General features: G+C 49.5%; 24 protein-coding genes, 1 tRNA gene and 1 CRISPR repeat array. Of the genes, 16 read left to right on the forward strand and 9 right to left on the reverse strand.

Annotated elements, in window-relative coordinates; translation table 11 throughout:
- Positions 1-208: direct repeats of the CRISPR family, unit length 28 nt; unit sequence TTTCTAAGCTGCCTGCACGGCAGTGAAC.
- A gap of 360 nt (positions 209-568) precedes the next feature.
- Both HMPREF3091_RS03850 and rsuA read right to left on the reverse strand, forming a co-directional pair.
- Complete coding sequence (locus tag HMPREF3091_RS03850) at positions 569-1,777, reverse strand: Bcr/CflA family multidrug efflux MFS transporter (RefSeq protein ID WP_070714372.1); 1,209 nt, start codon at positions 1,775-1,777, stop codon at positions 569-571.
- A gap of 90 nt (positions 1,778-1,867) precedes the next feature.
- Entirely contained in the window at positions 1,868-2,590 is a 723-nt protein-coding gene (gene rsuA, locus HMPREF3091_RS03855) for a 16S rRNA pseudouridine(516) synthase RsuA (protein ID WP_004089541.1), read from the reverse strand.
- A gap of 297 nt (positions 2,591-2,887) precedes the next feature.
- Here rsuA and HMPREF3091_RS03860 point away from each other — a divergent pair, with 297 nt between their 5' ends.
- The 3 genes from HMPREF3091_RS03860 (at position 2,888) to rplY (ending at position 5,342) form a co-directional block, all read left to right on the forward strand.
- The gene (locus HMPREF3091_RS03860; RefSeq protein WP_035502191.1) at positions 2,888-3,127 is read left to right on the forward strand and encodes a YecH family metal-binding protein; all 240 of its coding nucleotides are present in this window, start codon (positions 2,888-2,890) and stop codon (positions 3,125-3,127) included.
- 24 nt (positions 3,128-3,151) lie between these two features.
- Positions 3,152-4,912 (forward strand): DNA repair helicase RadD, encoded by a 1,761-nt coding sequence (locus tag HMPREF3091_RS03865; protein ID WP_070714343.1) that lies wholly within the window; start codon positions 3,152-3,154, stop codon positions 4,910-4,912.
- Positions 4,913-5,057: 145 nt separating this feature from the next.
- Positions 5,058-5,342 (forward strand): 50S ribosomal protein L25, encoded by a 285-nt coding sequence (gene rplY / locus HMPREF3091_RS03870; RefSeq protein ID WP_004089547.1) that lies wholly within the window; start codon positions 5,058-5,060, stop codon positions 5,340-5,342.
- Positions 5,343-5,433: 91 nt separating this feature from the next.
- Here rplY and yejK read toward each other — a convergent pair whose 3' ends face one another.
- Complete coding sequence (yejK, locus tag HMPREF3091_RS03875; RefSeq protein ID WP_004089548.1) at positions 5,434-6,441, reverse strand: nucleoid-associated protein YejK; 1,008 nt, start codon at positions 6,439-6,441, stop codon at positions 5,434-5,436.
- Positions 6,442-6,651: 210 nt separating this feature from the next.
- Here yejK and HMPREF3091_RS03880 point away from each other — a divergent pair, with 210 nt between their 5' ends.
- The 6 genes from HMPREF3091_RS03880 (at position 6,652) to HMPREF3091_RS03910 (ending at position 11,958) form a co-directional block, all read left to right on the forward strand.
- Complete coding sequence (locus HMPREF3091_RS03880) at positions 6,652-6,879, forward strand: YejL family protein (protein WP_035502208.1); 228 nt, start codon at positions 6,652-6,654, stop codon at positions 6,877-6,879.
- Positions 6,880-6,909: 30 nt separating this feature from the next.
- The gene (yejM, locus tag HMPREF3091_RS03885) at positions 6,910-8,694 is read left to right on the forward strand and encodes an LPS biosynthesis-modulating metalloenzyme YejM (RefSeq protein WP_004089550.1); all 1,785 of its coding nucleotides are present in this window, start codon (positions 6,910-6,912) and stop codon (positions 8,692-8,694) included.
- Between the two features lie 74 nt (positions 8,695-8,768).
- Positions 8,769-8,845, forward strand: a tRNA-Pro gene (locus HMPREF3091_RS03890).
- A gap of 830 nt (positions 8,846-9,675) precedes the next feature.
- On the forward strand, positions 9,676-10,647 hold the full coding sequence (locus HMPREF3091_RS03900) for a glycosyltransferase family 8 protein (RefSeq protein WP_070714349.1): 972 nt from the start codon (positions 9,676-9,678) through the stop codon (positions 10,645-10,647).
- A 273-nt stretch (positions 10,648-10,920) separates the two neighbouring features.
- Complete coding sequence (gene hdeB, locus HMPREF3091_RS03905) at positions 10,921-11,241, forward strand: acid-activated periplasmic chaperone HdeB (protein ID WP_004089553.1); 321 nt, start codon at positions 10,921-10,923, stop codon at positions 11,239-11,241.
- Positions 11,242-11,679: 438 nt separating this feature from the next.
- The gene (locus HMPREF3091_RS03910; RefSeq protein ID WP_070714350.1) at positions 11,680-11,958 is read left to right on the forward strand and encodes a DUF1883 domain-containing protein; all 279 of its coding nucleotides are present in this window, start codon (positions 11,680-11,682) and stop codon (positions 11,956-11,958) included.
- Between the two features lie 277 nt (positions 11,959-12,235).
- Here the strand turns inward: HMPREF3091_RS03910 and HMPREF3091_RS03915 are convergent, their stop codons facing one another.
- From HMPREF3091_RS03915 to HMPREF3091_RS03940, 6 genes are all read right to left on the reverse strand, one after another.
- Positions 12,236-12,754, reverse strand: coding sequence for a cysteine hydrolase family protein (locus HMPREF3091_RS03915; protein ID WP_070714353.1), 519 nt, complete (start codon positions 12,752-12,754; stop codon positions 12,236-12,238).
- 393 nt (positions 12,755-13,147) lie between these two features.
- Complete coding sequence (gene rhlE / locus HMPREF3091_RS03920; protein ID WP_070714354.1) at positions 13,148-14,545, reverse strand: ATP-dependent RNA helicase RhlE; 1,398 nt, start codon at positions 14,543-14,545, stop codon at positions 13,148-13,150.
- A 353-nt stretch (positions 14,546-14,898) separates the two neighbouring features.
- Complete coding sequence (locus HMPREF3091_RS03925; protein WP_004089560.1) at positions 14,899-16,068, reverse strand: beta-barrel domain-containing protein; 1,170 nt, start codon at positions 16,066-16,068, stop codon at positions 14,899-14,901.
- An 11-nt stretch (positions 16,069-16,079) separates the two neighbouring features.
- Entirely contained in the window at positions 16,080-18,224 is a 2,145-nt protein-coding gene (locus HMPREF3091_RS03930) for a type I secretion system permease/ATPase (RefSeq protein ID WP_004089562.1), read from the reverse strand.
- 30 nt (positions 18,225-18,254) lie between these two features.
- Entirely contained in the window at positions 18,255-19,616 is a 1,362-nt protein-coding gene (locus tag HMPREF3091_RS03935) for a TolC family outer membrane protein (RefSeq protein WP_070714356.1), read from the reverse strand.
- 301 nt (positions 19,617-19,917) lie between these two features.
- Positions 19,918-32,151, reverse strand: a complete 12,234-nt coding sequence (locus HMPREF3091_RS03940) for an Ig-like domain-containing protein (protein WP_070714359.1) — start codon at positions 32,149-32,151, stop codon at positions 19,918-19,920.
- A 495-nt stretch (positions 32,152-32,646) separates the two neighbouring features.
- Here HMPREF3091_RS03940 and cecR point away from each other — a divergent pair, with 495 nt between their 5' ends.
- The 7 genes from cecR to rcsB all read left to right on the forward strand — a co-directional run bounded on the left by cecR (position 32,647) and on the right by rcsB (position 41,849).
- On the forward strand, positions 32,647-33,384 hold the full coding sequence (gene cecR / locus HMPREF3091_RS03945; protein ID WP_004089567.1) for a CerR family C-terminal domain-containing protein: 738 nt from the start codon (positions 32,647-32,649) through the stop codon (positions 33,382-33,384).
- Complete coding sequence (gene hlyD, locus HMPREF3091_RS03950) at positions 33,377-34,375, forward strand: secretion protein HlyD (protein WP_070714361.1); 999 nt, start codon at positions 33,377-33,379, stop codon at positions 34,373-34,375. Before cecR ends, hlyD begins: the two co-directional genes overlap by 8 nt.
- A gap of 11 nt (positions 34,376-34,386) precedes the next feature.
- Positions 34,387-36,123 carry an ATP-binding cassette domain-containing protein gene (locus tag HMPREF3091_RS03955; RefSeq protein ID WP_070714363.1) on the forward strand — a complete coding sequence of 579 codons (1,737 nt, stop codon included), beginning with the start codon at positions 34,387-34,389 and terminating at the stop codon, positions 36,121-36,123.
- On the forward strand, positions 36,120-37,265 hold the full coding sequence (locus HMPREF3091_RS03960; RefSeq protein ID WP_004089570.1) for an ABC transporter permease: 1,146 nt from the start codon (positions 36,120-36,122) through the stop codon (positions 37,263-37,265). The genes HMPREF3091_RS03955 and HMPREF3091_RS03960 overlap by 4 nt, the downstream gene beginning before the upstream one ends.
- Before the next feature lie 9 nt (positions 37,266-37,274).
- Positions 37,275-38,399, forward strand: a complete 1,125-nt coding sequence (locus HMPREF3091_RS03965) for an ABC transporter permease (RefSeq protein WP_070714365.1) — start codon at positions 37,275-37,277, stop codon at positions 38,397-38,399.
- Positions 38,400-38,500: 101 nt separating this feature from the next.
- Positions 38,501-41,206: a phosphotransferase RcsD gene (rcsD, locus tag HMPREF3091_RS03970; protein ID WP_070714368.1), complete on the forward strand. Its 2,706-nt coding sequence runs from the start codon at positions 38,501-38,503 to the stop codon at positions 41,204-41,206.
- A complete protein-coding gene (gene rcsB / locus HMPREF3091_RS03975; RefSeq protein ID WP_004089576.1) occupies positions 41,199-41,849 on the forward strand; it encodes a response regulator transcription factor RcsB in 651 nt (216 codons plus the stop codon). Before rcsD ends, rcsB begins: the two co-directional genes overlap by 8 nt.
- Positions 41,850-41,982 lie beyond the last annotated feature (133 nt).

Raw genomic sequence — 41,982 nt, forward strand, 5'->3', positions numbered from 1 at the left:
TTTCTAAGCTGCCTGCACGGCAGTGAACATCAAAGGCCACAATATTTTTAGCAGTCCAGCTTTCTAAGCTGCCTGCACGGCAGTGAACATCAAATGGTTAAAAGCTTATGGGATGCAATATTTCTAAGCTGCCTGCACGGCAGTGAACGCATCGGGCGCTAACGAAATGACACAGATGATTTTCTAAGCTGCCTGCACGGCAGTGAACTGTAGAATAATAGCAAAAAGGTTTGGCTAATCAGACCGGTAACTCATTTCTGGTTTAAAGACCCTTTTTATTTTTAGCTCGGCACTACACATAAAATCAATAAGTTACGTGTGGGTAAGAAAAAAGGGTTTTGTGCCACGGATTTTCATGTCTAGGCAAATTACTGGAGAACGGGGTTCAAATCCCGCTGGAGAGTTGGGCTCAGATAAGTGCGTGGCTGAAAGCATCAGCGTATCTGATGCTAGAGCTGTGTGATATGGCCAATACACGGTTGCCGCGGGTATCTCAGAGCACACTGTAGTCATCAGCCATTGACGAACTCCCCGCCTCTTTCAGCGACGGGGAGACGAGCACTCAAACTCAGACAGGTTCTACGCGACTGCTCTTGGAGGGTCTAGAAGCGTACAGGAACAACATCATGGCAGCGAAAATGCACAGGAACATTGAGCTGACCATCGGCCATTCACTGCGCGCCGAAGCCAGTGCCAACAACGTTCCTACCACAGCCCCAAGGCTGAAACGTAGCGTTCCTGCCAGTGACGAAGCCGTTCCCGCCATATGTGGGAAATCATCCAAAATAACCGCCATCGCATTCGATGTGATCATTGCGATACATCCCACGTAAGCTGCCACCCCAATCACCAGCGACCAGAAGCCTAGGCCGAAAGCCGCCGTGATGACCAGCCAGATCCCCATGACAAACTGCACCAGCAAACCGAATCGCAGCATGTTTATCGCACCAAAACGACGCACATTACGGCTATTAATCAGCGTCATGATAAACAGGAATACGATGTTTAACGCAAAGTAGTAGCCAAAATGCTGTGGCGATACGCCGTTGAGATCGATGTATACAAAGGGGCCCGCGCTAAGGAATGAGAACATACCGGCAAATGAGAAGCCGCTGGCTAGCATGTAGCACAGCACCCGCTTATGGCGGAACAACGAAGCAAAGTTGCCTAGCGTGGTACGCAAGCGGAACTTTTGTCGTTTCTCTTTCGGCAGCGTTTCCTTAATAAAGATGGCCACCAGTATCGTGCCCAACAGTGCAGCGCCCGCCATTGCCCAAAAAATCGCATGCCAGCTAAACCAAATCAGCAATGCACCGCCCATGATCGGCGCCAGCAGCGGCGCGATAGTCATCACCAACACCACAAACGACATCATGCGAGCGAAATCGTCTTTCTTGAACATATCGCGCATCAGCGCATTGATAACGACGCTTGCCGCTGCGGCGGCTAAACCGTGGATCAAGCGCATCACAATCAGTTGGTCAACAGACTGCGCCATCGCACAGGCCGCCCCTGCCAAGGCAAAGAACAGCGTGCCGTACATGATGACGGGTTTACGCCCAATGCTGTCTGCCATTGGACCATAAATCATTTGCCCAAACGCGAAGCCCAGCGTGTAAGCACTGAGCGTCATCTGCACATCACCGCTTGAAACACCAAATTGTTCAGCGATCACCGGCATACTCGGCAAATACATATCGATAGCCAACGGCATCAACATAGATAACAAACCGAGGATCAGGATCAATCCAAGATGGGAACTACGGGGTGTCTGCACGCAGCACATTCCTTATTCATTGTTCTTGTCGTACTTCAGGCTGTCGCCATGTTGCCACAGCGCGAAGTATTCTAAGCGTTAACGCATTGATTAATTTTTCGACTGTAGCTCTACGGGTAATCCCACGCTGGCAATCTCTTCCTCAGTCAGAGGACGATATTCACCCGGCGCTAAATCTTCATCCAACTCAATGGCACCAATTCGCTCACGGTGTAACTCAACCACACGATTACCGACCGCAGCAAACATGCGTTTTACCTGATGGTAACGCCCTTCGCTGATGGTCAGGCGCACGACATGGGTATCCAGTTGTTCAAGCGTAGCGGGTTTCGTCAGATCTTTCTCGCCGTGCAGCTGCACACCGTGCGCGAACTGTTCTGCCGTGTCGTCTGCCAGCGGATGTTCAAGGGTTACCAAGTAGGTTTTATCGCACTCATGCTTTGGTGAAGTGATTCGGTGCGACCACTGGCCGTCATCGGTTAATAGCACCAGACCCGTGGTATCCAAATCCAAGCGCCCCGCGGCATGCAGTTTTTCGGCTAGCGGCTCATCGATAAAATAGAGAATGGTCGAATGGTCAGGATCGTCCGTGGAACACACATAGCCTTCAGGCTTATGCAGCATGAAATAACGTGGACCGTGGATCTGTTCCAACACTTGACCATCAAAAGCCACTTCTTGTTCTGGGGTGAGCTTGTGCGCACCGCTCTTTACAATTTCGCCGTCTACAGTGACGCGCTTTGCACGCAGTTCTCGGGCAATCAGCGCACGGCTGATACCTAACTGCTGGGATAAAAACTTGTCCAGTCGCATGGAACCTGCTTTGTATTTCTATAAGAATCGGAGGGTTTCATTGAGCGTGCGCGCTATTACCGCCTGAGCGGTACGGGCATCGTTCATAAACCAAAGAAGAACCGAGGATTATAGCGACTCTTCACCGCCGCGCCTATCTCAAGCGTAGTTTAATTATCCGCGGAGTATCTGAAACAAGGGTGATATTGCCGCAGCGCCCCTATTTTGAGGAATGCTAGGGATATTGCTTAGCAGCATTGCCAAACTCACCCTTTTTACTGCATGCTATATTACTGTACACTTTTACAGGAGATTTCTATGTCATCCATCCACGGTCATGAAGTGCTCAACATGATGATTGATTCTGGCGAGTCGTTTTCAACCGCGAGCCTGATTGCCGCCATTGAGCAGCGCTTTGGTGCCGACGCCCGTTTTCATACCTGTTCTCAGCAAGATTTGACCGCCGCTCAACTGGTGGATTTTTTGGCATCACGCGGCAAATTCATTCCTAGCGATAATGGTTTTAACACTCATAGCAGTAAAATCTGCCAACATTAATAGACATTCGATAATAGCAATTTAATGGCCTTTACTCTTCGCCCTTACCAACGTGAGGCGGTGGAAGCAACCATCGCACACTTCAGAAAACACCAAGAACCTGCGGTTATCGTGTTACCTACCGGCGCGGGTAAAAGTCTGGTCATTGCCGAGCTGGCAAAGCTGGCCCGTGGCCGCGTTCTGGTGCTCGCTCACGTAAAAGAGTTGGTGGCGCAAAACCACAGTAAATACTGTGCTTATGGTCTGGATGCCGATATTTTTTCCGCCGGCTTGCAACAGAAAGAGAGCAGCGGAAAAGTGGTATTTGGCAGTGTGCAGTCCGTAGCGCGTAACCTGCCGCTGTTCAACGGCGAGTTCTCATTACTGATCGTGGATGAATGCCACCGAATCAGCGACAGCGACGATAGCCAGTACCAGCAAATTCTTCAGCATTTGCGCAGTAACAATCCCAATCTGCGTTTGCTCGGCCTTACAGCCACGCCCTATCGTCTTGGCAAAGGTTGGATCTATCAGTATCACTATCACGGTATTACGCGCGGCGACAGCAACAGCCTTTTTCGCGACTGCATTTACGAATTGCCGCTACGTTATATGATCAAAAACCAATTTCTGGTTCCGCCAGAAAGATTGGACATGCCGGTAGTGCAGTACGACTTCAGTCGTCTGGAACCCAACAGCAACGGATTATTTCGTGAAGCCGATCTCAACCGTGAGCTAAAAGATCAGCAGCGGATCACGCCGCATATCGTCAGTCAAATTATGGAATTTGCCGCCACGCGCAAAGGCGTGATGATTTTTGCCTCTACCGTTGAACATGCGCGCGAAATCCACGGTCTTTTGCCTCCTGAACAGGCAGCGCTGGTGAGCGCAGAAACCCCGGGCGATGAGCGTGACGCCATTATCAACGCGTTTAAGCGGCAGGAGCTGCTTTATCTGGTGAACGTCGCGGTGCTTACCACCGGATTTGATGCGCCCCACGTCGATTTGATCGCCATTTTACGACCAACGGAATCCATCAGCCTATACCAACAAATTGTCGGTCGTGGTCTTCGTCTATCGCCGGGGAAAACCGACTGTCTGATCCTCGATTACGCCGGTAACCCACACGATCTGTTTACCCCTGAAGTGGGAACCACCAAGCCCCACAGCGATAGCCAACCGGTACAGGTTTTCTGCCCTGGATGCGGCTTTGCCAATACGTTTTGGGGGAAAACGACGGAAAACGGCGACATTATTGAGCACTATGGCCGCCGCTGTCAGGGATGGCTGGAAGACGATGAAGGTGGGCGTGAACAATGTGACTACCGTTTTCGCTTCAAAACCTGCCCACACTGCGGAGCGGAAAACGACATCGCCGCTCGACGCTGCCATCAGTGTCATCAGGTATTAGTCGATCCCGATGATATGCTAAAAGAAGCCCTGAAACTAAAAGACGCCTTAGTGCTGCGTTGTGGCGGAATGCAGCTTCAGCACGGAGAAGATGACAAAGGCGAGTGGCTGTCGATCACCTATTACGACGAAGATGGTGCTGACGTCAGTGAACGGTTTCGCTTAAAAACCCCCGCTCAGCGCACCGCCTTTATGCAGTTATTTTTACGTCCGCACCTTCGCGCACCCGGTATAGAGCTGGTCTGGAAACATGCTGCGGATATTGTGGCTCAGCAAGAGAAACTTCGTTACCCCGATTTTGTGGTCGCCCGCATGAAGGGACGGTTTTGGCAAATAAGAGAAAAAGTTTTCGATTATCAGGGGCGTTATCGCAAAGCTGATTCGCTACGCGGCTAGGTTTTCTTGCCAAAGCGGGCAGATTTATTTGCCGTAAGCCCCGTGTTTCGTTAGAATGCCGCCCGCTTTTACTATTAAAAGCAGAATCTCCTGCCTGTTGCTGGGTCGCCTGTAACAGGTCTAAATTTTATATAGAGATACAATTATGTTCACTATTGAAGCAACTGCACGTAAAGAGCAGGGTAAGGGTGCGAGCCGCCGCCTGCGTACTTCTGGTAAGTTCCCAGCTATCGTTTATGGCGGAAACCAAGAACCAGTAGCCGTAGAAATCGATCATGACACGACTTGGAACATGCAAGAGAAAGAAGGCTTTTACGAACAAGTAATCGCTCTGATGATCGACGGCAAAGAAACCAAAGTTAAGGTTCAAGCTGTTCAGCGTCACCCGTTCAAACGTAAACTGACTCACGTTGACTTCGTTCGCGCTTAATTGCCGACTGAGTTAAACCGAGTTTCGTTAGTTTGAAAGAAAAAACGCCGCAATTGCGGCGTTTTTTTTATCTCAAATTCGGTGCAAAAGATTAATTCCCACCGCTGCTACGACGCTGTAGCTGATCGCGCAAGTTCGGTGGTGTTCCTTTGATGGTCAGCGTATCCGTCGCCGGATCCCAAAAAATACGCTCGCCGAGCAGCATCGCATCAAAGTTAATGGTCAAACCGCCACCGCTGCCCGCCATTTTAGTCAGTTGGCGCAGCGTGCTACGATCGGCAGGGAAACTCTCTTCTAAATCATAACCCTGTTCGGCGGTAAACTGCTGGAAGTCTTTCTCCCCCACCGGTGGGATTTCTTTGGCCAACGCCTCGAGTTCAATCTCTTCACCCGCCTGTAACTGACCGTTACAGTAGCTGTACACCTGCTGACGATATGCCTGACGCTCATTCTTATCCAATTGCCCTTCAGCGCAGTAATCATCAACCGCCTGTAACAGCCCTCGGTTTTGAGCTTTAGCATCGAGCCCTTCGCTCGCGGCGAGAAAATCCATAAAGAAATCGGAAACTTTTCGACCGACGCGACCTTTCAGGAAGGTTAAATAGCGGTGGGATTCTGGGTTGGTTTCCCACTCGGTGAGATCGATCCGCGCAACAATATCGGCGCGCATGATATCGAGGTAGTGAGTGCTGCTGATATCGAGCTCTTCATTGACGCGCATGCTGCTACAGCTGTTAAGAACCGCAATCAACAAATACTCCACGGCCAGATAGCGATATTGGCAGAACAGCACCACGCCGCCATCGGCGAACGGATATTTTGCGAGTTCATCACGTAAGCGGCCGGTCGCTGCACGGCTGAATGCCAGAAAATCCTCATTGCCGCGACGGTAGTTACGCAATGCCTCTGCCAACTCGCTCTCTTCAGAGAAGGTGCCATAGGCTTTGCTTTTCGCACTGTATACGCGATGCAACTCAGCCATCATCTCTTCTACTGCCGCATTTTTGGCTAGCAATGAATCACGTAGCACCACGTCTAATTGCTGCTCGTCGCGTTTAACCAACTGATGCAACGCAATCTGTTCGAGATCCAGACTCATTTTTCTTCTCCCATTTCGCCCCGGACACGTTTAGGCGCGTATTCAAACACTGTTGATTCTTCCCCGCAAGCGAGGCTGAATGTATTTTGATAAATTGGGGGGTGGAAGCTAAGGTATAATCAATGAAAATAACAAATGTATAAAAGAGCGGAAAATCACGCGCCTATACGGTAAGATATGGCACTTTGTCAGTCTGAGAAGCTTAATTCTATGCCACAATCATCCCGTTACAGTGACGAACACGTTGAACAACTGCTCAGTGAGCTGGCCAACGTACTGGAATCGCACCACACGCCAAACGATCTTTCTTTGATGGTTTTGGGTAATATGGTGACGAATCTGATTAACACCAGCATCGCACCTACACAGCGCCATGCTATTGCACGCTCTTTTGCTGAAGCTTTACAGGCTTCAATTCGGGAAGATAAAGCCCATTAATTTTTTGCTCGGACGTATAGACATACTTTTATGGTGACAAACCGTCAGCGATACCGTGAAAAAGTTTCCCAGATGATTAGCTGGGGGCATTGGTTCGCTCTGTTTAATATTCTGCTCGGTCTGCTTTTGGGCAGCCGATACCTGTTTGTTGCCGATTGGCCCTCTTCATTGTTTGGGCGTGTCTATGCGGTGATCAGCTGGTTAGGGCACTTTAGCTTTGTTGGCTTTTCTGCCTATCTACTGATTATATTCCCACTCACGTTTGTGGTGATGTCGCAGCGACTGCTGCGCTTTATTTCCGCCGCGCTGGCGACCACAGGGCTAACGCTCCTGCTGGTTGACTCTGAGGTCTTTACGCGTTTCCACCTCCATCTCAATCCGGTGGTATGGGAACTGGTCGTCAACCCAGACCAAGGTGAGCTGGCGCGAGACTGGCAGCTGATGTTCATCTGCGTGCCAGTCATTTTTCTGGTCGAAATGCTGTTTGGTACTTGGAGCTGGCAGAAGCTGCGCAGCCTGAACCGACAAAAATTCGGCAAACCGCTAGCAGGGCTGTTTATCACGGCGTTTCTGGCGTCACATCTGATCTACATCTGGGCCGATGCGAACTTCTATCGCCCTATCACCATGCAGCGCTCCAACCTTCCGCTTTCATATCCAATGACGGCGCGACGTTTCTTGGAAAAACATGGTCTATTAGATGCTCAGGAATTCCAAAATCGATTGACCCAGACCGGTAGTCCGGAGGCGGTATCCGTTGAATATCCACTAAGCAAGCTCAGCTTTGCGGATAAAGGTGCGGGTTATAACCTTCTGGTGATTGCCGTTGATGGCCTGCGGGCCGACGACATCAAACAAGACCTGCCACAGCTTGCCGCGTTTGGTGATGAGAATCTGGATTTCACCCAGCACTATAGTTCAGGTAACAATCTGGATAACGGGCTGTTTGGTCTGTTCTATGGTATCTCGCCTTCCTACCTTGAAGGTATCTTGGCTGGACGCAAACCGTCGGCGTTAATTAACGCGCTCAGCCAACAGCACTACCAGTTTGGTCTGTTCTCTTCAGACGGCTTTAGCGCCCCACTCTATCGTCAAGCATTGCTGACCGATTTCAGCTTGCCTGCGCCAATCCGTCAAAGCGATGCCGATACCACCAAGCAATGGCAACAATGGCTGGCGACCCAAACGACCCAATCGCCGTGGTTCTCTTACGTGAATTTAAACGGTACACGTAGCGCCCTGGCGGGCAATTCTGGACATAAGCCAGAAGATTTCATGGCGAAATATCAGAAGGCGGCTTCCGGCGTTGATGCTCAGATAGCGACAATTCTGGATACGCTCAAGCAACGCGGCGAACTGGATAAAACGGTCGTTGTGATTACCGCCAGCCACGGTATCGAATTTAACGACAGTGGCAAAGGTGATTGGGGCTTCGGTACTAACTATAGCCGCTATCAACTGCAGGTTCCGTTGATTATCCATTGGCCGGGAACACCGGCTCAAACCATCAACAAGCTCACCAGCCACGCCGATGTTATGGCAACGTTGATGCAACGCTTACTGCACGTTGATACCCGCGCCGTTAACTACACGCAGGGTGAAGACCTGTTTGCGCCAAGCAGGAAACACAACTGGCTGGCACTGGGTGATAGTGATGAGTTAGTCATCGTGACACCAAAACAAACCATCACCTTGGATAAGAATGGCCGCTATCGTACCTACGATGCTGACAATGAAGAGATAAAAGGTGAAAAACCACAGCTAGCCTTGCTGCTGCAGGTACTCACGGATGTGAAACGCTTTATCGCCAATTAAAACTGGTTAAATAACACGCGATCGCAACGCCATTGTCTTGATAAACGGCAGTTTTTGAGTACTATAAGCCTGTTCGGCACGTAGCGCAGCCTGGTAGCGCACCGTCATGGGGTGTCGGGGGTCGGAGGTTCAAATCCTCTCGTGCCGACCAAATAATCCCAAGAAAACCAACCTGTTATGGTTGGTTTTTTTATGCCTTCAATTTGTCGCGACGACTCATATTGCGCGCTGCTGGAAATCAAAAAGCATCAGAGGTAATTTGAAGCGGTTTGCGAAAGTGCTCGAAGAAGCTGAAGAATGGCTGATATACGACGAATTTAGGGCAGCCTAAAGCTATTTAAAATCCTCATGACCATGACCACGCTGAGGTTGAGGTATACTGCTTCAAGCGGAGTAAACTCAAATAACTTTGCTATAGACAGACATAGGGATTGTCACAGTTCTGGTCAGAAGACATTGAGATTGAGAATATGGAAATAAATCACTGCGAATTACATGTTAAAGACCTTATCGGCCTATCCCTGATTTTGATTGTGTGGGCAGTACTCGTGTGGAACTTCATTTCTTGCTGCTTCACAGGGCGTGCTAGCTTTATGTTTTCCCGCCATAGCTTCAGGCGCACCAAGAACGAATTGGGAATCATTGGGGATCGAAAGAGCAGTAAGATACTCTATTTCTTAGCTATGGCGCTCAAGTTACTTTTGATTGTGTTTTTTTCATACAGTATATTCGTTCCATTGTTCAGCCCTGGAGTATTTGATGAGGTAATCGGTCGCATTTTTACCTGCCCTAAGTGAGTTCTGATCCCCCTCGTACTCCTACCTTGCTGTAAATTTTTGATGCTGAAAAACTTGCTCGATTCGTCGTGAATTTTGATACAGAGATTCATTGACCATACAAGACAATAAAGTAAAATACCACCACTCATCAATATGATGAACAATTTCAACGACAATGTTTGATACCTTGATTTGAGGCCTTATGGGAAATTGCAATTATACATATGATGAGTTCATTCTTGTCGAAAATAAGTTATTAGAATCTGACACGCTGAACATCACATTTTGTTTTGATGATAAATTTGCTATGCCATGCGGTGTCGCTATCACCTCTGTGATAAAACACAATCCTAATATAAATCTTCACTTTCATTTGTTTTCTGAAGATATAAGTCAAGATAGCCAAAACAGATTCTCAAAGATATCAGGGGATAACGTATCTATTACCGTATATAAAATACATGGCGATATGTATATCAACGAAAAAACGTTGACTCAGGGATTATCAAAAGCAAGCTGCCTAAGGTTCCTCGCTCCTGACATCATTGATAGCTCGGTTGAAAGGCTGCTTTACCTTGATGGTGACATGATATGCCTAGGTAAGCTCGATAAATTGTTTAGTCTAAATTTAGATAGAAAAATTGCAGCGGTCGTAGAAGATTTAGAAGTAACACAAAAAAAATATAAGTTACAGACTCACCTACCACCAATTGAAAATTATTTCAATTCAGGATTTATGTTTATAAACACGGTGGAGTGGAAAAATAACAATATCACTGAACGCTGTTTTAGCATGATAAATAATGGTGATATATATAAATTCGCAGACCAAGATGTATTAAACATATTGCTCAATAACAAAAAGCTAGTTATAGATAGTGCGTACAATAGAATAATAACATTGACGCCATTAAAAATTTTAGATGCTGAATTTGAATCTAACAGTATAATTCTTCACTACACCACAGAAAACAAGCCGTGGTATACCATTTATGAGTCATCAATATTCCTCAATCATTTCCGTACATCACCTTGGGCTGACTTTAAATTAAAAGAGGCCCCCACAGCCACAGCATTTAGACTCAAAGCTAAAAAGCACCTGAGAGAAAAGAACTACTTCGGGTTCGTAAAATATTACTACCGTTATTTACTGAAAAAACATTCGGCTTCGTAAATCTCTGGAATTTAGCCAATCTGCATTTTACCAACGACAGCCACATATCTATGTGTGGCTGAAAAAATCATTTCTGAATTAACTTCGTCAGTTATAGCAGCACCATATCAATTTTGCCGAAAACAGATGGCTGCATAACAGCCCACCGCGACTTAGATCCTTGCCATTGTAAATATCCAAAATCGACAAACTTTGGCCCTTTTTTTGTCAAATTTAAATTTTATCAGACTATACTTATAACGATAATTTTCGACATATATAAAGGATATCTTCATGAAAACTAAACATGCTCTACTATCTGGCTGCGCTTTAGCGGCAAGCTTACTACTTGCATCAATAACCAGCGTGCAGGCAGCAGAAAATAATCCAAGCAAAATGACCTGTGAAGAGTTCGTCAATCTGAACCCTAAAGCCATGGCTCCTGTCGCGCTTTGGATGCTCAACGATAAAACTGAATACAAAGGTGGAGATTCTGTTGATCTGAATATGGTCGAAACCGTCGCCGTTCCTCAAACACTAGAGTTCTGCAAAAAATCACCCAAAGCTAACGTTTACGAATTCAAAAACAACCTACAATCACTGATTGCTCATTAATTTTCTTCAGTAGAGAGCAGCATGTTATCGCGTCGACCTGCTCACTCAGGTCGGCGCAAATTCTATTGTCAGCACGACAAGAAAAGGCTTACAACCTAAAGCACACCTCATCCATCTATAAATAAATCATGCACTAATTTTGTTAAATGGCTTAATGGCGCGATTTATCCTATCCAATACGATTCCCCTCCCAACTTAAAAACATTTAACTTTCAATCACTTAATCATTTCAATAAGATTTTATTATGTAATAAATCAAAGCGCGCATTTAGTTAATAAATTTAATAGATCTAAATCAATAACTTATGTAAATTTATGCGATATAACAATTTCATCACTCACAGTAATTTGTAAGTTTCCCTGGTGTTGGCCTATGGCTACTCTCATCCACACATACGGGGATGAGAGTTTTTTTTATTGCGTATGGAGCTCTATTGAATGAAAACCAGTCGTTGCTATTTAGCGGCCAATAGCTATGTGAAAGTAGTATGTTCGGAGCCTGCAAAGGTTCTTCTGATCCATGAAAAGCAATACGAGCGTTTTTGTCGTGATAGCTGGGCTGATTATCATGGCGGCTTTTTTAGTTCTTTTCCCGCGGTGATAGAGGTTCCCTATGATGGCATATGGAACATCGTTATCGATACGCACAGCGCAGAATGCGCTCCTCCCTCGGTCAAAATAAGCATCATTTCAGACAGCGACTTATGTACGGGCTAGCTGCGCACCTGCCACACACCTTGGACTGTTACCTGCGTCATAACTCAAAACACGGCTTTATGCTAAGCTGTGCCCTCATCAAATTAGCCAGAGACCCCTAATGAGAAAAATAACCATCGTGATGATTATCATGGCCGCTGCGGTATACGCGTATAACTACCTGTAACTTAAGAAATATTGATTTGACGAAAGCGGTGATTGATAGGGCAGATTTCGTAAATAAAGTGGCGGTGCAGACCAGCGGCATCGCCATTTCGAGAAAACAACATCAGAGCAATTACAGCTCAGTGCTTGAGTCAACCAACGGTACACGGATAGATAATGCATTTAAGGCAATCCGATGAACCATCTGGCTAACGCTGGTGCAACAGTCAGACAATACCTTTATAGAATACTTCTCTGCCGCTTTTGAGACTGCCGTAAATGCCACGCAGTTCTGCGTCATCATGCCACAAATAAGCAATTCCTCGATATCTCTGGCTGATAAAACACTTTCCAAATCAGTATGATAAAAGCTATCGGCAAACGACTTGACGACGACTTCAGCCTGCGGTGCAGCAGCCAAGATACGCGGATGAATATCCACACCCGTCGTGCCTTTATTGAAGAAAGGGGCTGTGCCGCGGCTTACATCCGCAACATGCTGAACCAGAATGATCGGTATACTTTTTAACTGAGCTTTAGCGACGGCATTTTCAATCTTGCTCAGCGTATCCTCTGTATTCCATTGAGGGTAATTACCCCCATCGAAGTAATCATTCTGGATATCAATAACGATTAGGGCTTGCTTTGGCATGCTGTTTTCCTTGTATGTGAGATAACATCCACCGCTATGATCTGTACTCTAGAAGAAAATTCCAACCATAATCAACATTAAGCTCTCTGCAATAATAGTGGCATAAATCAAGTATCCGCTTTCCTACTTTCGCACCACTGATTTTGATTTATGTTAGGTTTACAGGGCTGTTGAGGCGGAAACGGTGGGGATGGCAAAAAGATTTACCAACAAGCTCGATTCAAATCAGCTCACTATGCAGCATAGTGGTTTTATAAAATAAAACACCCTGTCAGCAAACTGCTCACAGGGTGTGATGAGTATCTTGTTAATCCAGCCACAGAATATGCGCTGAATTTTTCTTGATTGCTCTCTTACATCCTGACGTTCATCAGGCCTGAAGAGGAGCTAGGCTTACGCAGTCGTTGCCGTTTTCTTGTTTCCACGATACGGACGGCGCTGCTGTGATGAAGGAGCATCACCGCGAGATTCAGGCTTGCGCCCTTCTCCCTGTGCACGGCGTTGACCACCGTTGTTAGCGCGAGGTTTATCGCCGGAGCGAGCGCCATCACGCGATTGTCCATTACCTTGGCTGCGGCCCTGAGATTGGCCACGACCTTGACCGCGACCTTGGCTTTGACGGCCATTCTGGATCGGATCGGCCTTAATGCTAGGGTCTGGCTCATAGCCTTCAATAGCGATACGCGGAATTTCGCGTTTAAGCAGGCGTTCAATATCACGCAGCAGCTTATGTTCATCCACGCAAACTAATGACAGTGCTTCGCCAGTACATTCGGCACGACCAGTACGGCCGATACGGTGTACGTAATCTTCCGGTACGTTTGGCAGCTCGAAGTTAACCACATGAGGTAACTGATCGATATCTAAACCACGAGCGGCGATATCGGTCGCCACCAGTACACGAATTGAGCCTGTTTTGAAATCAGCTAATGCTCGGGTACGTGCGCCTTGACTTTTATTACCATGGATAGCCGCAGCGGTAATACCGTCTTTATTCAACTGTTCAGCCAAATGGTTGGCACCATATTTAGTACGGGTAAATACCAGCACCTGCTGCCAGTTGTGAGTGCCAATCAGCTGAGACAGCAGTTCACGCTTACGGCGTTTATCCACAAAATGCACCGACTGCGCAACCTGCTCAGAGGCGGTGTTGCGGCGTGCAACCTCAACGGAGGCAGGATTGGTCAGCAGTTTGTTTGCCAGTTCTTTGATTTCGTCAGAGAACGTCGCAGAGAACAGTAAGTTTTGGCGCTTAGCGGGCAGCTTAGCTAACACGCGACGGATATCATGGATAAAGCCCATATCCAGCATACGGTCAGCTTCATCCAACACCAAAATCTCAACTTTAGACAAATCAACCGCGTGTTGATGTTCCAAGTCCAGCAAACGTCCCGGCGTTGCCACCAGCACATCAACACCACCGCGTAGTTTCATCATCTGCGGGTTAATGCTGACGCCGCCGAATACCACCAGCGAACGAAGATTCAAATATTTGCTGTAATCACGCACGTTCTCGCCGATCTGGGCTGCCAGCTCGCGGGTTGGTGTCAAAATTAACGCGCGTACAGGGCGACGGCCTTTTGCTGGCTGAGCGTCCTGAGAAAGAATTTGTAACAGCGGCAAGGTGAAGCCCGCAGTTTTACCCGTGCCCGTTTGCGCACTGGCCATCAGGTCACGACGCTGTAGAACGACGGGGATAGCTTGGGATTGGATAGGCGTAGGTTCGCGGTAGCCCTGTTCTTCAACAGCGCGCAGCAGTTCGGCACTCAGGCCGAGAGTATCAAAAGACATATTAGGGTAAAACTCCAAATCCACCTTGACCCGAAAGGACGGGTGCAGTTTCCGGGTGGATTTATCAGACGCGGTAGTATAAGAAATCACCACGAGGGATAGGCACAAACTGCGAGTGCAACATAATTGTGTCGGATTCTAACAGAAAATGTGATCAAAGTCTGGTTTGTTTTTTAGGGGATAAGATTTTGTTCGCCAGTCGTTGTTGGAACGGCGGTGAAATGTTTCGACCGCCTATCAATTACGGTATTTCCATACAACCTCAGCCAAAGGCGTTCGAGCCGGGTGTGCCAGCGCGCACACCCAGCACAGTAGATATACGAAAAGTTGCACCGTTATCATATCTATCACGCCTACCGCTCTCTAAGCGCCTCTTTCACCTTATTCAGTGGCTTAATCAAATAATCCAACACCGTTTTCTGACCCGTTTTAATCTCTACGCTGGCCACCATCCCCGGTAATATTGGGAATTTGCGCCCTGCTTTGTTGCTTAGCTCCGCGCTTTGGGTGCGTACGTATACTCGGTAATAATATTGGTCGCGGCGGACTTCATCTTGTAGCGTATCGGGCGAGACAATTTCTACCGTGCCGTTTAAATTGCCATAGATGGAGGAATCATAGGCGGTGATCTTAACCGTGGCCGGTAGCCCAGGACGAATGTAGGCAATATCGCGAGGGTTAATACGCGTTTCTATCAACAGCTGATCTTCTAGCGGGACAATCTCCATCAGTTTGCCCCCCGGCTGCAGCACACCGCCAACCGTCATCACCTGAATATCCTTCACGATGCCGCGCACCGGTGAAATCATAGTGACGCGATCTAGCTGATCTTCCTTACCAGCCATGACCTCGAGTTGAGCATCCAAATCGGCATTGTTCTTAACCTGTTCTTCACGCGCCCTAAGCGCATATTGGTTACGAGCATCATCGATTTTGCCCTGTAATTCGCTGGCCTGCCGCTGTAAACGAATAACCTCAACCTGACTTGCCGCCCCTTTGGCAACCAGCGGCTGAGTCATCTTCAGCTCGGCAACCACCAACCGATACGACTCCTGTAAATTCGCCACGGTTTCATTCAAATTGCGGCGGCGAGACTCATAGAGCTGACGTTCACGCGCCACTAGCGCAGGTTCAGCCAGCGTGCTGGCACTGAATTTTAGCGGTTCTCCGGTCAGTTCAGAACGCAAACGCTCAGAAGACGCACGAAGCGCCCGCGCTCTGGCCGCGGCTTCACCGTAGTTAGACTGAAATCGTTTGGGATCAAGGCGCGCGAGAATTTGTCCCTTTTTGACAATATCTCCTTCATGCACCAGCAGCGCAGAAACAATACCGCCATCCAAACTTTCAATCAGTTGGGCACGGATTGACGTCGTCACTTTACCGGTGCCGACGGTGACTTCATCCAGCGTGGCAAAATAGGCCCAAATGAAAAATCCCACCATACCCGCCAACGTGATCCAAACGACTGATGAATAGAAACGTGACTGACGCGCCATATCTTCCTGCATTGTGAGTTCTGCCATATCGCCCCCGCTTAGGCCACAACCGATGTCACGTTACTGTTACGCTGCGCTTGCCCGAGAATTTCGTCTCGAGAGCCATCAGCCACCACTTTGCCGTTATCCATCACGATAATTCGATCAACCATCGCTAAAAGCGCGGGACGATGTGTAACTAAGACCAACGTGCGCCCCGCCATCCAGCTCTGAAGCTGGCGGATCACGTAGCTTTCGAGCTGCTCGTCCATGGACGCCGTAGGTTCATCTAACAGCACGACCTGAGGATTACGCACGATCATACGGCTGAGCATCACCATTTGCCGCTGTCCTCCAGAAAGCCCACGCCCGCCCTCGTTGATCATACGATCTAAACTGGCGGCGTCTTTTTGCACCATGCCTAACGCTCCGCTAATCCGCAGCGCCTGAATCAGCTCCTGATCGGTGGCATGTGGATGTCCTAGCATCAGGTTTTGCCGCAAAGTGCCAAAGAACAGACGCGAATCCTGCGATAGCAAACCAATCTGTCGCCGCACATCCACCGGATCGATATAAGCCATATCAACGCCGTCAATAATCAGTTTCCCTTTGCTGGGCTCCGCCTGACCTGAAAGCAATTTTAGCAAGGTGGATTTCCCCGCTCCCACCTTGCCCACCAGCGCCACACGTTCACCGGGTTTTATTTCTAATTCAGGGATATATAACGCTTGTTCCCCTTTTTCTATGTCATAGCTGTATTGCACATTTTCGAACTGGTAGTGCCCTGCCAGCGCCGGACAGTGCGCCATTTTTTTCTCTGGATCGCGATCTAACGGTTTCTTCAACAGCTCATTCAGCCCGGTCATGGCGCTTTTGGCATGCTGCCAACGAGAAAAGACCATCGTAAGCTGCATGAGCGGCGCAATGGTGCGTGAAGAAAGCAGGCTACAAGCCACCATGGTACCGGTGGTGATATCCCCCGCCAGCACCAGATATGCCCCGAGAACCAGCATCCCTGCATAGGTAATTTGTTGTACCGTCGACGCCCAGCCGCTAAGCCGTGCGCCCCACACGCGCTGCTTCATGCCGATAGCCGCACTGACGTGGTGTGTCTGTTCCCACTGACGCTGAAAATAGGGCTCAGCCTGCAGCGCTTTAATATCCTCAACGCCCTCAATCGACTCCACCAGCACCGCGTTACGAATGGCGCTTTCGCGCATCCCTTCTTTCGCCAACTTAGCCAGCGGCCACTGGATCAAAATGCCAGGGATCACAATCAGCGGAATAGCGATCAGCGGGATAGCAACCAAAGGCCCGCCCACCATTGCCATAATGGCTAAAAACAGCAGCACGAACGGCATATCCATCGCGGCACCCACGGTTGTCGACGTCAGCAGCTCACGCACCTGATCGATTTCCCGCAGTTGAGAAATAAAAGAACCAGTGGATTTTGGACGCGCATCATTTTTAATCGCCAGCGCTCGGGCAAAGAACATCGATGACACTTTTAAGTCGATATGTTTGCCCATAAGATCGGAAATATGGGTACGTGATAGGCGAATGAAATACTCCAAAAATGCAGCAAACAAAACACCGATAAACAGCACCCATAGCGTCGGATACGACTGGGCAGGTATCACCCGATCGTACACCTGCATAGAAAACAAAATTCCCGCCAGCGCGAGGACGTTGCCCAATACCGATGCGAGAGAGATTTCAGACAGCTTGCGTCCAGCATGCTTAAAATGATGCCAGAACCAGTGCTCGCGATAAGGCTGCACGAAATCGTCAATGCGTGAGTCCTGCCCGCGAGCCGCAATCCCCAGCAACACGACGTCGGGTTGTATGCGTGCCAGCAGCGCGTCGAGTTCCTCTTCACGCACCATGTCGCCACAGTCGCTTAGCCAATAGCTCACATGCTTTTCAGCATCCATGTTTTCCAAGATCAGCACTGAACCATCTTCCAACTGCGCCATCACCGGCATGATCTCATTCCGCCACCGGACATTATTTTTTGGGCGAATGCTGATCTGTAATCCGAGTAACGCCCCCAACCGCTCCAATCGACGCTGCACGGGGAGATTTTCAAACCAGCGCATCTGCTGGCGTAGTGCGGGAATATCGCAGGGAAGTCCAAAGCGCCCTGCCGCGCGCCCCATCGCTAAAATCCATTTATCGGCGTTTGCATGTTGATCTGCTGCCATCGCATACCTCTTCTGGATTTAACGCGTTCGTCATAATGCAGGCAGGGTATCGCCCGTCACTTTTGGCCGTGAAATATTCAACATATCGAGTAAGTTATCTACCGCACCCGCATAGCGAACTGCCGCATCCCAGACGTCATAGCGGGCAATAATCGCCGCACTATCAGCCTGTAATACATCTTGCTCAACGCTGAGTAGGTCATTCAGACTACGTTTGCTGAGCTTGTATTCATCCTGATAGACGCTGCGGGTATTTTCCGCCGAGCTGAATTGTTCTTCACCCGCCAATTGACGCTGCTGCGCACCGATCAGATCTGCATACGCCACCGACGCCTTTTGGTTTATGTCCAACTTACTCGCCTCTACTTCTGCCTGAGCCGATTGGCGATCGCCCTCCGCGGCATCCACTTTGGCACTGGTCGCGCCCCCCTGATATATCGGGGCCTGCACCACTAATTGCACCTGATCGTCCCAATAGGAACTCGAGCTGTTTTCATAGCGAGTTCGCCCAGCCTGCACTGAAATAGTCGGCCAGTGCTGAGCCTCAGCCTGTCGCACGCGCTGTTCAGCCGCTAGCTGCTTAGCCTGCGCACTGCGCACAGCACTGTTTTGCTCATAGGGAAGGTCTTTAATGGTGATCTTTTGATCGAGGAGGTCTTTGGGTAAATCGGGAAGGTTTGTCGCCACAACGCCCGTTAAGACTGAGAGATTCGCCTGCGCTGAACGTTCTTGTGCGCGGTACTGTTCATAGGTGGCATTCATTCCAGCAATGCGGGTTTCCGCCTGAAGGACATCAGACTGTGAGCTTAGCCCTGCATCCGCGCGGAGTTTCGACATCTCTTTGACCGCTTCCAGCGACGCCAGATTGCGCTGTGCCGCAGCCATAAGCTCTTGATAACGTTTAACCTGCAAATAGGCTTGCACCGTCTGCTGTCCGACGTTATTCAATACGCTATAGAGCTGATAATCATAAGCTGCACCGAGGTTTTGTTGCTCATCGATGCTGCCGCTCGTTTTACCAAAATCGTACAGCAGTTGATTCAGCGTCACGCCCGCCGACGCATTGCTGTTCAGCGAACCGGAAGAGTCCGTTTGATGCGAACGCCCTGCCGCACTCTGCAATGAAATCTGCGGGAACCAAGCACTTTTTGCCACGGTCAAGTTTGCCGCGCCGACATGAATCTGCGCCGACGCTTGGGCGATTTGGGGATGACGACCAAACGCCCGCAGAATCGCTTCTTTGATCGAAAGCTCAGCCTCCATTTGCTCGGAGGGTGCCGACTGCCACTGATAATCCGCAGCCGGTGCTTTAGCCAACAGCGGGAACGAGGTAAAACAGCTCAAACCACAGCACAACCAGGCCGTTACCGGCCATTTTTTTAAGCGCTTCATAATGTTGCCCCACCTTTACATCGTGATGATGGCTTATCGATTTTTGTGTTTAGAGCTCATCCCGCTCTGTGTTCCTGTTCTCAAGTGAGAAAAAGGATAATGTTGGTGTAACTGTTAATATCGCGATGCTCTATGGTGTAACCGATCGGTGTAACGTCCCGCCCGCCTCTCTGCGTCGGGTCGGCATGCCACATCCCTGTGGCATCTTTCCCCACGCCAACATCCTGTTGGCGCTGCTCTAACGGCCTAGGCTTAAACTAAAACCCATGCGTGAACTCAGGCTGCACATTGCCTCGCCCATCTACATCAAATTCACGTGCAGACCCTGTTGGATCAGGACGTCTCCCAACGTGCTGTTGCCGGTTGATGAGTTATGGTAAACGTCATAGGTCACGCCATTGACTTCGCGCTGGCCGCTGACATCCCAAATATCACCTTGCCCATGCACCAGATTGACCCGGTCGCCGACGCTGCCTTTAATCAGTAGGTCGTCTTCCGGTTTGTCCGTCACCTTGAGCGCCTCCTTAAGATCTAAAGTGATGGTGTTATTGCCCGCTTTGCCTAGGTCGAAAATCTCAATGTGCTCGACCTTCAGCCCCAGTGACGTTAAATCCAGATTCATGTTGCTGCCGTTCAGCACCAATGTGTCGGTGCCTGAACCGCCGTCAATATGAGTGAAGCCAAGATCGGTAACGTGCACGGTGTCGCTCGCCGTACTGCCGGTGACCGAAGCACCGCTGTTGTGCGTCCCATCAGCCAGATCAATGGTGACGCCGCCGATGGTGAAAGTGCCGGAGGACGGTGTGGTGACGGAGTCATCGCCAGTCGTGCTAGACAGCGATTGAGACAGATGATCCTGAGTACTGGATTGGCTGGTATCAACATCATCCAGACTCATTGTCATCATCATCGGCGCTGGTGCGGACGTTGGGGTGATATCAATAATATGGCCATCGAGTCCCACGTTGACGCTAACGCCGTTGCCGGCATAATCCTGAGCACTCAGGTTAACGACCTTGTTGAGCAGTAATAGGTTCAGCAAATCCAACGTCAGCGTGAGCGATGCCGACCAATTTCCTTGCCCATCGACTTTGGCATCTGCCGCGAGCGTGTCATTCAGCAATGAAACATGGACGTTGTCCCCTTGCTTCAGATTGCCCGCCGTCCCTTTTATCACCAGCAATTTTCCGCCGAACAACAGATCGGTCAGCGATGGCAGAGCGAGAGCCGCCATCGTTAAAACAGGTTGGGTGAGTTTGACGCCGACATCCACGCCGGTGCTGTTGGTATTGCCCACCACGTCGGTAACTTTAACGCCAATATGCAAATTGCCGTCGGTGAGGGTTTTAAGCAGCGTAGGGCTGAGGTTTAACGACCAAGTACCGTTAGCATTCACCGTGGCCTGATAGTCTACGGCACCTAACGTCACCACCACTTTCGCGCCCGGTAATGCGCTACTCACCGTACCGCTCAGCAGTTGTGAAACACCTGATTCAGCGATATTCAACACGCCATCGCTGCCAAATAGCCCACTCGCAATCCCCACGGTTGGTAAATGGGTAATCACGTTGAGTGAACCACCGGTGCTCACCGTATTGCCAATTGGGTTAGTCAACGAGACATTGACGCCGAGATTGCCATCGCCAAGCAGTGACAAATCCGTTTTAGGAACACTAATGCTCCATGAACCATCACTCCCTACCGTTGTGAGATAGGACTTACCGCCTAGCGTCACGGTAAGCTGAGAACCTTGTGCATTGGTACTGGTTCCGCTGATCACTTGAGCGCTGGCTAAATCGCCAATATTCAAACCGCCGTCGCCAAAAATGCTGCCAATGGTCAGCGTCGGTAACGCATGCGTGATAACCGAAAGTAGGCCGCTGGCGCTGGCAGGGTTACCGGCCACATCTTTCGCCGTAACGCTCACTGTGAGATTGCCATCCAGCAGTGCTTTCAGGTCTAACGGTGGAACGGAAAGACTCCATGCACCGTTGTTATCTACCGGTATGCTGTACGCTTTCCCGCCTAGCGTTAGGCTTAATGATCCCCCCGCCAGATTCACAGATGTTCCACTTATCACCTGAGCCGATAGCAAGTCACCGACATTCAACGCACCATCACCAAACAGGCTGCCGATAGAAATCGATGGGAGAGCATGGGTTAGCGTCGTCAGGATCGATGGCTGGGTAACAACATTGCCAACCGAGTCCGTCACACTCACGCTAATGTTGAGTTTTCCATCGGGTAGATTGCTCAATACGCTGCTGTTAATGACCTGACTCCAGGTGCCATCGGCGTTGATGGTCGCCGTCAGCAGCGTTCCACCGACGTTAATATTGACAGAACCCGAGGTCATATTGGTCACTTTGCCGCTGATAGTCTGATTCACCAGCGACTCAACGTGATTAAGGTAGCCATCTCCACCAAACAGAGCGTTAAGAGCAATACTCGGCAGATTCGTCAAACCGACTTTAACGCCCGCCGTCGCCGATGAGGTATTACCGGTCGGCGTAGTGACGGTCACCGTTGCGGTTAAGCTACCATCTGGCAATTGAGACAAATTGGCCGGCGTGAGCGTGATGCTAAAGCTTCCATCCGCCAAGGTCACACCGGTGAAAGTTTTGCCCCCCACCAGTACGCTAACGGTTGAACCCAGTGGCGCACCGGTCGCCGTACCTGTAATCAATTGGTTGGCCGTCGCATCCACCGCGTTCAGCAAACCATCGCCAAACAGAGAGATGTTGTTTAATACCGGCGCGGTGAGATCAAGTTTGAGTCCAACACTTTGGTCTACAGGGTTACCCGCAATGTCGCTACCTTTCACCTCAACCGTGACGTTACCGCCGACGATGCCTTCCAAAATACCGAGTATCTGAGGGGTAACCGCAATGCTCCATTTACCGTCGGCACCCACTAGCGCAGTGGCAACCTGAGAACCCCCAATCAGCACCTGCAGCGTTTGCCCTACCATACCGCTGGTTGAACCGCCTATCGACAATCCTCCTACCAGCGCTTCGGTTAATGACAGTACGCCGTCGCCAAAGAGCGGATCCAGCACCAACGTTGGTAGGTTATGGGTAATCACGTTCAGATTTGTATTACTGGTCACCACGTTGCCCGACGGATCGGTTGCCGTGATCACCACTTTCACCGAACCGTCTTGCAGACCGGCTAAAACATTTTGCGGAATACTGGCGCTCCACGTTCCATTGCTGTTCACCGTCGCATGGAAAGTATTAATCCCCAGTTGCACATCAACCGTGGTGCCCGCCACCATATTGCCGAGCGTGCCGGTAACCACGTTATTCGCCGTGCTTTCCAGTTTATTCAGGAAACCATCGCCTATCGCGACTACGTTTTGAATAATCGGTAAGTCGGTCAGCGCCAAATCAACATGCACTGGCGTATGAACAATATTGCCATTGACGTCCGTGAGCACCAGATCGAAATCCAAGGTTTTCCCACTAGCCAGCAGCCATAGGCTAGGATCAATGTTAATACTCCACTTACCGTTGTTCCCCACGGTCGCCGTGAAATCCTGCCCTAATATTGTGGCCGTAACTTTGGCACCGGTATAATTGCCGCTGGCCGTTCCTGATAGCGTTTGCGTCAGTAATGACTCTGCTAGGTTCAGCACGCCGTTGCCGCCAATCAATGTATTAACCGTGTCACCAAGCCCCGGATTTAATGCCACATTCAAGCCCACGTTCACCGGAACGCTAACGTTCCCCGCGCTATCGGTGCTGGTGACGCTAATCACCTGTGGGCCATCGACGAGAGTTTGTAAGTCCAGTGTAGGAATGGTAAGCGACCATTTACCTGCATTATCCGTTTGGACCGTTTCAGTTAGCGGCCCCAGTTTAATGGTGATATTGCTATTAGGTTCAGACGATCCATTTAGAAGCATCCCAGCACCAATATTGATGGTATTGAGTAAGCTGCCAATGCTGATTGGATTAACACTAACTAGCGGAATGGTAGTATCTACCTGAATCGGGCGATCAACCTCAACGCTATTGCCCGCTTTATCCGTCAGCGTCGCGACAATCGTTGGACTGCTTTGCCCCAAAGCGGCCATATCCGCGACCGGAATAACCACCGACCATTTTGCTCCGCCCGCACCATCGCTCACGACGCTAGCGCTGTAGGTTTTGCTGTTGAGGGTTATCTGTACGTTTTGACCAATATCTGCTGCACTTGCCGTACCGCTTAATGTCTGAGGCACTGCGGCTTCTGCGGCATTCAGGATGTCATTGCCAGCAAACGCATTGATGGTCAGGGTTGGAGCCGTGAGATCAACGTTAACATCCAAGTTTGCGGTTTGAGGTAACGGCAATCCGCCTATGGCCGTAATAGTATGTGAGCCTTCAGAGAATACCGTGCTTGGAACGCTCACTTGCCATGTTCCATCCGCCGCAACCACTAAAGGTGGTGACGTATAAGGCGGTAAACCGCTAATCGTAACCACAATCGTACTCAAAGGGGCTAAGCCCGTGGAATGACCACTGACAGTGACGATTCCTGACGTCAAATCGTTGCTTCCAAGCAGATTATCTACGCTAATTGGATCAATCGTTATCCCCGGTACCGATGACAGCGGATCAACGATGTAGCTGGTTGATGGTGATGTTGCTGAATTACCTGCAGCATCAGTGGCGGTAACGACTAAAGAACCATTTGGGATATCCACTAAATCGGTGATTTTCAGCGTATAGTTCCAAGAACCATCACCGTTTACCGTTGTGGTAAATGGGCGACCGCCGATGTTGATAGTGATAGATTGCCCTACTGACAACCCTGTAGATCCTCCGCTAATAGTTTGCGCAGTATGAAGATCGGCGTAATCAATCACACCATCAGAAATAAAGTTGGTATCCACCGTAATCGTCGGCGGAGTCAGCGCGATAAGCGCTTGCCCGGTCGAAGAATTGGTATTTTCCCCCTCATCTGTAACGGAAACCTTAATGTTTTGTACGTCGCTGCCCAAATTCAACGTCGTCATATCACTTGGCTGCAAGTCTAACGACCATGACGTGCCGTCTGCGCTTATGGTTGCAGTAAAGTCATGGTTGTTAATCGTGACCGTAACGTGAGACTTGGCGATTGGAGAATTATTGAGCGTTAATAAGCCATGTAGGGTTTGCACACTAGCACTATCGCTAATGTTTAAGGCTCCGTCACCAAACGGGGTATCCAGCGTCACGGTTGGCGGCGTCAGATAAGCAATAAACGTTGGCGCTGGTGTGATCGTGGTTGAGTTACCCGCGGCATCCTGCGCGGTGAGCGTAATCTCATGTTCACCATTGCCAATGTTAACCAACGCTTTGGGTGGTAGCGAAATTGTCCAGTTGCCGCTGTCATCAACAGAGCCAGTATAGGTGACACCATCAATATCAATGCTTAGTTTAACGGCTTGGTTCGGACCAGAAGAGCCTGTTTTCCCCGTCAATACTATCGTGTCGTTAGCCTCACCAATATTCAGGAAACCATCATTGAATAGCGTGCCAATGGTTGGATTTGGTGCCACCAAACTAGCGGTAAAATCGCCGTCAACCGATTTGGAATTACCCGCGTGATCGGTCACCTCAACATGAATCTTTCCTGGGCCATCGATAACCGTTGCCAGAGCGTCTGGCTGCACCACCAACGTCCACTTGCCATTGTCCGTTACTGTGGCGGTCAACGTTTCAGTACCGATGGTCACTTTGACAATCTGCCCTGCACCAATAATGCCGGTGCTACCCGTGAGGGTTTGCGGCAAGCCTGTCTCCGCAATGCTCAGCAAGCCATCACCAAACGGTAGGTTAATCGTCGGTGCGGGTAATGTATGAGTCAGAATCTCAGCGTTTTGCGTCGCCGAGGTCACCACGTTCCCCGCAGAATCGGTTACTGTCACTGATAGTACCCAAGTACCATCCGGCAGCGATTGTAAGGTCGCCACATCCAGCGGTAGCGTCCAGCTTCCGTCTGCGTTCACCGTGGCTGAGATCGGCGTTCCGTTGACGTTAACGATAACACTCACGCCGACATTGGTATTTAATCCTGACAAACCATGCAGGCTAGTTGCCGTCTGCGAATCGACAAAGTTTAAGATCCCATCACCAAATGGCACATCCAATGTGGGCACTGGCAACGTCACATGAGAGGTGAAATTTGCAACCGTACTCGTATCACTATTTCCCGCACGATCTGCCAATGTCACGCTCAGGGTATGACCAGTACTATCGTTCAACGCGCCAAGCACGTTAGATGGAAGCTGTACCGTCCAATTACCGTTCGCATCTACCGCCCCCGAATATCGAGTACCATCAAGGGTGATATAGACCGTTTGTCCTGCGCCAAGCAAACCTGAGTTACCTGTTAATGTCTGCCCCAGCAATGCTTCAGCGTTATTGAGTATATTGTCACCAAACAGTGGAAGCGTTAACACCGCCGTTGGCTCGAAATGTGTCAACACATCCAGTTGTCCCGTGGTGCTCCCTACGTTACCAAAGGTATCGGTAGCCGTGACGCTAATGGCTGCTTTGCCGTCAGCTAATATGTCTAAGGCATGTCCACTCACCGGAATCGACCAGTTGCCATTGGCTCCTACACTACCGATGAGCTGCACGCTGTTACTGCCGCTACCGATGGTTATTGTGATCTGCGTGCCTTCAAGCAAATGCGAAGAGGCGCCAGTTAACACCCCGCCCGCAGCCGATTCGGCGATGCTGAGAATTCCGTCGGTAAACGGCGTATCCAGTGTGAGTGTCGGTAGGAGATGTGTTCCCACATTCAGAGACAAATCTTTGCTCGTCGTATTGCCAGCGCTATCGGTGGCCGTAACGGTAATCGTGTTGGTTCCATCCGGCAGAGCCTGTAAGTCGCCAGCCGAAACCGTTAGTTTCCATATACCATTGCCATCGGCAATAACCTGAACAGTATTTTTATTGATGGTGACGCTGACCGTTTGGCCTGGATCTGTTTTACCACTCAATATCTGCGAAACCAGCGCTTCCGCGTAGTTCAGAATATTGTCAGTAACAAAGAGATCGATACTTAGGAGCGGAGCCTGGGTATCCACTTGCACGCTATGCGTATCGCTGGCGGGGTTTTTCGCTACATCGTTCACGCTGGCAACGATGTTTTGTGAGCCTTGACCAAGGTTCTGCACGTCAGCAGCCGGAACCGTAACGCTCCACAACCCATTGGCGTCTACGCTGCCGATGTAGGTTTTGCCGCCCAACGTAACGGTAACGGTTTGTCCATTGGTGACGTGGGTTGTAGTACCGGTAATTTGCAGGTCACTTTGTGCTTCTTTAGCGTTAATCACGTTATCACCGGCCACGGTGTTCACATGAATCGTCGGCAAATCGGCAGGCTGTGCAATCACCGTGACATTGTGGGAGTCCGTTGCAGGGTTACCGCTGGTGTCGCTGACCGAGACGTTGATGCCATCAATGCCATCTGGCAACAGTTTGACGTCGGCGAGAGGCACATCATAACTCCAACTTCCGTCTGCATTGACGCTGGTGGTATAGGTTTTACCGTTCAGCGTAATGGTCACGATTTGGTTGGCTTCAACGTGAGTGGACGTACCTGAGATCGTTAGCGGAGCATTAATCTCGACGGCATTAATATAATCATCGCCCGAAATAGTGCCAATATGGATAGTCGGTTGATTCGCCGCAGAAGCATCCAATTTAACCACTTGATTAACGGTGCCGGTATTACCTGCGGCATCGATTAACGAAGCATTGAACAAAATATTGCCATCACTGATGCCGTTTAGCGCACCCGCAGGCAATGTGAGGCTCCACGTACCGTCAGGATTCACATTGGCCGTATAGGTTGCGCCATTAACCACCACTTTGAGAATCACAGTATCGCCACTATCACTAACGGGCGCGGTCCCTGAAATCACCAGAGGACTATGCGCTTCCGCAGCGTTAATCACGTTGTCGCCGGTGATTGGATTGATGGTTAATACTGGCAGTGTTTTATCGATCTGCGCACTACCGTTTGCGTTATTACTGTTGCCCACCGCATCGGTTGCCGTCACGGTGATGGCCTGAGTCCCATCCTTTAGGCTGGTGAAATCACCGCTTGGAATATTCACCGTCCAGTTGCCCTGTGCATCAACCGTCGCAGTATAATTTTTACCGCCAAAGTTGACGGTCACCTGCTGCCCAACCCCAGCCACTCCGGTCGTCCCGCTCAGTTGCTGATTACTTCCAGCCTCCGCCGCATTCAAATAGCCATCACCAAACGGCGTATTTAAGGTCGGGTTCGGAGAGTTATGAGTAATAATGCCAAAGTTCTGGCTTGAGGATACGGGGTTTCCAGCGCTGTCCACCGCCGCCACCGTCACCGTAGCGGTGCCATCCGGAATGGCTTTGGCATCTAACGTTGGCACAGTAAAGCTCCATGCCCCTCCCGCCTGAATGGTGGTGGTATATGTCTTGCCGTTAAGGGTAATTTCTACCGTCCCCCCAACCGGAATATTAACGGAGGTTCCGTTCACCACCAGCCCCGAAGCCACTTCGGCTGAGTTAACCAGATTGTCACCGGTGAGCGGTGATACGGTTAACGCGCTAGCAGACGTATTCACTGTGAAGCCATGGCTGGCCTGCGCGCTATTGCCGCTCAGATCGCTGACTTTAACGTCGAGCGTGTAACTGCCGTTGTTCAAACCGCTTAATGCACCCGCCGGAATGTTCACCGACCAATTGCCACCCGCGTTCACCGTACCGGTATAGCTGCTACCGCCAATGGTCACCGTAACAACCTGTCCAGCCTCGACGTTCACGGCTTTACCGGTTACCGTCTGTAGATTCTGACGTTCAGTACCATCCAGCACGTCGTTACCTGCAAAAACGTTAACGCTTAGCAACGGCGCATAGTTAGGATCGGAATCAATCGAAATGGTTTGTTGCAGACTCGCACCGTTCCCCGCTTTATCGGTCACGCTCACGCTGATGGTGGTATCCCCATTGCTCAGAGCTTTCAAATCTGCAGAAGGAATGGAGGTGGTCCAGTTGCCGCTAGCATCTACCGTCGCGGTATACGATTTACCATTCAGAGTAATACTGACTTTTTGACCCACTTCGGCTCCCACTGCGGTACCCGACAGCGTTTGTGCCTGCGTAGCTTCCTGAATATTCAGGCGATTATCGCCACTGAAAGGGTTCACCGTCAGTACAGGTGCGACAGTATCTACTGATGCAGAGAGAGAGCCACTAACCTGATTACCCGCAATATCACCCGCTGTCACCTTGATAACCTGATTACCATTTTGCAGCATCTGCACGTCGGCCTGTGGCACCACGACTTTCCAGTTACCATTGGCATCAACGCTGCCGGTGTAATCATGGCCATTTAAGTTCAGGGTTATGGTTTGCCCTGCGCCTGCAATCCCCGTTTTCCCGGTAATCGTCTGTGCGCTCTGTGCTTCGGTGGCGTTAAGCACGCCATCACCAAATGGCACATTGATGGTCGGGTTCGGCAAAGTATGGGTGAACACATTGAGATCGTGCGTTGCGCTTACCGAATGACCGTCCTTGTCCGTTACGGTCGCAGTCACGGTGGCTACGCCGTCTTTCAGCGCTTTCAAATCAACGCTGCTCACTGAGGTTTGCCAATTGCCATTAGCATCCACCGTGGCGGTATAGTTTTTGCCATTCAGCTTAACGGTAACGGCGCTGCCAGTACTCACGTTGGTCGTGGTGCCGTGAATGTTGAGTGCTCCGTTGCTCTCGGCAACGCTGAGGTAGTCATCGCCTGCGATAATCGCAATCGCAATGCTGCCGTGAGTTGTATCTGTATCAACGGTGAAGCTGAATTTGCCGTTAACGGTTTGTCCCGCCAAGTCCGTAACGCTGACACTACCGTTAGCAATGCCATCAGGTAATTTTTCCAGATCGGCGGAAGGGATCTTCAAGCTCCACGAGCCGTTGGAAAGCACATGCGTGGTGTAGGTTTGTCCGTTGAGCGTCACGGTGATCGTGCTGCCGGTTTCGGCGTTGGTGGTTGTGCCTTTAAGTATCTGATCGGTTTTAGCTTCGCTGTTATCCAGCGTACCATCGCCAGCAAAGGTGGAAACCGTGACCGTTGGCTGAAGGTTTTTCACCACAAAGTTATGGCTGGTGGTAGTGCTATTTCCTGCTGCGTCCGTCAATGTCGCAGTAATCGAGTGATTACCATTCGTGAGCGGCGCTAGGTCAGCAGCCGGAACATTAACGCTCCAGCGCCCATCGGACCCCACTGTTGCACTGTAGTGCTTACCGTTAATCTGCACATCAACGAGTTTACCCTGCTCGGTAGCGGACGCCGTTCCCGACACGGTTTGCACATTTTTCTGTTCAGTGGCATTAAGCACATCGTCACCAGCAAAAACAGCGATAGACAGCAATGGAGCCGTTGTATCAACGCTAACGCTACCGTTTATCTTGCCATTATTGCCGGCCGCATCAGTGGCAGAAACCTGATATGCCAACGGTCCATCAGCGAAATTATGTAAATCATTTACCGGAACCGATACGCTCCAATGACCCTGAGCATCAACCACCGCGCTATAGACTTTCCCGCCCAACGTGACGGTAACGGTTTGCGCGCCATGAATGCCTGACGTTCCTGTTAAGGTTTGAACCTTGCCAGATTCTTGTAAATTCAAAATTCCGTCGGTGAACGGGGTGTCAATCGTTGGCGCAGGCAAATCATGCGTCAATACGTTGAGCGTATGCTGATTAGAAACCGTATTCCCCTGAGAATCCTTCACTGACGCAGTGATCTTAATCGGTCCATCGGCCAACCCAGCAAGATCGGCAGCCGGAACACTGACCGTCCAGTGGCCAGCCACACCCACCGTCGCACCATAAGTTTTACCGTTGAGCAACACGGTGACATGTGCACCGGCACTCACACCCACGGTGGTACCATTGATAGCCAACGGCAGTAGCGCTTCATTAGCGCTGAGATAATCGTCACTGGAGACAATTGAAATTGCGATAGATGAGCTGTCACCTGAAGCTTTAAAGCTATGGGTACTGTTTGCGGTTTGATTCGCCAGATCGCTGACGCTGACGGTAAAACTATGGTTACCAACGGATAACGAACTTAAATCACTCTCTGGGATAGTTGCTTTCCAAGAACCATCAGATTGAACAACCGCCAGATAGGTTTTACCGCTGTCGAGCTTGATCGTAACAACGCGTCCGGCCTCGACGTTTAACGTGGTTCCGCTCAGCACTTGAGCCGTTTTCGCCTCAGCGCTGTTTAGGACATCATCTCCCGCAAATTGCGCAACGCTAATCAACGGCGATGTGGTTTTCACATCAATCTGGTCGGTCTTTGTGCTGGTATTGCCGTATTTATCTGTTATAGAGACAGATAAATTAATTAATCCTTGAGGCAAATGCTGAAGATCGCCGCTAATAACACCGATGCTCCAGGTGCCATCTGCGCCCACAATTCCCGTGTAGGTTTTTCCGTTCAGCGTAAGCGTGACCTTTTGCCCCGCGTTATCTGCACTCGTCTTTCCACTCAAATGCTGTGTTAACGCGCTTTCTAGCTTGCTGAGGATATTATCGCCGGCAAAGGCATTCAGGGTTAAATCAGGCAGCGTCGTTTTGACATTCACCACCAGATTCGTCGTTGTGCTATGCCCAGCGCTATTGGTGATAGTGGCACTGATATTTAGGTTACCCTGCGGTAACGCCTGTAAATCAGCGGTAGGAATATTGATACTCCAATTCCCATCTTTACCCACTATGCCGGTGTAGGTTTTTCCACCCATTGTGATCGTGATGGTTCGTCCAGCATTCGAGGCTGCGGTGCTACCGCTCAGTATCTGGCTGGCCAAACTTTCATTGTGATTGAGGATATTGTCGCCAGCAAAAGCATTCAGTTTTAAGGTTGGGTTTGTTGTTCCACCACCATTCCCGCCGCCATTACCATTGCCGCCGTTGCCGTTTCCATTGCCTCCACCATTGCCATTGCCATTGCCACCATTTCCATTTCCGCTTCCATCTCCTGAGTTGCTGTCGCCATGTCCTCCGCCCCCTCCACCAGCAGCCAGTGCTATACCACCGCCGATGGCTAATGCCCCGAGAACCCCGCCAATCACACCGGCAGAGATACCTTCATGCCCAACTAATGTTGTGATCCCGTCACCCAACGTTTGATAAGTCGGGATCACGGCTTGTGCGGTCGAAGAACCGGCCATATCTGCAAACGGGAAAATGGCATGGTGTGTCGTTTTGCCATCGTCGAAAACTAATTCGCTGTGTTCACCGTGTTCATCAATAAAGAAGAAGCGCTGGTAGCGCATGGTAGAGCCATCTTTCATATGAACAATGAGATCGTTCCCCTGACGTTCATAGCTGGCAACCATGGCAGAATCACCGTGGATTCTAACCACGCTGGATTCGGTTAGGGTAACCACTCGGTTACCTTGCGCATGCGCGTACTGAGTTATTTGCTTGCCGTTAGAACGCGCAACAATATCAACGTTTCCAGAATTCTCTAATGCGCCAGATACTGAATTTGACTGTGCCATAACCGCCCCTTCAATCGCTTTGCTGTCTATAAAGCGCGCTTAAAAGCTGCGCAAACTGAACCGCAGAACAGCGTTTCAGCTGTTCCGTAAAAATCACTGGCCTAGTTAAAAAACTAAAAACAAAGAGTAGAAACGTGTTGATACTTTTTAGAATAAATTCCCTTACCTAGAAATATATAAACAACGATTGATAATTAGGCAATCAGTAATTTACATAAATTTAACTATACGGTATGGAATTGACGTTTTTTTTTCGCAGCATGCAACGATGAATTCATAAATAAAACATCATTCATATTAAATTCAACAAGATAAGTAGTTACGAAAAAAGCAATGACAAAAGAGAGGAATGTTAATGGTTAGTAAATTTATTCATTCATTAGATCTATCATTAATGAGACTAATCATAATTTCTAATTATTTATTATCGACCTTTACAGCCGGATCTTTAACGCCTAAAGTTAATCAATCATATGATTAACTTTATTAGTGGCGATGAAATCATCTGACCAACCTTTAAATACGCCGACCACATCCCGCGGCGAGCAAGCAAAACAAGCGCTGATAGATTCCGCCATTGTTCTCTTCGGCGAACGTGGGCTGGAGGGGGCGACCACGCGCGATATTGCCTTAAAAGCAGGGCAAAACATCGCGGCTATTACCTACTACTTTCAATCTAAAGAGGGGCTATATCTGGCGGTTGCCCGCTGGATTAGCGATTTTATCAGCCGAGCGTTTGCCCCATTACAGCAGGAGTGCTCGCTGTTTCTTGCGCAGAAGGCTCCCGCGCCAAGCGAATACTTAGCCTTTATTCGTCGCGGCCTGAGCATTTTCTGTCATCTGATGACGCAGCCCGAAACGCTGCATCTCAGCCAGATAATGTCCCGCGAACAGTTGGCTCCCACCGCAGCCTACCCGCTGATCCATCAACAATGTATTGCCCCTTTGCATCAGCTAATGACAAAACTGGTTGCGGGTTACAGCGGTTTGCCCCCTGAAAGCAGCATTACCACCCTGCATACACATGCCTTATTAGGCGAAGTGTTGGCTTTTCGCATGGCGCGCGAAACGATACGGATTCAGGCCGGTTGGGCGTCGATTGGCCCCGAACAGGCCGATTTAATTAATCAGGTATTACAACAACATATCGAGTTATTACTGAACGGACTGCGTATGACTTATTCACCTCACGGTCAGATGCAGTCGACTACGTATGGAAATAGTGATGAATAACAAAAAGCTTATTGGGATCGTTGCCGTACTGGTTATTGTTGCACTCGCGCTCGGTGGTTTTTACTACTACCGCAGCCATGAAGATCGGGGGTTGACGCTTTACGGTAATGTGGATATTCGCACCGTAAACTTAGGCTTTCGCGTCGGGGGGCGTCTCGCTTCGCTGGACGTGGATGAAGGCGACACCGTGACCCGGGGAATGTTGTTGGGAAAACTTGATGATGCCCCCTTCATCAATTCGCTAAACGAAGCTAAAGCCAACGTCGCGGCAGCCCAAGCTCAGCTAGATTTATTGCTAGCAGGCTATCGTACCGAAGAGATTGCTCAGGCTCGCGCTGCCGTTGCACAGCAACAGGCGGCCTTTAGCTACGCCGACAGTTATCTGAAACGTCAGCAAGGCTTGTGGGCAAGTAAAGCCACCTCGGCTAACGATTTGGAAGATGCCAAAACCGCACGCAATCAGGCATTAGCCAATTTGCAGGCGGCCAAAGATAAGCTGTCTCAATATGAAACAGGTAACCGCCCGCAGGAAATTGAACAGGCACAGGCGAGCTTGGCTCAGGCTCAGGCTGCGGCGGCTCAGGCTGAACTTAACCTGAAAGATACTCAACTGTTTGCCCCCTCGGATGGCACCATTCTGACTCGTGCGGTAGAACCCGGCACCATGTTGGCCTCAGGCAGCACGGTATTCAGCGTATCGTTAACCCGTCCGGTGTGGATCCGCGCGTATGTCAGTGAAGAGAATCTCAGCAAAGCCATACCAGGAACGGAAATACAGATTTATACCGACGGTCGTCCAGATAAGCCCTACCACGGCAAAATCGGTTTTGTTTCGCCAACCGCAGAATTCACCCCGAAAAGCGTCGAAACACCGGAATTACGCACCGATTTGGTTTATCGCCTGCGCGTTATCGTAACCGATGCCGATGACAGTCTACGTCAAGGAATGCCTGTCACATTGCGCTTCAACGACGACGGCGCAACACGCTAAGGAATGCAACCATGAGTACGCAACACAAAATCGTGCTCGACGGCGTAGAAAAGCGTTTTGCGGGCATGGCACAACCGGCGGTCGCCAGTCTGACTACGCGCATCGCAAGCGGTGCCGTAATGGGGCTCGTCGGGCCGGACGGTGCAGGGAAAACCACGCTCATTCGTATGCTGGCTGGCCTTCTGAAACCAAGCACCGGCAAAATAGAGGTAGTCGGTTTGGATCCGATTGCCCAAGACAGCGAATTGCACGCTATTTTGGGCTATATGCCGCAAAAGTTTGGCCTATATGAAGATCTCACCGTTATCGAAAACCTTACGCTGTATGCCGATCTGCGCGGCGTAATCGGTGAGGAGCGGCAAAAAACCTTCGAAAAACTGCTGAAGTTTACGGATTTAACCCGTTTTACCGAACGGTTGGCCGGTAAGCTATCCGGCGGAATGAAGCAGAAACTTGGCTTAGCCTGTACCTTAGTCGGCGAGCCCAAAGTTCTGCTGCTGGATGAACCCGGCGTCGGTGTCGATCCTATTTCTCGCCGCGAACTCTGGCGCATGGTGCACGAGCTGGCAGACGAAGGAATGCTGATCCTATGGAGCACCTCCTATCTCGATGAAGCCGAGCAGTGCCGTGAAGTTCTGCTGATGAACGAAGGCAAACTGCTTTACAGCGGCGCCCCACAAGAATTAACCCAACGCATGGCGGGTCGCACTATTTTACTGCGCGCTAAAGGCATCTCACACCGCAAATTGCTGCAACGTGCTATCTGCCTCCCATCGGTCAGTGACGGTGTCATCCAAGGTAAATACCTGCGCTTGATTCTGAAGGAAAACGCCGATCACTCTGCTTTGTTACAAGCGCTCGAACAGCCTGAAGCCGAGTTGCTTGAAGCCGAGCCGCGTTTTGAAGATGCCTTCATCGATTTACTCGGCGGTGGGCCAGACCATGAATCTGAGCTGGCGAAAATTATGCCGCAGGTCAAAGTCGATCCCGCTGAAACCGTTATTGAAGCGCAGCAGCTAACCAAAAAATTTGGTGATTTTGCCGCTACTGACCACGTTGATTTTCAGGTCAAACGCGGCGAAATATTCGGTCTTTTAGGGCCCAATGGCGCAGGTAAATCCACCACCTTCAAAATGATGTGTGCCCTGCTCAAGCCAACCAGCGGCAAAGCGTTGGTGTTGGGACTGGATCTGAAAACCGATTCTGGCCAAGCACGTCAGCATTTGGGCTATATGGCGCAGAAGTTTTCGCTCTATGGCAATCTGACGGTGGCACAAAATCTGAAGTTTTTCTCCGGCGTATACGGGCTGAAAGGCAAGCAGCAGAAAGACAAAATTAACGGCATGATCAATGCCTTTAACTTCACACCGATTTTAGACCAAACCCCAGATTCTCTGCCGCTCGGTTTCAAACAACGGCTAGCGTTAGCCTGTTCGCTGATGCATGAACCCGACATCCTTTTTCTGGATGAGCCGACCTCCGGCGTCGATCCCCTCACCCGCCGAGAATTTTGGCTGCACATTAACGGTATGGTTGATAAAGGCGTTACCGTTATGGTCACTACGCACTTTATGGATGAAGCGGAATATTGCGATCGCATCGGGCTTGTCTATCGCGGCAAAATTATCGCCGCAGGATCGCCAGATCAGCTGAAGCACAGCGTCGCCAACGATGACAATCCAAACCCGACCATGGAACAGGCTTTCATTGAGCTGGTTCAGGGATACGATAAGGAGCAAATGTCATGAGTGAAAGTGCCAACAATATCCATTTTTCCTGGCGTCGGCTGCGCGCGTTATGCCGCAAGGAAACCGCACAGATCCTGCGTGATCCGAGCAGCGCGTTAATTGCCGTGGTCATTCCGCTGATGCTGCTGTTCATTTTTGGCTATGGTATCAATCTGGACTCCAGCAAACTGCATGTCGGCATCTTAATGGAACAGCAATCCGAAGACGCCCGCGACTTGGCTAACACCTTTATTGGCTCTCCCTATATCGCCGCCACGGTGAGCGACGATCGTCAGGGGCTCATCAAAAAACTTCAGGCTGGGAAAATTCGTGGTCTGATCGTGATCCCCGTCGATTTCTCCGCTCAATTGGCTCGCCCAGAGGGAAAAGCCCCTATCCAGGTTATTACCGACGGCAGTGAGCCTAATACAGCGAACTTTGTGCAAGGCTATGCCGAAGGTATCTGGCAAATCTGGTTACAGCAGCGCGCTGTTGATAACGGTGGTGAATTTAAGCCATTAATCAACGTACAGCTGCGCTATTGGTTTAACCCTGCCGCGATCAGTCAACATTTTATTATTCCCGGCGCCATCACCATTATCATGACAGTAATCGGTGCGATTCTAACCTCGCTGGTCATTGCCCGAGAATGGGAGCGCGGTACCATGGAAGCGCTGCTGTCTACGCAGGTAACGCGTACCGAACTGCTGCTCTCTAAGCTCTTGCCCTATTACATATTGGGTCTGCTCGCTATGACGCTGTGCATGCTGGTGGCGGTATTCGTGATGGGCGTGCCCTATCGAGGTTCGCTGGCGATATTGTTCGTGATGACCAGTCTGTTTCTGGCAAGCACGCTGGGAATGGGGTTGTTGATTTCAACCATTACTCGTAACCAGTTCAATGCCGCAATGGTTGCGCTGAATGCGGGCTTCTTACCCGCGGTCATGCTTTCTGGCTTTATCTTTGAAATCGACAGCATGCCCGCCATTGTTCAAGCGGTGACTTATGTTATCCCCGCACGCTACTTTGTCAGTACCTTACAAACGCTATTTTTAGCCGGGAATATCGGCAGCGTTCTGCTGGTTAACCTGCTGTTTTTGATTATTTCCGCGGTGGTATTTATCGGGCTTACCGCATGGAAAACCAAGCGTCGTCTGGATTAAGGATGTGTTATGTTCTATAGATTGTGGACTCTGATCGTTAAAGAACTTCAATCGCTACTGCGCGATCCACAGACTCGCGCCATCTTGATCATGCCGGTAATTCTACAGGTCGTCCTGTTTCCTTTTGCCGCGACGCTGGAAGTGACTAACGCCAGCATCGCGATTTACAGCGAAGACAGCGGTCAATCCTCTGTCGAACTCACACAGCGTTTTGCCAAGGCGAAGGCATTTTCACACGTTTTATTACTACACAGCCCGCAAGAAATTGCGCCTACGATTGATAACCGTCAGGCGCTGCTGCTGATCCGTTTTCCAGCCAATTTCTCTCGCGATATCCTGTCAGGCCATCAGGCACCGTTGCAGTTAATACTGGATGGACGTAGCTCGAACAGCGCCCAAATTGCCGCGAACTACGTGCAACAAATCGTGCGTGATTATCAGCAAGAATTGGTCAGTGGTCAGCCTGCTCAGTCACAAGATTTGGCCCAGAAAAACTCCGAGTTGGTAGTACGCAACTGGTACAACCCGAATCTAGATTACAAATGGTTTGTGGTGCCATCTTTGATTGCCATGATTACCACTATCGGCGTGCTGATCGTCACTTCCCTTTCGGTTGCGCGCGAGCGTGAACAAGGGACGCTGGAGCAGCTGCTGGTTTCACCGCTTAATACTTGGCAGATCTTTGTCGGCAAGGCGATTCCCGCACTGATAGTCGCCACGTTCCAAGCCACTATCGTGCTATTGATTGGGATCTTTGCTTATCAGATCCCATTTGCTGGATCGCTGCTGCTGTTTTACTTTACGATGCTGATCTATGGGCTTTCATTAGTGGGTTTTGGGCTACTGATTTCATCGCTCTGTTCAACCCAACAGCAGGCGTTTATCGGCGTATTTGTCTTTATGATGCCCGCGATTTTACTGTCAGGGTATGTATCACCGGTGGAAAATATGCCCGTGTGGCTGCAAAACCTGACGTGGGTGAATCCCATCCGCCACTTCACCGATATCACCAAAGAGCTCTATTTAAAGGATGTTAGCTTCGATATTATCTGGCACAGTTTATGGCCGCTGTTGGTGATCACGCTCACCACGGGCAGCGCTGCTTATGCCATGTTTAGGCGCAAGATTGCGTGAAAACAGGTATATATCCGAAACCATAAGCAACTCATGTCAGTTCACGACACTATTGCTATACTGCGACACAGAATTTGTCTAGGTAGGGTCATATCAGCACTATGTTAAGTCCGAAGGAACCGTCTAAAAGCAACGATGCTTCACTTTCAGGGATTACCCGCAGCTATGCGTTGTTTATTTGTCTACTGGTTCTAGCAAACTTGTTGTATGGCTATAACTATGTCAATGCATATATCAACAGCAAACAAACCATGCTGTCAGCGGTGGCCGACCAGCTACAAAAGCGCATCGAAACCTATCGCTTTGTGACCTACCAAATCTATGACAATCTTTCTGCCAGCAATTCGGTGCAGCTCCCTTCTCCGGTCAATGAAATCCGTTTACGCCCCGATATCTATCTGCTGGAGAAGAGCCGTCATAAGACTGACGCTTTAATTTTCGGCCTACACGACGTAACGACCAGCGATCTCGCGATGCGCATGTCGAACTATCTCGACATCCTATGGGGCGCAGAGACAGAAACTTATTCGATGTATTACCTGAATGGGCAAGATAATAGCCTGATTCTGATCTCGACCATGCCGATGAAAGATCTCTCCGCGCGCTATAAAGAGGGGTATCTCGGCAACGTGGTCGAGTCGCGAAAAGCCGAAATGCTACAACAATCTAACTCATTGGATGAACGCGAAGGATTCTCTGGGCTGCGCAAATTTCGCTTCCTAAATTCTTACTATTTTACCTTACGTACCACGTTCAATAATCCGGGACATTTGGCCACCGTTGTCGCTTTCGACCTGCCCGTCGGCGATATTCTGCCTCGTGATTTACCGGTACAACGCTTCCAAATTACAGAAAATCCAGATTCGCTATCGGAGATGATGTCTCGTGAAGACCTTCCTCCGGCGTATACCACGCTGAGATGGCCATGGCTGACAATTAGCGCTCCGTTGTATAACACGCCGCTGAAGGTGGATTTCAATGTTCCAGCCACGACCCTGATTGTAGATATGCTGAGAAATAATTTCTGGCTGCTCTTAATCAATCTGCTGGTGTTAGCGCTGTCATTTATCGGCTTTTATTTTGTGCGTCATCAATATATCCGTCCAGGTAAACGCATGGCGGCGCAGCTGAGCGCCCAGCAAGAGATGAATCAGGAGATCATTACTCATCTACCGATCGGGCTGCTGATTTATCGCTTTGACACCGATGCTGTGGTCGCCAGCAATAAGATTGCCGATCACCTGCTACCGCACCTCAGCCTGAGTAAAATTGCCAGCATGGCGCAGGAACATCAGGGGCGGATTCAGGCGACGGTCAATAATGAAATGTATGAAATTCAAATGGTGCGTAGCCAGCAGAATATTAAATCTGCCCTATTCCTGATGCGCGATTTGGATAAAGAGATGATGGTCAGCAAAAAGCTGAAACAGGCTCAGAGTGAATATGAAAAAAATCTGACCGCACGCAAAATAATGACCAGCAATCTTAGCCGTGAGCTTAACGATCCCCTGAGCAATATTCAGAAGCTGGTCACGGATATCCAAAATAATAAAGATGACCCGCGTGTACTGGATTTACTGTGGGCAGAAGCTCGCCACGCGCAGGTTTTAATTAATGAAATCACGCTGCTTACTGAAATAGAAAACCGTGATTGGCGTCCGGTCACTGAAACGTTCAACCTTAACAAGCGTATTGATGAACTACTCAAACGTAGCCTGCCGGAAATCCGCCGCAAAGGCTTAACATTGATCAATCACACCGATATCGAGCCAGAAAGAGAATTCATCGGTGACATACGATCATTAGAACAAGTACTTTCCATGCTGTTGCACTATTCAATTATTACCACGGTGTACGGCAAGATCACGCTAAAAGTCACGCAGAAACCTGAGTCACCAGACCATCTTTATTTTGAACTCAGTGATACAGGGACTGGCGTATCGAACAAGGAAATTTATGGTCTCCGCTACCCTAATTTAGGCGAGCCGCAGAGCGACCGTTTCGCTAAAGGCTCAGGCATGACCTATTATCTTTGTGGTCAGTTGTGCAAACGAATGAGTGGCAGGCTGGATATCCAAAGCAAAGATGACATTGGCACCAGATACAACTTCAACTGCATTATGCATCCCGTCGAAAAGCAGGAAGAAGAGTCCGAAAAATTACTCGATGGAATTACGGCATATCTGCAAATTACGTCCGATGAAATCCGCAGCCTGATTACACATAAACTCGCGGCGTTCGGTGCTGCATCGATTATTGCAGACGGTCGGGATGCCAATGAAGAATATGACATCACGCTCACCGATTCTCCCGAAAATGCTGAAGACTACACGCTGCTTCTAGTGTCAGACATCGATGGCTTTGAAGAGTATGCACCACATCGCATTAAGGCAAATTTCAACCTAACAGAGCCGTTAATTGATGCCATTCTGCTACTTATTGAACAGCAAATAGCGGTCACAGAATCGCCAATCGATACGGATTATGCCGAAAATGAAGATCCAGCATCTGATAGCACTCCTTTTAAATCAAAGGATTACTTTTCCCTGTTTGTGGAAACAGTACCGGAAGATGTACAGAAACTGTATACTGAAGCGGAACAGAGTGATTTATCCCCGCTTTCACTAACTGCACATCGCCTAAAAGGCGTTTTTGCCATGCTTAACATTCCTACCGGCAAAACGTTATGTGAACAGTTAGAGCACGCCATAAAAGAAAGCGACGTAACAAATATAAAGATTTTGATCAGTCAGATTGATACTTTTGTCAGCCGACTGCTTCTACTAGGTAGCCAACAACATGAATAACCTAAATGTAATTATTGCTGATGACCATCCAATTGTCCTATTCGGTATTCGGAAGTCACTTGAACAAATCGAATGGGTTAACGTTGTCGGGGAATTTGAAGACTCAACGGCACTCATCAATAGCTTATCTAAGCTGGATGCGAATGTACTGATCACCGATCTTTCCATGCCGGGCGACAAATACGGCGATGGCATTACCTTGATTAAATATATCAAGCGCCACTTCCCTCATTTGTCGATTATTGTTCTGACGATGAACAATAACCCTGCTATTTTGAGCGCCGTTCTCGAATTAGACATTGAAGGTATCGTTCTTAAACAGGGCGCACCGGCAGATTTGCCGAAAGCCTTAGCCGCGCTGCAAAAAGGGAAGAAATTCACGCCAGAAAGCGTGTCTAAACTGCTCGAGAAGATCAGCGCGAGTGGCTATGGCGATAAACGTTTGTCACCAAAAGAAAGCGAAGTATTGCGCCTGTTTGCCGAAGGTTTCTTGGTAACGGAAATCGCTAAAAAGCTAAACCGTAGTATCAAAACAATCAGTAGCCAAAAGAAATCTGCAATGCTGAAATTAGGCGTTGATAACGATATCGCACTGCTGAACTACCTCTCCTCCGTGAATATTATGTCGGTGGATAAAGAGTAAGGGTGCATACACCGGTGCCATTTTTGCACGGCTTTGTTTTATGTTATGGCTGTGTAAGGTTCCGCCCGCCAGTCAATATCGAGCGTCATTGAGACACCAATGAAGGCGTACGGGCAGAGACCACCAGCGCGTG

Origin of the sequence: Hafnia sp. HMSC23F03 (assembly GCF_001816025.1) — a bacterium.
GTDB classification, from domain to species: domain Bacteria; phylum Pseudomonadota; class Gammaproteobacteria; order Enterobacterales; family Enterobacteriaceae; genus Hafnia; species Hafnia paralvei.

Excerpts from the sequence above, each read along its gene's own strand:
- rsuA (WP_004089541.1), bottom strand. The coding sequence starts at position 2,590 with ATGCGACTGGACAAGTTTTTATCCCAGCAGTTAGGTATCAGCCGTGCG.
- HMPREF3091_RS03860 (WP_035502191.1), top strand. The coding sequence starts at position 2,888 with ATGTCATCCATCCACGGTCATGAAGTGCTCAACATGATGATTGATTCT.
- HMPREF3091_RS03865 (WP_070714343.1), top strand. The coding sequence starts at position 3,152 with ATGGCCTTTACTCTTCGCCCTTACCAACGTGAGGCGGTGGAAGCAACC.
- rplY (WP_004089547.1), top strand. The coding sequence starts at position 5,058 with ATGTTCACTATTGAAGCAACTGCACGTAAAGAGCAGGGTAAGGGTGCG.
- yejK (WP_004089548.1), bottom strand. The coding sequence starts at position 6,441 with ATGAGTCTGGATCTCGAACAGATTGCGTTGCATCAGTTGGTTAAACGC.
- HMPREF3091_RS03880 (WP_035502208.1), top strand. The coding sequence starts at position 6,652 with ATGCCACAATCATCCCGTTACAGTGACGAACACGTTGAACAACTGCTC.
- yejM (WP_004089550.1), top strand. The coding sequence starts at position 6,910 with ATGGTGACAAACCGTCAGCGATACCGTGAAAAAGTTTCCCAGATGATT.
- HMPREF3091_RS03900 (WP_070714349.1), top strand. The coding sequence starts at position 9,676 with ATGGGAAATTGCAATTATACATATGATGAGTTCATTCTTGTCGAAAAT.
- hdeB (WP_004089553.1), top strand. The coding sequence starts at position 10,921 with ATGAAAACTAAACATGCTCTACTATCTGGCTGCGCTTTAGCGGCAAGC.
- HMPREF3091_RS03910 (WP_070714350.1), top strand. The coding sequence starts at position 11,680 with ATGAAAACCAGTCGTTGCTATTTAGCGGCCAATAGCTATGTGAAAGTA.
- HMPREF3091_RS03915 (WP_070714353.1), bottom strand. The coding sequence starts at position 12,754 with ATGCCAAAGCAAGCCCTAATCGTTATTGATATCCAGAATGATTACTTC.
- rhlE (WP_070714354.1), bottom strand. The coding sequence starts at position 14,545 with ATGTCTTTTGATACTCTCGGCCTGAGTGCCGAACTGCTGCGCGCTGTT.
- HMPREF3091_RS03925 (WP_004089560.1), bottom strand. The coding sequence starts at position 16,068 with ATGGCAGAACTCACAATGCAGGAAGATATGGCGCGTCAGTCACGTTTC.
- HMPREF3091_RS03930 (WP_004089562.1), bottom strand. The coding sequence starts at position 18,224 with ATGGCAGCAGATCAACATGCAAACGCCGATAAATGGATTTTAGCGATG.
- HMPREF3091_RS03935 (WP_070714356.1), bottom strand. The coding sequence starts at position 19,616 with ATGAAGCGCTTAAAAAAATGGCCGGTAACGGCCTGGTTGTGCTGTGGT.
- HMPREF3091_RS03940 (WP_070714359.1), bottom strand. The coding sequence starts at position 32,151 with ATGGCACAGTCAAATTCAGTATCTGGCGCATTAGAGAATTCTGGAAAC.
- cecR (WP_004089567.1), top strand. The coding sequence starts at position 32,647 with ATGAAATCATCTGACCAACCTTTAAATACGCCGACCACATCCCGCGGC.
- hlyD (WP_070714361.1), top strand. The coding sequence starts at position 33,377 with ATGAATAACAAAAAGCTTATTGGGATCGTTGCCGTACTGGTTATTGTT.
- HMPREF3091_RS03955 (WP_070714363.1), top strand. The coding sequence starts at position 34,387 with ATGAGTACGCAACACAAAATCGTGCTCGACGGCGTAGAAAAGCGTTTT.
- HMPREF3091_RS03960 (WP_004089570.1), top strand. The coding sequence starts at position 36,120 with ATGAGTGAAAGTGCCAACAATATCCATTTTTCCTGGCGTCGGCTGCGC.
- HMPREF3091_RS03965 (WP_070714365.1), top strand. The coding sequence starts at position 37,275 with ATGTTCTATAGATTGTGGACTCTGATCGTTAAAGAACTTCAATCGCTA.
- rcsD (WP_070714368.1), top strand. The coding sequence starts at position 38,501 with ATGTTAAGTCCGAAGGAACCGTCTAAAAGCAACGATGCTTCACTTTCA.
- rcsB (WP_004089576.1), top strand. The coding sequence starts at position 41,199 with ATGAATAACCTAAATGTAATTATTGCTGATGACCATCCAATTGTCCTA.